The following is a 57671-nucleotide window of genomic DNA, read 5'->3' as shown; positions in this document are numbered from 1 at the left end:
AACCCGTCACTTTTCGATGGATGAGCGGCTTCTTGCTTGGCCCTTTTCTTGGCTGGAGCTTGGGGGCTTTAGCTGGTGAACTTGTGGTTGGACTGTTGCCTGCAGCAATACAAGGGGCTATGGGGATTGCGTTATATGGCATGTTTATCGCTATTATTATTCCCGCAAGCAAGCATGCTTTACCAGTTGCATTCGTTGTATTGATGGCTTCTCTATCGCATATTTTCTTAACTTACATTCCACTTTTTCATTTTATGTCAGCCGGTTTCAAACTGATCTTTGCGACACTTATTGCTTCTCTTGTGGGGGCGAAAATCTTTCCAAGGGAGGTCAGTGATGATGAGTAGATATCAGTTAACCGTTGTTGCCATTATGGCCATCTTTACGTATTTACCGCGCTTTATTCCATTAACATTCTATCGTAAGAAAATTACATCACCCTATCTTTTATCCGTTCTCTATTATTTGCCCTATGCAGTACTTGGTGCGTTGACATTTCCAGGTATCCTCAATGCGACACCACATATGTGGGAATCACTTTTTGGCGGACTGGCTTGTCTTTTCTGTGCTTATCGTGAAAAAGGACTTGTCTTTGTCGCTATCATGGGTATTGTTGTTAGCTACATAACATACCTTGTCTTAACAATAATTTAGCTTGTACTCCACCCTACTCAGAAGGGGAGGAATTATGATCAAAAGGTATTTACGCCTATTGCTTTGTGTTATGTGCTCTTTCTTCATAACTGTATCAGCATTTGCATTGCATTCACCTATTCATGGGGCAGAATCACTCTTTCTTGATACAACGACAATGAAGATTGAATTTGATTTTCATGGTAATCATTCTGATCATGAAGGCTTTATTACCCTAGGTGGACAAGTTGCCTTCTGTGCTGATTACTATAAGAAGGTGGGCTTTAAAAAAACATATTATTCTGTGGAAAATGGCCATTTACGGTATGATGACGCCACGCTCAAGAAACTTCGCACACTGGCTTATTATGGCTATGGCTATAATGGTGATCAGTCTTATGAAATGTATATGGCGACTCAGGCTGCTATCTGGGAAGTCATTCATGGAGGTGAGGTAGTCCTTTCATTATATAAAGGGAATGGTAAATTTAAGAATAAGAATGTTGATATAAATGCCCAACAAGCAAGTGAAAAGCTTGCAAGATTACGTACTATAGTGGCTGCGAAATGGACTAACTTTGGCCAGATACCACAGCTTCCATCATCAAATAGGCTGTCAGGAATAGGGGATCATCATGTTTTAACACTTCATGATCCATTAGGCACTTTAGAAGACTATGATTTGACTGATGATGCTGGACTTCAAGTGTCAAAAAACGGCAATACATTGGCCATAAAGGCATCCCAGGCTTTTACTGGCAAGAAAACTTTGCGATTCAGTTTCCATAATCGTAATAATGGCGCACTCAATAATAGCCAGCCCATTCTCTATATGGCTAAGGATTATCAAGATGTCGTACGTCTCGGTTTTATGTACAATAATAGCTTTACCTTGGATGTCGAAATGCGACAAGGCCAGATTGAAGTAATCAAGAAGGATGCTGTCACAAACGAACCAATTATCCATCCAGCTACATTCAAGCTCTTTGATGAATATGGACAGCTTGTAGCCACGCTCACGACAAAAGATGGCAAAGCATTATCACCACTTCTACCAGAAGGAACATATACTTTAGAAGAAACCCAGGCACCTAATGGCTATGTCAAGAGAGACAAAATTCAAATTCAAGCAAACTTTAGCCAAAAGGCCACTCAAAGTGTGAATGTTTACAATGATGCCATTAAGGGAGCTATTCATATTGATAAGAACATACTCTTACATAAAGATGCTGATTTATCACTTGTTGATCATGACTTTTCGAAAATCGCTTTTACACTTCGGGCGCAAGAAGACATTCTCGCCCCAGATCATGCCAAAGTGATTTACAAGAAAGGGACAGAAATAGGAACATATCATCTTTCTAAAGAGGGTAAACTTGATATCGATCAGCTCTATTTAGGGAAGTATGTTCTTCAAGAAGTCAAATCGCCATCACAACTCATTACAAACAACCAAGAATATATCTTTGACTTAAAAGCCCAAAGTGAAATAGCGACAGTTGTCAAGAAAGCAACTGTTAATAACCAGCCTACAATAGTAGAAATCTCTAAAAAAGTTCTCACTGGCGAAGATGAACTACCTGGCGTAAAGCTAGCCCTTTATGATCAACACAATAATTTAGTTGATCAATGGATAAGCACATCGCAACCTCATGTCATTGAAGGACTTCATCGCAATACTGCCTATAAGCTTGTTGAAGTGAGTGCACCAAAGGGCTATGTCATCTCATCTCCAATCACATTCACAATTCAAGATCATGCCCAAAGACAGAAGATTGTCATGAAGGACAAACAGGTTGTTGTAAGCAAGCAGGCAATTACTGGCGAGAAGGAGCTTCCTGGGGCAAAGCTTGCCGTGCTTGATGACAAAGGGAAAGTTGTTGACCAATGGACATCAACAAATACACCCCATTATGTCAGCGGGCTGATTGAAGGCAAGACTTACATTCTTCGTGAGCTGGAAGCCCCAAAAGGTTATGTCATCAGTGGGGATATCCACTTCACTGTCAGCCAAGATAAGACCATGCAGAAAGTTGTCATGAAGGACAAACAGATTGTTGTAAGCAAGCAGGCAATTAGCGGCGAGAAGGAACTTCCTGGGGCAAAGCTTGCCGTGCTTGATGACAAAGGGAAAGTTGTTGACCAATGGACATCCACAAATACACCCCATTATGTCAGCGGGCTGATTGAAGGCAAGACTTACATTCTTCGTGAGCTTGAAGCCCCAAAAGGTTATGTCATCAGTGGGGATGTCAACTTCACTGTCAGCCAAGATAAGACCATGCAGAAAGTTGTCATGAAGGACAAACAGGTTGTTGTAAGCAAGCAGGCGATTACCGGCGAGAAGGAACTTCCTGGGGCGAAGTTAGGTGTCTATGATGAAGAAGGAAATGAGATTGACGTTTGGATATCAACACAAGAACCTCATTATGTCAATCATTTAACTGAAGGCAAAAGATATATACTAAAAGAACTTGAAGCACCGGCAGGCTATGTCTTAGGTGATCCAATTAGTTTTCAGGTTGAAGAGACAAAGACATTACAACAGGTTGTCATGAAGAATAAGCAATTCTTTATCAGTAAGAAGGATATCGTTCATGAAAAAGAACTACCTGGAGCTAAGCTTGTTGTAGTAAATGAGAAGGATGAAGTCGTTGATGAGTGGCTAAGCACTGATCAGCCTCATGCCATCAGAAATCTCAAAATGAATCAATGCTATATTTTGCGTGAGCTTCTTTCTCCTGATCACTATGCCATCGCTAAAGATATCCCATTCACGGTGAGCGATAAATGGGAGAATCAATATCTAACGATGTATGACCGTTTAACAGAGCTGAAAGTCTCTAAGACAGATGCTTCAATGAAGGATCTAAAGGGCGCTAAGCTACAAATCGTAGATGAAGATGGTCATGTTGTTGAAGAATGGATGAGTAATGGCGAAGTGCATATTGTCAAAGGTTTAATCTTGAATAAGAAATATATTCTTCGGGAAGTCCAAGCTCCCGACGGATATAAAATCAGCCAGGATCTTCCTTTTACAATGGTCGATGGGGACCATTTGACCATTGTGAATGAGAAAGAGCCTGTCGTACCAACATCGGATGCTACGCAAATAAGTGTCTATGCTTTACTTTTAGGAATTGGTCTTTTCGGAATTCTTCTTATCTTTATAAGCAAGAAAGTCAAGGGACGTGAATAAGGCATATAGTATGTAAAGAACTTCAGTGAAGACTGGAGTTCTTTTTTAAGAATTTTTATATCATGAAATACGATTTCTATTTTGTCTATAAAAACGTTTTAGTATACTAAAATTAAGAAAAGGGCTGTTGGTATTTTTGTTTTTATATGTCATAAAGAAAGGAACGATTATGGAACACGAACTCACTAATACCCACAGGCAAGCCTGTGGGGTTGCATAGCAGCCCTGAGTGAGTAGCCTGAGCCCTGAAACAGGGGCTACGTTAGGAGAGAATATATAGTTACCTGCGGATGTAGTACCAAGTCTGCAGCTCTAAGGCATGTGGTTAAACAGCTCTGAGGTATAGGGGCAGTGCTGCATGTGAAAACCTCTCATTAACATTGGCGATGGTACACTTACCGCCCTTCGGGGCGAGTCATTAAATCCTATTGGATTTTGAAAGGAGTGAACACATATGGTTTACGTTTTAAATCAGCACGGACAGCCTTTGATGCCCACAGAAAACCACGCTAAGGTGCGTATTCTGCTGAAGTCGAAAAAAGCGAGGGTAGTTAAAAGGTGCCCGTTCACCATACAGCTTCTGTACAAAAGTACAGAATATACACAGAACATCAGCCTGGGTGTAGACGCAGGCAGCAGGCATGTCGGTCTCTCCGCAACCACAAAGGACAAGGTGCTGTTCGAGTCCGATGTAGAGCTGCGAAACGGCATAGTGGGTCTGCTCTCTGCCCGCAGGCAGAATCGCAGGGCCAGGAGAAGCCGCAAGACCAGATACCGCGAACCTCGCTTCGATAATCGCAGGCGCAAGGACGGATGGCTGGCGCCTTCCGTCCAGAACAAGGTGGATACCCACCTGACAGCAATCCGCAGGGTGCACGAAATTCTGCCAGTCAGCAGAATCATCGTGGAAGTGGCGTCCTTTGACATTCAGAAGATCAAGAATTCTGACATAAGCGGTACGGAATACCAGCAGGGCGAGCAGATGGGGTTCTGGAATGTGCGTGAGTATGTTCTCTTCCGTGACGGCCATGAATGCCAGTGCTGTCATGGGAAGTCAAAGGATAGGATCCTGAACGTTCACCACATTGAAAGCAGAAAGACCGGCGGTGATGCGCCTAACAATCTGATCACGCTATGCGAGACCTGTCATACAGGCTATCACAGAGGCACGGTCAAGCTTCCGAAGTCCATCCACAGAGGCATGCGGTTCAGGGATGCCGTATTCATGGGCATCATGCGATGGGCATTCTACGGCAGGCTGAAGGAAATCTATCCAGACGTGCATCTGACCTATGGCTATATCACGAAGAACACGCGCATCAGGCATGGCCTGCCCAAGGATCACTGCATAGATGCTAGATGCATCAGTGGTCATCCAGATGCTGTCTCTTATGGCACTGTGTACTACCAGAAAAAGGCAAGATGCCACAACCGCATGATACATAAGAACGGCATCCTGAAGGGGGGCATCAGGAAGCGTAACCAGGCGCCCTATGAGGTCATGGGCTTCAGGCTTTTTGACAAGGTGAAGTGGAAAGGCCGTGAATGCTTCATCTTCGGCAGGCGTTCCACAGGCAGGATGGACCTGAGGCTTCTGGACGGCGCCAAGGTGAACGCATCTGTTGGATACAAGAATTTGCATCTGCTGGAAATGCGCAAGAACATGCTCGTTGAGGAAAGGAGGAAGGCGGTTCCTCCCACAGGCAAGCCTGTGGGTTTCCCCGCTAGACATTTATGACAACGACACAAGATCGACAAGGGCATTCTCAAAAACGAAAAGGGCTTATTTTTCTTATTGTACTGCTTGTCATAGCACTGATATGTGGTATCTATTATGGGTATGCTTATGTAAATAAGACAAAAATTGATCTTTCAAAGAATATGACAGTGCATTATATTGGTATATCAGGCTTAGCTTCAGTTAAATATGTGGATTATCATTTTAGCGAAGATGAAACAAATCAGTATCAAAAATTCTTGAAGACAGTTCGCTATCATGCCAGCAAGTCCTCCCATCTCGCTAATGGTGATCAAATAACGATAACATCAGATTATGATCATGAGATAGCAAAGCAATTGAATTTACGTATTGTCAATACGTCAAGAACCTTTACTGTGAGTGGATTGCCATATCGTTTTTAAAAGGGAACAGAAATTGACAAGTCTTTGATTCCTGAACTAAAGTCAAAAGCTCTTGTTAAGCTTACGAATGCATATCCTAATAATCAGGAAGATACTTATAACTTTACATATAATGGAACATATTTCTTGAAGCATAAGGATTTTGATTCACTTGTTTTAATTTATAAGGGTGATCATAAAGAGAAAGAGGATGATGGAATTGAGTATTCTTCTAAGTACTATTATTATCAGGTAGTAGGCATTAATTCTACTTTCAATAAAGATGTCATTGATCATGGCGAGTTTAGCGTAAGTGTGGATGAATTGGAGTATGAAGGACATGATGTCACTCAGGAAACAAATATTAAAGAAGCTCTGCCCCACTTAGAATCTTATTATGCCAGTGAAGTGACAAAAATAGACTAAAAAAGGGTGTTGGCTAAGCCAACACTCTTTCTATAAATTCAAGATTTTCTTTGCATCTCTGGCAATGACAAGTTCTTCATTTGTAGGAATGACATAGACTTTGACTTTGCTTTCAGGAGCAGAAATCAAGCGTTCGCCTTCACCATTTTCATTCGCATCATCATCAATGACAATACCAAGAGCTTCACCAACTGCTTCAAGAATGAGCTTTCTTACCCAAGGGGCATTTTCACCAATACCAGCAGTAAAGCTAATAGCATCAACCTTGCCTAATTGAACATAGTATTTACCAAGATAATCAGCCACTCTGCGAATAAAGATATCGATAGCAAGTTTTGCACGTTCATTACCTTCATCAGCAGCTGCCTTGACATCACGCATATCACCGGATACACCTGATACACCAAGTAAACCAGATTTCTTATTCAACATATTTGTGATGTCTTTAATAGACATATGTAAGTTTTCATCAAGATAGTCAATGACAGATGCATCAATATCACCACAACGTGTACTCATCATGACACCAGCTAAAGGTGTTAGACCCATTGATGTATTATAAGACTGACCGTCTTTGACAGCACAAAGCGATGCTCCAGCACCTAAGTGACAAACAATGATATTGGAATGTTCAGGACGACCTAAATAATCCAGTGTACGCTGGCTGACATAGTAATGTGATGTACCGTGGGCACCGTATTTTCTAATCTTGTGATCTGTATAATATTCATATGGAATAGGATAGATGTAATTTTTAGCAGGCATTGTCTGGTGGAATGCTGTATCGAAAGTTGCTGTTTCACCAGCATTAGGCATTGCCTTCATGCAAGCATTAATACCAATGAGATGGGCCTGGTTATGAAGAGGAGCTAAAGGAATGAGTTCTTCAATTTTTGCCTTGACATCATCATCGATACGTACGCTTGAATCGAAGTAGCTGCCGCCTTGGACAACACGATGACCAATACCCTTGATTTCATCAAGTGAGGCAACAATATGCTTTTCAAGCAAGTTATCTAAAAGCAGTTTAACTGCTTCGTTGTGTGTAGGAACGCTTAATGTTTTTGTTTCTTTTTGACCATTGTATTTAATTGTGAAGATGGCATCTTCATAACCAATTCTTTCAACAATACCTGAAGTAATGACGTCTTCAGTATCCATTTCAAATAACTGGAATTTCAAAGATGAACTTCCACAATTGACAACCATAATTTTCGCCATATCAAATCTCCTTCTACTTATTTTACGTTGTCATTATAGACCTAAAAAAAAGAAAAAACGAGAAAATTATCATAAACACGCTTAGATATGTTGTAAAAAATGTTGATAATCCTCTTCACTTTCTAAGTAATAATCAGCAATTGCCTTGAGCTCATGCTTATAATCTTTACTATATTCATCAAAGATGCCAACAACCTTGAAACCACCTTCTTTAGCAGAAGAAGCACCATGCAGTGCGTCTTCAAAGACGAAAGTCTGATCAGGAGAAGAGTTGGTATATTGGGCAGCTTTGAGATAAATGGCTGGCGTTGTTTTATCAACACCTGCTTCATCACAAGTAAGAATATAAACAAAGTCATCTAAGACATTTAAGCGACTTAAGGCTTTTTCGATAATACTTTTCGTATTGCTTGTGGCTATCACCAAAGGGATATGCTTCGCTTTTAATGCTTGAATGATATCATACATATACTCCTTAAGTTCTACTTCATGTTCATAAAAGTCTTCGACAATCTTCAAGATATCATGTTTGATGGTAGCAGGAGAGTCAGGAATATGAAGCTCATCATGCATATAGGCAATGCTTTTTTCAAGCGTCATATTGAAGAAAAGCCGGGAGAGCTCTTCTGTCGCGGTTATGTTGTGGCGGGCTAAATAAATAGCATCAGCCTTTGTCCAAATTGACATGGAATCAAGTAAAGTACCATCTACATCAAATATTGCACCTTTCATTTGATCACCTCGCTGATATTATAGCTTAATCGGATAGGAAGTCTAGGGATTTGCCTTTTCGTGCTTGAATACGTCATTTTTGGATGTTAGCAGTTTTCAAGGCTTGTGAAAACGTGTATAATGACCACGGTGAGGTGTACAATGAGTGATTCTTTAGTAGGTAAAGAGCTTCTCATTCACTGTTATAAGCATGATGGGAATCCCCATCGTACTTGGGATAAATGTGTTGTTTTAGAAGAAACAAAACGTCATTTTATTGTCATTAATGATCATACTTTAGTTACTGAAAGTAATGGTCGTAAATGGATGACACGTGAACCAGCAATTTGTTATTTTCCAAAGGATCGTTGGTATAATGTCATCTGTATGATCAGAAAAACGGGAGTATATTATTATGTCAATATTGCATCACCAACACTTTATGATGGTGAAGCATTGAAATATATAGATTATGATTTGGATTTAAAAGTTTTTCCTGATTATCGTTATAAAGTTCTCGATGAGGGCGAATATGCAGCTCATCGTAAGCTTTATGGCTATAGTGATGACTTAGATCGCATTTTCCACCAACAGCTTGATATATTGATTGAAGAAGCTCGTAATATGACTGGAGCCTTCAGACCGGATTTCGCTTTGAAATGGTATGAGGCATACAGAAATGGAGTACATAAAAAATGATAAAATTTGAAAATGAAATGGCAATGATTGCCTTTGGTAAGAAGCTTGGGCAAGTGTTACAACCTAATATGATGATTACCCTTAATGGTGAACTAGGAGCAGGGAAAACAACCTTGACAAAGGGAATTGGTGCAGGTCTTGGCGTTAAGCGCGTCATTAATTCACCAACCTTTACCATCCTTAAGTCCTATCAGGGACGTTTAACACTTAATCATTTTGATGCTTATCGACTTGAAGGGCAGGATGATGATCTAGGATTTGAAGAAATATTTGATGATGGGGGTGTTTGTGTTATTGAATGGCCTGAATTCATCAGTGATATTATTCCTAAAGAACATCTCGACATTACTATTTATAAGAATGAAGATAATACCCGTTCGCTAGAACTTAAAGCAGTGGGTAAGAAGTATGAGGATTTAATAAAGGCTATGAAGATGACATTAGTAATGGATACATCCAATCAATATTTAGGTATTGGGTTATATCGCGGTGATGAAAAACTTGAAACCCTTCTTGTCAATGAATCTAAGCGTCAATCAGAATATGCAATTCCTAAACTTCAGGAAATATTAGAACATCAACATGTTAGCCTAATGGATATTGATGAAATGGTCATTACTCAAGGACCTGGTAGTTATACAGGTGTGCGTGTGGCAATGACAATTGCGAAAACACTGGCGGTCATTGCCCCAGTAAAAATTAAGGTTGTGAGCTCTTTGGCTGCTTATGCAGGTTATCAAAAAGCTATTAGTGTTATTGATGCAAGAAGTCATAAATTATTTGTTGGAGTGTATGATCAGGGTCAGAATATTGTACCAGATCAGTTGATGAGCAGGGATGATTTTGAAGTGTTTAGAAAGCAATATCCTGATTATAAGGTCGTTGGTGATGGTGATCTTGTGGGTGAAGAAAGTGATAACAGTCAATTAGTTGATCATATTTTTGCTTTGTCAAAGGATCTTGAAACGATTGATCAGCCGGATTTACTTGTTCCTCAGTATATTAAAGAGGTTGAGGCAAAGAAAACATGTTATTAAGAGCGATGGCTGTAAATGATCTTGATCAGATCATAGTTTTAGAGCATCAGCTTTTTTCCTCGCCCTGGAGTAAGGAAGATTATCTCTATGAACTCTCCTCTAATCCTTATGCCAAGTATTATGTTTTAGAAGATGACAAGATTATTGGCTATGTAGGCATGTGGATTACATATGAAACAGCCCAGATCACCACTATTGGCATTGCCAAAGAGCGACAGGGTCAAGGATTAAGTAAGTTATTGATGAATAAGGTTGATGGTGAAACAAGGGATTGTGAAGCCATCACCCTGGAAGTGCGTGTTTCTAATACTAGAGCCATCCGACTCTATGAATCCTATGGGTTTCGTAAAGAAGCTATTCGAAAAGACTATTATCTTGATAATCATGAAGATGCTTATCTGATGATGAAAGAAAGGAAGATTTAAGTGAGTACAATCTTAGCGATTGAATCAAGCTGTGATGAAATGAGTGTTGCCATCTTGCGTAATGAAAAGGAGCTATTGGCCAACGTTGTTGCATCACAAATTGATATTCATAAACAATATGGTGGTGTTGTTCCTGAAATTGCATCACGTAAACATGTTGAATGTGTGTCAGCTGTTTTGCGTGAAGCATTGCGCATTGCGAACATTACCCCACAAGAACTTGATGCCATAGCGGTGACTAAAGGTCCAGGACTTGTCGGTTCTTTGCATGTAGGCATGCAAGAAGCGAAAACATTAGCCCTAGCTTTAAACATCCCTCTTATTGGTGTTCATCATATTGCTGGGCATATTTATGCCAATAATATTGAAAATACAATCCACTATCCCGCCTTGGCTTTAGTTGTCTCAGGTGGTCATACAGAACTTGTTTATATGCGTGAGGAATTCCAGTTTGAAGTCATTGGAACGACATTTGATGATGCGATAGGGGAAGCTTATGATAAGGTTGGGCGTGTTCTCCATTTACCTTATCCAGGTGGACCAGTACTTGATCGGATGGCGCATGAGGGAGAAGCTACTTATGATTTACCTCGTCCTTTAGATGATGGCAGCTATAATTTCTCTTTCTCAGGCTTAAAGAGCGCAGTGATTAATTTAAAGCATAATGCTGATCAGCGACATGAAGATATTCGTGGAAATGACCTAGCAGCAAGCTTCCAGGAAGTTGCTATGGATACCATCAGTCATAAGGCCATCACTGCAGCAAGAGACCTAGGGGTCAAAGAAATTATTGTTGCAGGTGGTGTTTCAGCTAATAAGGGCTTAAGAGAAAAGATGGCTAATAGTCCAATTCCAGCTATCTTTCCACCTATGAAATACTGTACGGATAATGCGGCAATGATTGCTGCTGCCGGCAGTGTGATGTATCGTCATAACATGTTCAGTTCACTTGATATTTCTGTGAAACCAGATTTTGATTTGGAAAATGAAAGTGCAGGTAAATAATATGGCAGAAAAGAAAAAGATTTCTAGAGCGACAATGGCGCGTTTTCCTATTTATTTAAAAGCCTTGCGAGCAATGGGACATATTGGTAAGGATAATTTCTTAAGCAGTGAGCTTGCAGAAGTCACACATATTCAGGATACGACCATCCGTCGAGATTTTGGCTTTTTACCTCAGAAAGAAACACTGGGTAAAAGAGGCTATGGATATGATACGAATCATATGATTGAAGCGTTAAGTGAAATGCTTGGACTTGGTCTTGATGAATCCATCATTCTTATTGGGGTTGGTAATCTTGGCAGTGCCATCTTAAAATATAATCGCTGGAAGTATACAGTGGGTAAGATTGTCTGTGCTTATGATGCCAATCCAGATAAGGTTGGTAGTGTTTATGGCATTGACATTTATAATATTGATGACTTAGAGACATCATTCCCAGATAAATGTAAGATTGCGATATTATGTATTTCTGATAACGTCCAGGAGACTGTGAATCGTTTAGTGAAATTAGGGGTTAAGGGAATTGTGGACTTTACACATAACCACTTTGTTGTTCCTAAGGGTGTTGAAGTACAGTCTGTTGATGTTGTTGTCGCGATTCAGGAACTAGAATTGAAAATGAAAGCAAATGAAGAGGAGTAATAATATGTTTGAATTCATGACTATTAGAGAATTATATGAATTATGCCTGAGTGGCGATCAGGTTGAACAAGATAGCTTAGAATATGTTGAACTTGAGGGCTGGGTCAGAACTAATCGTCCTAGCGGCAAGATTGGCTTTATTGCTTTAAATGACGGAACATATTTTAGAAATGCTCAGGTTGTTTATTCTGATAATCTCAAGAATTTTGATGAAGCTAAACATATTTCGACAGGTAGTGCCATTCATGTCCTTGGTAAGCTGAAATATACACCTGAGGCTAAACAGCCTTTTGAAATCGAAGCTACTGAGATTGAAGTTGAAGGTGCTTGTGATGAAGATTATCCTTTACAGAAAAAGAGACATTCATTCGAATATTTACGTGAAATTCCTCATTTAAGAGTAAGAGGGAATACATTCTATGCCATCTTTAGATTAAGATCAGTTCTTTCCATGGCTATTCATGAATTCTTCCAGTCACAGGGCTTTGTCTATGTGCATACACCAATCATTACTGGAAATGATGGTGAAGGTGCTGGGGAAATGTTTAGAGCTACAACTATTGATGATACAGATTTCGAAAAAGATTTCTTCGGCAAAGAAGCTTTCTTGACAGTAACAGGTCAGTTACATGTAGAAGCATTCGCAATGGCATTTAGAGATGTTTACACATTTGGACCAGCCTTTAGAGCAGAAAACTCCAATACCACAAGACATGCTTCAGAATTCTGGATGGTTGAACCAGAAATTGCCTTTGCGGATTTAGCGGATGATATGGATTTAATGGAAGATATGATTAAATACTGCATCCAGTATGTCTTAGATAATGCGCCTGAAGAAATGAAATTCTTCAACCAGTTTATCGATAAAGAATGCATTAACCGTATCACTAAAGTGAGAGATTCACATTTTGCCCGTATGACTTATACGGAAGCAATTAACCTTCTTGAAGAAGCTATCAAGAAGGGGCATAAATTTGAAAATAAGGTTTACTGGGGTGTTGATCTCAATAGTGAACATGAACGTTATATCTGTGAAGAAATTGTCAAAGGCCCTGTCTTCTTAACAGACTATCCAAAGGATATTAAAGCTTTCTATATGCGCTTAAATGATGATGGTAAGACTGTCGCCGCTGCTGACTTATTAGTTCCTGGTGTTGGGGAATTATGCGGTGGTTCACAGCGTGAAGAGCGTTATGATGTCTTAGAGAAAATCATGGATGAAAAAGGCATGACTAAGGATACTTTACAGTGGTATATGGATTTAAGAAGATTTGGTGGCTGTAAGCATGCGGGCTTTGGCTTAGGCTTCGATCGTTTCTTAATGTATCTCACAGGTATGGAAAATATCAGAGATGTAGAACCATTCCCAAGAACACCAAGAAATCTAAAATTCTAGAAAAAGGAGCACTGCTCCTTTTTTTCATACATGAAAAATTGTAGAATACTAGAGAGGTGTTAATCATGTTAGATTATGGATTTGTGAATCTTTTTTATAATATTATTTATAATGACAATACAGTCTATGAACGTGATTTAAAAATGGAATATCAGGATTTCGTAGATTTTAAGAACTGGCTCCATTCTTATCATATAGCCATCCCCATTCTCGATAAGATGAATGAAACAATGTTTATGTATTTTAAGCAGGCAAAGACGACTAAGCAAATGGAGCATTTATTACATCTTGACTTTACTTCTGCCTTTAATGATGTCAGAAAACAATATGTGGATAAAACACATGTCATCTTTATTCCTGGAATACATAAAAGCTGGCCTGATTTCACTTTAAGAAACAAGGATGTTGTCTTTATTCAGCTAAAAGATCGCTTAATACCACAAGATATTTTAACTTGTGATCCTTGCGAACAATTGACAAGCTTAGCGCTTTACATGGATGAATGTCCTGGTGCTTATATCTTTACAAGGGACAAAGAACGCTTCTTTCCAATGAGAGGTGAGGAAGATATTGAAAAGCTGAATGCGATACTTGCGAGTGATGATCTCTTTGACTACGATCCAGGGCCTTATAGCTACTATATTCATCTTTCTGATCTGCATTTAGGTTCGGCACATAAATTTCAGGCACTTGAAGCACTTTATGAATCCCTTAATAAGATTTATCCCCATTTAAAAAGCCATCATCAACTAAAATTCTTAATTTCTGGTGACTTGATGAATACCCCAAGTGAAAAGAATATGTATCAGGCTAATGATTTTATGAATGTCTTAAAGAAACATTATCGAGCTAAGGTATCCTTTGTCTTGGGAAATCATGATATGATTACTATTGGTTTGTCTATGGCTAATAGAGGGAAGGGGAAGGCTATTGCCTATTTACTAGGTGAAAAGATTCAAGTCTTTGATGATGATAAGTTGATTGTCTTGAAGATTGATAGTAATATGAGTGGTAACTTTGCGCGAGGAGCGATTGGCTCAAGACAGCTAGCTGAGATTGAATATGAATTATCAGCTATTGATCATCTTGAGGATTATACAATCGTTGCCATGTTGCATCATCATGTTTATCCGGTTGTAAAAAGTGACTTTTTAAAGCGAAAATGGAATGAACATTTTATTATTGGTAAACTGATGGATTTGTCGAAAGCTCTAACTGATGCGAAGAACTTTACAATGTGGCTAAAAGATATGCATATACGATATGTTGTGCATGGACATAAACATGTTCCTTTCTTCATGCATCGTAATGGCACATATATTGTCTCAGCTGGCAGTGCAACGGGCAGTCTGAAAGAAAGTGAAAGTAAGTATTTAAGCTATAATGTCCTGAAATACAATTATCAGACACAGCGCTTTACGAATTGTTGCATCATTTATCGCGATAAGAAGTATGCCCAGCGCTTAAAGATTGAAACTTACCTATTTGACGAGGAGAATGAAAATGAAATTAGTTGATGAAATGAAAGATGAGAAGCTTGGGGTTGCGATTCTCTATAACTTTACTAAGGGTTATCAGGATCCAGTACCCATGGAAACCTATAACATCGTTATTCCACTTATTTTTAATGATATCTTTACGAAAGAAATCTTAAAGCATGCCACACTTGAAGAAGTCATTAAGGCATGTTTAAAAGAAGATCCAGAATTTGGCGTCAACATAAAAAAGGCTCTTGTCGATGACAATGACATTACGACAAAGAGTCAGGGAATTGGGGTGATTTCTGGTCTTCTTTCTTTTGAATTGGTCAATAAAGAAATGTGTGGTTTTGCGAATGAAGCCAATGTACTTGATTTTAAGGAATGTCGCATACTTGGTAAGCTGATGCGCGGTAAGAGCGTTCAGGATGTTTTAAAGATGATGGTGACAAGGGATATTAAGATTGTTATTTTACAGGCATCAAGTGTAGGAAAGGATATTGATATGGGCTTTTTCAATGCCCTTGGTGATGTCACATTCTATGAAAATGCCAGTGACGAAGAAGTTATTGAACTATGTGCAGAGGCGACAATTATTGCCACAAACAAAAATAGAATTACGGCCAAAGTGATGGATGCTTGCCCAAAATTAAAATTCATTGCGGAAATGGCAACAGGTTACAACAATATTGATATCGCGGCAGCAAGTGAACGTGGCATTAAAGTCGCCAATGTTGCCAACTATTCGACATCGGCTGTTGCCCAGCATACTTTGGCGCTCGCCTTGGAAATGCTTCAGCATACTCATGAATATGACAGCTATGTCAAAAGCAAAGCTTATGGCGCAAGTGGGCATTTCTCTTACTTCGAAAATCCTATTCATGAATTAGCAGGTATGACTTGGGGTATTGTCGGTTTAGGGGCAATTGGTCATCAGGTTGCGAAAGTTGTAAGCAGCCTAGGCGCTCGTGTCATCTACTACTCGGCAAGTGGACATAAGCAGGATTGTAGCTATGAAATGGTTGATTTTGGAAAACTTTTAGAGCGTTCTGACATCATTTCCATTCATGCACCTTTGAATGATAAGACGTATCATTTGTTTAAAGGTGGTGTCTTTAAGGTCATGAAGAAATCTGCTTATCTGATTAATGTGGGAAGAGGACCAATTATTGATGAAATCAGTCTTGTTGAGGCATTAAAAAATAAAGAAATCCAAAAAGCAGCTCTTGATGTCTTTGAAGATGAGCCATTAGCTGTTGATTCCCCACTATATGAAGTTCAAGATCAGCTTATTTTAACGCCCCATGTCGCATGGGCAAGCGTGGAAGCAAGACAACGCCTTGTTGAAGAAGTCTATCAAAATATTGAAGCCTTTTTGAATGGTAGAGAACGCAATATTGTCAATCATTAGACGCCCTTTAAAGGCGTCTTTTTCGTATGGTAAGATGCTTGGAGCTATGTTAGAATAGCTGAGATAGGGAGGATTTATGAAAAGAGAAAGTTTTAATTCAAGATTGGGCTTCATTCTTGTCAGTGCAGGATGTGCGATTGGGATTGGCAATGTCTGGAAGTTCCCTTATCTTGTCGGACAGAATGGTGGAGGGCTCTTTGTGCTTATCTATCTCGTCTTTTTAGCCTTAATAGGTGTACCCATTCTTTCAATGGAACTCGCAATTGGTAGGGCAAGTCATAGAAGTGTTGTTCAAGCCTATAAAAAACTTGAACCTGCCAACAGTAAATGGCATATCCATGGCTGGATTGCGAATGCTGGATGCATGCTTTTAATGATGTATTATACAACAGTCTCAGGCTGGATGCTTGATTATGCTGTGAGATTTTTAACAGGTCAGTTTGCGCATGTGACTTTGAAAAGTGTTGATGGTGTTTTTGCACAGTTATTAGGCAATCCTGTTGAAATGATGGCAGCTATGATGGTCACTGTTATTGGTGGTTTTCTTGTCTGTTCATTTGGTTTACAGAAGGGCTTGGAAAAGATCACAAAAGTCATGATGAGTTGTCTGCTTGGTTTAATTATATTATTGGCCATTCATTCAATCACGCTCAAAGGTGGCATGGCTGGCCTTAAATTCTATTTAATGCCAAGTCTCAAAAATATGACTATGGCCAAAGGTATAAGACAGGTTGTGCTCGCAGCAATGAGTCAGGCTTTCTTTACATTATCTGTTGGCATTGGAGCTATGGAAATCTTTGGCAGCTATATGAGCAAGGATGAAAGCTTGCTTCAAGAATCTATGACCATTGCTTCACTTGATACATTTGTAGCGATTGTCAGTGGTTTGATTATTTTTCCTGCTTGTTTTGCCTTTGGTGTTTCACCTGATCAAGGACCTTCTTTAATCTTTGTGACGCTACCTAAAGTCTTTATTAATATGCCATTGGGCAGAATATGGGGAACATTATTCTTTGTCTTTATGACCTTTGCTTCTTTTTCTACAGTGATGGCTGTTTTCGAAAATCTTATTGCCAGTGCTATGGATAACTTCCAATGGTCAAGAAAGAAGGCAACCGTAATCTTTGCGATTGTCATACTTGTCCTTTCAACGCCTTGTGCTCTCGGTTATAATCTGCTTTCAGATTTTAACATTGCGGGTAAGAATATTCTTGATATCGAAGATTTTCTCGTCAGCAATATCTTATTGCCACTTGGTTCTTTAATATTCCTCTTATTCTGTGTGACGAAGTATGGCTGGAAGGCAGAAAATTTTATGACTGAAGCAAATCTAGGTAAGGGAATCAAGGTCAAAAACTGGATGATTCCATATTTTCGTTATGTCTTGCCGATTCTTATTATCATTGTATTAGGGCAGGGATTATTCTAAATGAAGCGGTTTAATGACCGCTTTTTGCGTTGAACAAGCATTTACAATTGGTTTATTTTCGTGTAGAGTAGAAATGTTGAAAGGAAGCGGGATGTATGGAATATGAAGTGACAACAGAACAGTTCTCTGGCCCTTTAGATTTATTGTTGCATCTGATTCGTGAACATAATATGGATCTAATGGATCTTGATGTAGCAGCTATTTGTGACCAGTATCTTGCTTATATTCAGACGATGGATCCAGCGCTTCTTGAAGCTGTTTCTGAGTATTTGGTGATGGCAGCTTGGCTGATTGAGATGAAAAGTAAGCTCCTGCTTCCAAGTGAAAAGCTTGATGATGAAGAAGATGACTATGAAGCACAGCGTCAGCTCATGATCAAGCGTTTATTAGAGAAAAATCAGATTAATGAAATCCTTGATGATCTCGAAGAAAGCTATGAAGAACGCAACCAGATGTTCAGTCGCCTTCCTGCTACATTTGATGAATATATCCAGGATGTTGAAAATGCTTTGCCTGATAATCTTGAAGTCTATGATCTTATTGGTGCTATGCAGAATGTCTTGCAGCGCAAGATGCTTTCTAAGCCTTTAGAAAGCCGTATTGCTAGGGTGGAGATTTCTATCGATGATCGTACAAGTCAGATTGAAGACTTTTTTATGAATCATCAAGGTGAAGTAATTGATTTTGAGGATTTGTTTGAAGGGGGCGACAAATATTTTGCGATTGTCACTTTCTTAAGTGTTCTTGTTCTTGTCAAGCATGATCAATTAGAGATTATGCAAGAATCTAATTTTGAGAAAATCTATCTTAGAGGTAAATATAATGGATCATAATGAATATCTCTCGATAATTGAAGGAATGATATTTTTATCCGGTGATGAAGGTGTAACGGTTAAGGATGTTATGGGCGTATTGAATGTTTCCAAGAAGGAAGCTGTCAGCATGCTTGATGAACTGATGGCACATTATAGCCTTAAGGCTATCAAGGGGTTTGATATTGCCAATTTTGGTGGCTTGTACAAGATGGTCACTTTGCCAGCTCATGAACAATACTATCGTAAGATGGTCGAAACAAATGCGAGCAGGATTTCCAAGAGCGCCTTAGAAACATTGGCTATTATTGCTTACTATCAGCCTATTACCAGAGTTCATGTTGAAGAAATCAGGGGTGTGGGATGTGAAAGCATGATTCGTAAGCTACTTGCGAAAGCACTTATTAAAGAGGTAGGACGTGAGGAAACTCCGGGGAGACCAATCTTATATGGCGTTACTGATGAATTCCTAAATGCCTTTAATCTTACTTCTCTTGATGAATTACCTGAATTAAAGGAAGTGAATAGTTCACTTGAGGAAGAAGACCTCTTTGATACAAAGTATATTGAAGGAAGAGATGAAGATATGAAAAAAACTGGTTCTTCTAAGTAACCAGTTTTTTTATTGAGATTTTGCTTCTGTACGGGTGAGAGCTTCTAAGCGCTCTTTTAAACTTTGGATCCGTAATTTGATTTGTTTTTGGGTGATCTTTGTTGCTGCTTCAGCAATAAAGACGCTAGAAAGCATAATGATTAATGTCCCAAAGAACATAATATACATGAAATATAATTGTTCTGTTGCAAGATATAAAGCTGCACTGATTCCAATAAAGACACCAGCCACTCTTAAAGACCTTTTCCCTAAGAAGTAGGAATACAAGTCCCCACGAATAGCCTTAGAGAAATCTTCTAGTGAAGAAATGATTTCTTTGATCTCTTGTTGGTCAAGATTTTGTTCGTTGATATTGCTTTGAATTTTAATTTTAAAGGGCATAATTCCACCTCCATGTCATGATTATAGCATCCTTATCAAAAAATAAAAGCAATTTACACATTCCCCTAACTAAGCTATACTACAAAAGGTGATCAAAATGAAGGCAATAAAACATTTTCAAACAATAACAAAGCATAAAATACTAGTAGGTCAGCTATGTTTTAAGCTCCATCTCTATCGACAAGGCTTATGCCATGATCTCTCAAAGTATTCCTTCACAGAATTTAAGACCGGTGTTCTCTACTATCAGGGAACTTCTTCGCCTAATGGTGCTGAACGCAAGCTTAAAGGTTATTCGGAAGCCTGGCTGCATCACAAGGGACGCAATAAGCATCATTGGGAATATTGGGTAGATTTTACGCGCAATGGCACAACGGCAGCCAAGATGCCTTATCGCTATGTCCTTGAAATGTTTTGTGATCGCATCGCTGCAAGTATGGTCTATCGTGGTAAAGACTATGATGACAGTTACCCACTTGCATACTATGAATCAGGAAAGCATTCCTATATTATGAATAGTGAAACAAGAGCATTATTGGAATATTTATTGGTGGAACTCAAGGATCAGGGGTTAGAAAAGACATTTAAGATGATCAATACCAAAAAGGGTTATGAAGATTATCATTTGGAGGATGGGCTATGAAAGCAATCATTGATGTTGGTGGTGGTTTAAGAGGAATATATGGAGCTGGTGTTCTGGATTATTGCATCGATCATCATTTAGATTTTGATGAGTGTATTGGTGTTTCTGCTGGCAGTGCCAATATCGCTAGCTATATTGCCAGACAGAAAGGCAGAAATTATCCTTTCTATCTCGATTATTCATTTCGTAAAAGCTATATGAGTTTAGAGAATATTTTCAAGAAGAAAAGCTATCTTGATTTACGTTATGTCTATGAAGCATTGAGTAATGAGGGTGGTGAAAATCCGCTGGATTATGATGCTTTTGTCAAGAGTGAGAAGAAGTTTGTGGCAGTAGGATATGATGCGGATCATGGCAAAGCCCATTATTTTACCAAAGAAGATATCGCAAGAAATCAGTATCAGGTGCTTGAAGCGTCTTGTTGTTTACCCGTTGTCTGTCAGCCTGTGGAAATAGAGGGTGTTCATTATTATGATGGGGGACTAGCTGATCCGGTGCCTGTCTTGAAAGCTCTTGAAGATGGCTGTGATGAAGTTGTCCTCATATTAACCCGTCCACTCGAAAAAAGAGAAAATAGTGCTCAGGATAAGGTAACAGCTAAAATCTTAAGCAAATTTGATGTTCTAGCAGCACAAAACTTACTGAAAAGAGCTGAACGTTATAATCAGGGAGTGGAGATTGTGAAGGAAATGGAAAGACAGGGGAAAGGGTTGATTGTTGCTCCTGATACCATTGGAGATATGTCAACCTTGACAAAAGATAAAGAAAAGCTATATTTACTCTATACAAAAGGGTATACTGATGGTGAAAAGATAAAGAAATTCTTAGAAAGGAATTCATAATGGAAAGATTACAAAAAGTGATTGCAGCAAGTGGCTATACGTCAAGACGTAAAGCTGAAGAACTCATTAAACAGGGCAAGGTTGCTGTCAATGGTGTTGTCGTAACTGAACTTGGCACAAAAGTCACAAAAAAAGATTCAATTACAGTCAATGGACAAGCCATTAAAAAAGAAGAACATGAATACTACCTGTTCTATAAGCCTAAACAGGTTATTACATCAATGCATGATGATAAAGGCAGAAAGACGGTGGCAGATTATTTTACTGATGTCGATAAACGCGTTTATCCTGTAGGACGTTTGGATTGGGATACGACAGGGGCATTAATTATGACAAATGATGGTGAATTTGCGAACTTAATGATGCATCCTTCTTCACATTTACCTAAGATTTATTATGCTTCACTTGACGGCATTCTTCTTCAGAGAGAAAAACGAGAATTAGAAAAAGGTATTTACTTAGATGGCGTCAAGACATTGCCTTGTGAAATTGTTGTTCGTGGTGTCGATGAAGAACATAAGACAACAATGATTGCGATTCGTTTAATAGAAGGCAAAAATCGTCAAATCAAGAAGATGTTTGAAGCAGTGGGACATCCTGTTAAACGTTTGCATCGTTTAGCTATTGGTGATATTGAAGTCACTGGTTTAGCACCTGGTGAATATCGCCCGCTTAAGGTTAAGGAAGTCAGAGTACTTCGTGCTAAAGCTCTTGAAAACAAACAAAAACAAGCAAAATATCAAAAGAAAAATAACGCAAAGAAAAAGATCTCCTAAAAGAGATCTTTTTATCAACTTATTATAATTCGATTGCTTCTACTGGGCAGCTTTCTGCAGCTTCTTTGCAAGCATCCATTAAATCTTCAGGAATATCTTCACCCATGATGTTTTCAGCTTTGCCTTCATCATTAAGGTCAAATACATCTGGACATACTGCAGTACAAGCACCACAACCAATACAATTTTCATTAACTTTAACCATAGTTAAGTTCCTCCTTTATATTACACAAGCTTATTATAAACCATCATATCTTTTTTTGAAAGTGCTTTTTTTTCGCATTGCTAATAATGCCCATGAAATGAAAGCTATTTCTTTCAAATTCAAGTTATGCTATAATCTTTTAAGCGAGGGTGATGAATATGGCTAATGAAACACGTATGAGTAAATATAAAGATTTTAGAGACTCTTTTAAAGATGAGGATCAGGTTGTTAGTAAGACAGTTGATGATGAGAGTGTAGGAGAAGATGATTTCTTGTCCTTCTTGCCCCACAATGAGAAGAAAGATGATCTTCATCCTTTAAGCTATGATACATTAGAGGAAGATGACGTTGTTCTTAGCGCAATCAATGAAGCAAAAATCAATGTGGGGAAAGATAAATATAATACAAGAGCTGAAATTCTCAATAAGATCCGTAATGAAGAAGCACAAAATAGTGATCAAGAAGAGAATCTTGTCGATGAACCTACAAAGATTTATCATATTGATGAGCTGGAAGATGAACAAAAAGAAGACAATCATGAGCAAGAGATAGATTATCGTGAGACTTCGCTCGACCAGGATAATGCGGTTGTGCGTCCCTTTTCTTTAGGAGATCCAACGGAAAAACAAGAACCACCAGAAGAAGTGCCATTAACGAAAAAAGAACGTAAAGCATTAAAGAAAGCTGAAAAGAGAAAGGCGAAGGAAGCAAAAAAACATCCTGTAGAAGAGGATGGGGAACAAGAAGAAATGACAGAAAATGAAAAAAATCAGTCAAATGGCTTTGTTTCTGGATTATTAAATGTTATTATCTTCATATTGATTTTAGTATTCCTCGGTTTATGTGGATTATATGTCAAGCAATTTCTTTTGTAAGGAAGGTTGAAAATGAAGAAAATTTCTATCGCAATAGATGGACCAGCTGCTGCTGGCAAGTCAACAATTGCTAAGATGGTTGCAAGAAACCTGAATTATACGTATATCGATACAGGGGCGATGTATCGCTGTGTGGCTTACTCAGCTTTCGTTCATGGGATAAGCTATGAAGATGAGGCAGGAGTCGTAGGATTGCTGAAGGATTTAAAGATTAAGCTTTTACCCGATGGTTCTATACGCTTAAATGGGGAAGATGTCTCTTCTGCCATTAGAGCCAATGAAGTATCGATGGGGGCTAGTATTGTTTCACAGTATGCCAAAGTGCGTAGTTTCCTTGTTGCCCAGCAACGAGAAATGGCAAAAGGCGGCGGTGTGATTCTTGATGGCCGTGATATTGGTACAGTTGTATTGCCTGAAGCTGAACTTAAGATTTATCAAGTGGCTTCTGTCGAAACACGTGCTAAAAGACGTTATAAAGAAAATATCGAAAAAGGCATTGAATGCGATTATGATGAGATGAAGGCAGAGATTGCTAAAAGAGATGCCCAGGATATGAATCGAGAAGTATCTCCCCTTAAGAAGGCGGATGATGCGATTGAATTAGATACATCCAATATGAGCTTAGAAGAAGTTGTGGCTCATGTTATGGATTTGGTTGAAAAGAAATTAGAAGAGTAGAGAGGTGTTATCATGAGTGAAGGCGTTGTCGCAATTGTAGGCCGTGCAAATGTAGGGAAGTCTACAATCTTTAACAGAATTGTCGGTGAGCGTGTTTCCATTGTTGAAGATACGCCAGGTGTGACACGTGATCGTATTTATGCTCATGGTTCATGGCTGACAAGAGAGTTCCGTATTATTGATACAGGTGGGATTGAATTAGAAAAAAGTGATATGACAGCTTCTATTAAGATGCAAGCTGAAATTGCGATAGAAGAGGCTGATGTCATTGTTTTTGTTGTCAATGGACGTGAGGGTATTACACCAGAAGATACGATGGTGGCAAGAATACTTCAAAAGTCCAAAAAGCCTGTTGTTCTTGCTGTTAACAAGATTGACGATAATAAATTTAAAGATAATATTTATGATTTTTATGCATTAGGTATTGGTGATCCTATTCCTGTATCCGGTGTTCATGGGATTGGTATTGGGGATGTTCTTGATGAAGTCATCCATTTATTGCCAAATAAAGATACTGTTGATGATCCTGAAACTATTCGTTTTTCTATCATTGGTCGACCTAATGTTGGTAAGAGTTCATTGACCAATGCTATCCTTGGCGAAGAACGTGTCATTGTCAGCAATATTGAAGGTACGACAAGAGATGCGATTGATACAAGCTTTACCAAAGATGGTCAGAAATATACAGTTGTTGATACTGCAGGCATGCGTAAGCGTGGTAAGATCTATGAGAATGTTGAAAAATATTCTGTCATGCGTGCAATGAGTGCTATTGATGATTCTGATATTATTTTGGTTGTCATTGATGGAGAACGTGGCATTCTTGAACAGGATAAGCATATTGCTGGTTATGCTCATGAATCTGGTAAAGGGGTTGTGCTTGTTGTCAATAAATGGGATGCGATTGAAAAAGACAGCAAGACTATGCAAGCCTTTAATAAAAAGATTCGTGAAAACTTTAAATATCTTGATTATGCTAAAATTGCTTATGTTTCAGCCCTTAAGAAACAGCGCATTGATACGCTCTTTGATTTAATTAATGAAGCTTATGAATCACAGCATAAACGTATACCTACAAATCTCTTCAATGATGTTATTGTTGATGCGCAATTAATGAATCCGACAAGTAATTTCCAGGGTGGTCGTTTGAAGATTTATTATGGCTCTCAGGTCGCTATTACTCCACCAACATTTGTTTTGTTTGTGAATGATCCAAAATTCCTCCATTTCTCTTATAAGCGTTATCTTGAAAACAAGTTACGTGAGGCATTTGGTTTTGATGGATCGCCAATTCATATTATTTGTAGAAAGAGGGAATAGGACATGAAAGCAGCTATATTAGGAACAGGAAGCTGGGCAACTGGCTTAGCACGTGTATTGAATGATAATGGTGTTGAAGTCTTGATGTATGGTGTTGATGATCGAGAGATTGAAGATATCAATGTCCGTCATTGTAATTATAAATATTTCAAGAATGTTAAACTTGAAGAAAGTATTCGTGCGACAAAGAACCTACCAGAGGTTATTGAAGGAGCATCCTATATTATTATTACTGTCCCTACACAATTCGTACGTTCTGTCTTAGAAGAGGTGAAACCTCTTCTTAAACAAAAGGTGACAGTCATTAATGCAGCTAAAGGCTTCGATATGAATACCAATATGCGTATTTCTGATACAATCCGTTCTGTTTTTACGAAAGATGAGATCAATCCTGTTGTATCACTGATCGGTCCATCACATGCCGAAGAAGTTGTTATTCGCATGTTGACAGCTGTATGTGCCGTAAGTCTAGATGAAAAGACAGCTCAGGATGTACAGAAGCTTTTCTCTAATGACTATTTACGTGTTTATACATTAACGGATGAAATTGGAGCGGAATATGGTGCTGCCTATAAAAATGTCATTGCCGTTGCTTCAGGTATTTTGAAAGGTCTAGGTTATGGTGATAATTCACGTGCTGCATTAATTACCCGTGGCTTAGTTGAAATGACAAGATATGGCATGCTGAAGGGTGGTAAAGCTGAAACATTCTTCGGTTTAACAGGTGTTGGTGATTTGATTGTCACTTGTTCTAGTGAACATTCGCGTAACTTCCAGGCTGGTAAAGAAATTGGTTTAAGTGATAATGCGAGCGATTTTATGGCAGGTAACCAGAAGACTGTGGAAGGTATTCGTACATGTAAGGTTATTCATGATGATATCTTAAAGAATTATCCTGACTTTGAAGCACCAATCACTAATTGTGTTTATGATGTTCTTTATGAGAATGGCAAACCTAGTGAAAAAGTTAAAGAATTAATGAATCGAGCATTGAAATCAGAATCAATTAAAGGGTAAGTATGACTTGCCCTTTTTTTAGGAGTACATAAAATGAAGAGTTTAGTGATTACAGATCGTCATTTATCTTTGGATCAGTTTAAGCATTCCGTTCTTGTCGATTTGAATAATATTGACTGCATGACTTGTACGGGTGGCTTATATTGTTTAAAACATGAATCAAAATGTCGTTTAAATGATGATATGAGTTGTCTTTATAACTGGATGTGTGATGCTAAACTGACAATTGTAATCAGTCATATTGTCTATGGGACATTTGATGAGCCTATTTTACGATTGGCAGAGCGTGATATTGCGAATTTTGAGCCTTATTTTAGTGTTGTTGAAGAGAAGAGTATGCGTCTTTCACTTTCTAATATCAAGAGAAAGCTGATTGTTGTTGGATATGGTGATATGACTGAGGAAGATGAGGAGAATTTGCGTAATTATATGAGTGCTACGGCCATCTTTGGGTATGAACCCAATAATATCCATCTCTATTTATGTCAAGAAGAGGAAATAGAAGAAACGCTGAAGGCCTTTGGAGGTGTGGATCTTGGCTAGTTATTTAATTATGACAGCAGGCTTAAAACACACAGAAGGACAAATGGTACCTTTCGCAAAGAATTTAAAAAGCCTCCTAGAAAAGTCCAACAAGCATGTTGATATTATGAGTATTGAAGATGAAGGAAATATGGATGACTACAGTCATATCATCTTTGTCTTCCCCATCTCAGTTGCTCCCATTCCATCTCCCCTCATGCATTTTCTAAAAAAGACGACATTTACACATCATCAATATATCTATACAATGGCTTTCTCACCACTCTTTGAACCTGATTCAACAGAAGCAGCTAATAAAGTGATTGCTTCATGGGCAAAAAAACAATATCTACGCTATCAGGGAACATTAAGAATTGGTTCGCTTGATCTTATTCAAGAGCTAAGCTTACGCTTAAGAGTTATTGCCCATATTAAGCGTTTTGCGAATGCAATAATGAAAAATGAGCCCTTCGAGGAGGATGTGACAGTCAATAATATTCACCATTTTATCCGTCGTACACATCTCTTATTTGCTTATTATATTCATAAATCACAACGATCTAAATGATTCTTTTAAAAGCCTCTAATCAATAAGGAAAATAGTGCTTAAATGCACTATTTTTTTGATTTTTTAAGTTGTTTTTATAGAAGCATTTTGGTATACTACTAAATGTTTTGAAGGAGGCAATCGCAATGAATAAAAAAGAACTGATTGATATCGTTTCTGAGAAACGCGACTTGACAAAAAAAGACGCAGAAATGCTTGTTGATACAGTATTTGATACAATGGTAGATACAATGCTTGATGGCGAAAAAGTGCTAATTAGTGGTTTTGGAACTTTCAAAGTCAATAATCGTAAAGAACGCAAAGGTGTATCACCTAAGACTAAGGAAACAATTGTTATTCCTGCAAGCCGTACAGTTACATTTAAGCCAAGTAATAGATTAAAAGATGCTATGAACTAGTATCTTTTTTTCTTGTTCAAATAAAATTCATAGGAAATATGATATAATAGGGCATATCTTAAAAGGAGGTATGTGAGATATGTATTTTTATCCATATTCACTTTATATGAATTCTTATTATTTATTGGGTACGGTCTTTGTTGTTATAGCCGTTGTTATTGGCTTGATTGCCCAGGGACGCGTTAGTTCAGCTTTTAGAAAATATTCTCGTATTCATGCAAGAATTGGTAAAACAGGTGCAGATGTCGCAAGAGAGATCTTAGATGCTAATGGGATGGCAGATATGCCAGTGAATTTAACACATGGGACTTTGACTGATAATTTTAATCCTGGCAATGGTTCTGTCAATTTATCCGATGAGATCTATCATGGAACATCGCTTGCTTCTCTTGCTGTAGCAGCACATGAGTGTGGGCATGCCATCCAGTATCATACAGGCTATACACCTATTAAAATCCGCAATATCATTGCTCCAGTATGTAATATTGGGAATTATCTAGGCTGGATTGCGATTGTGATTGGTTTAGCACTCGGACGTACGAAGATTGCCTGGTTTGGCTTTATTTTAATGCTGGGGATCTTGCTCTTCCAGTTAGTGACATTGCCAGTAGAATTTGATGCCTCAAGACGTGGTTTAGCTATTTTGGAATCACGTTACTTGATGAGTGATGAAGTCGGTGGGGCAAGAGCTATGTTGAAAGCTGCGGCTATGACTTATGTTGCGGCTACACTTCAGACCCTTGCATCAATGTTAAGAATATTCTTGTTGATTGCTGGTAATTCAAGAGATGACTAAAAGAGGGCAACCTCTTTTTCTTTTGGGAAAAATGTATTATAATGCATTTAACTTAAAGGAGTTAGGTTATGGACTTTACGAATGAAAAGAAAAAGCAAAGTAATTTAGGATCCAATCTTATTCTTCTAGTATTGGTCATTCTACTTGTTATTGTGATCTTTTATGTCATATTTGTACATTTACCCTATAATGATCATCAAAGAGAATTAGATAGTATACGCACATCCATTATTGAAAAAGATAAACTGAACTACGATAACTATTTTATGGAATATAATCGTTCAAAAACATATTATATTATCAGAGTGAAGATTAAGGGAAAGAAAACATATTTAGCCTATAATGACAAAAAGAAGCTTGTCGACAAATATAGTGATGAACCTGTCAGCAAGTCCGTTATTATTGCTGATGTGGAAAATCGTGTGAAAGAAACCGTAAGCGAGAAGGATATCAAAGTAGGTTATGAGGACGATCAGTTCCGTTATATCGTTAAATATCAGACTGATAATAGCCTTAATTATTTATATTATACACTTGATGGAAAATTCGTGAAACAGTATCGTCTCTAGGGGGATTTATGAATAATACACTGATCGAATACAACTGTATAGATTTCCACAAGCTGCTTTTATTAAAAGGTAAACAGATTGGCTTGACTGACCAGGAGAGCTTTATTTTAAATATCATGCTGATCTTACATGAGCAGGGAATACGTCTTATGACCCCACAAATGATCGCAAAATATTGTACAAGTGAAATGAGAACCATTGATCAGGCAATGCTGAAATTTGTGAATGAACGCTATCTTGATCGTCATAATGGTGTTCTTGATTTTAAACCGCTCTTTCGCCGTCTGCTTGATGAAAAAGTGGAAGAAGTCAAGGAAGTGAATCTTATTGAGCGCTTTGAAGATGCCTTTGGAAGACCTTTATCACAAACAGAAATCGAAATTATTAATAGCTTTAAACGAGATGGTTATGATGACCAGATGATTGTTGATGCGTTGTTAGAGGCGGTTAGAAGTAATGTCTTGAATTTCCGCTATATCGAAAAGATTCTTTCAAATTGGGCCCGATATGGCAAGAAAATGCGTAATAAGCCTATAGAAACACAGACAAATACAGCCTTTAGTGATGAAATTAAGAATTTGGAGTGGTGGAAGTCATGAAGAAAGAAAAAGTAGAACGGGTTTTAAAGACTTTTGATGAGATGTTTCCTGATGCACGTTGTGAACTCAATCATTCTAATCCTTTAGAATTGTTGATTGCGACAATGCTTTCAGCTCAAACAACGGATGCTTCTGTTAATAAAGTAACACCTGCGTTATTTGAACGCTATCATAGTGCGTCAGATTATGCCCATGCAGATTCCAAGGAACTAGAGAGCTATATTCGTAAAATCGGCTTATATCGCAATAAGGCAAAGAATATTATTCTTATGTGTAAAGCACTAGAAGCACGCTTTAATGGGGAAGTACCAGCTGATTTTGATGAGCTTGTCAGTTTACCAGGCGTTGGGCGTAAAACGGCTAATGTTGAAATGGCTGAGGCTTTTCATGTTCCAGCATTAGCTGTAGATACGCATTGTGCACGTATCGCTAGAAGGCTAGGCTTCGCTTTTAAGAAGGATGATGTGGATACGATTGAACGTAAGCTTAAGAAACAGATTCCTCAAGAACGTTGGATCAAGACCCATCACCAAATGATTTTCTTTGGTCGGTATCACTGTAAAGCACAGTCTCCTCATTGTTATGAATGTCCATTGGTGGATATGTGTAAAGAAACTAATAAGAAACTCTAGGACGCTATCGCGCCCTTTTTTTCTATAGATAATTTATCATAACAAGTGCAACAGCCTATAAGAAAAAAGGAACCGAAGTTCCTTTTATTGCTGGGTTGTTTGTTGGCCATTTGTTTGACCATTGTTTTGATTATTTTGTTCTGTTCCAGTTGTATTGTTTGTATTGGTATTATTGTTGTTAGTGTTGTTATTTGTGGTTTGATTGTTGTTTGTACCATTAGTAGTGGTTGAACCATTTTGTGTAGTGTTCTCATTTTCTTCAGGCTTTTCTTCTTGAATAGTAATTTCTTTTGAAATCTTGTTAGAAGACATACTGCCATCTTTCTGCTTATAATAACCAGTAATTCTATATACACCAGTTTCACTTGGATGATAGCTTAATGTACCAGTATTAGAACTTAATGTCTGTGTTGCGACAGTCTGTCCATTATGTTCTACAGTGACAATATATTCAACTTCATATTGACCATTATAGGCTGAGAAGCTTACCTGAATTTGTTTTGATTCAGTTAATGCTGCATCAAAGGAACTTAATTCTTCTAAGGCATATGACTTTGTATCCTTTTCACCAGGCGTATGACCTTTTACAAACCAGGCATCTCTGATCATTGAAGATGGTGTAGAAGCTGAAGGAGATTTATATGGATATGAACCAATAACCATCTTTTCTTCAACAACAGTATCAGGTGTCTTATATTTATTCTTAACACCTTTCTTATGTAAGAGTCGGGCGATATCTTCAGAAATCTTTTTGGCATCATTTGTATTACCTAGAGAGATGCCCTTTTCCGTACCACCATTCCATGTAGCCCAGGCATAATCTGGATTATAAGCACAGAACCATTTATCCTTAGCATCATTTGTAGTACCAGTCTTAGCACCAATATCATCATCAAGAGCACCGACGCTTGTATAAGAAGAGTAATTACCACTCTTTACATAATCAGTCATAACTTGACGGATGAGGAAAGCTGTTGCTTCACTCATAGCTTGTTTTGCGTTAGCTTGTGCATCTTTATCGATATTGACTGTTTCACCAGTTGTATTGATGACAATTTTATCAACAGCATGTGGTTCAATATAAGTACCACCATTAGAGATTGTTGCATAGGCAGCAGCTTGTTGTAATGGCGTTACACCATCATCCCAGCCACCAATCGCCCAGGAAGTATTTAAGCCATTCTTATTAACCTTATCATTAATAGTATAACCAAGATTCTTTAGCCAGTTTTGTAGACGGTTCTTACCAATTTCTTTTTCCACCGTCACAAAAGTATGAATGGCTGCTAAGTTCCAAGAATTTCCAAGTGCTTCTTCAAGAGAGACATCACCATGTGTCTGTTTATCCCAGTTCTTTGGCGACCATCCACCCTGTGAGAAATCAGAGTCATCAGCCGTATGACCTGTTGACCAATAGAGATATTCAAATGCGGGAGCATAGTCAAGTATAGGTTTAATCGAAGAACCAGGCTGATGATAAGAACGATAAGCATAATCCATCATACCGTTTTTATAATCTCTTGCTGAAAGAAGACCAACAATACGGCCATCCTTGGCACTCACAACAGCGGATCCAACCTGTGTACCATTAGTACGGATATAGTTATAATTATTACTTTCAGATATATCATCTAAACGTGTTTGAATATCCGTATCCATATAAGTATAGATTGTCATATTTGTCTTAGTAGGATCATAGTTTGTTTTTTCTTTGACTTCACGTACGACACGATCAACATAGGAAGCATAATCTTTGTTTTGCGCAATAGGATTACTCTTTAAAGTATTTGCGACAGGGACTTTCTTTGTTGCTTCACATTGTTCTTTTGTGATATAGCCATGCTGGTACATGAGATTAATAATAGTATTACGACGATTTGTAGCTTTGTTGAGATCAGTAAATGGATCATACCAGTAAGGTGAGTTAATGGCTCCAGCCAATAGTGCTGCTTCTGGTAATGTGAGATCCTGAGGATTCTTATCGAAGTAGTAATGGGAAGCTGAATAAATACCAATCGTCTGTTGGGAGCGCCCAAAATAGATCTTATTTAAATAAAGTTCCATGACTTTTTTCTTGCTTGTCTGCTTTGTGGCTTCGATGGAAAGAATGACTTCACCAAGCTTACGCTGAATTGTACGTTCTTCGTCAGGATAGTATGTCTTTTTAATAAGCTGCTGGGTAATAGTTGATCCACCAGCGATTGTGCCACGATGAGTAATATTTGTCATGAAGGCTTTGATGATACGTGGGATATCGAAACCATCATGAATAAAATAACGTGAGTCTTCGGCTGAAACAACAGCATCAACGAGCACTTCTGGAAGTTCATCATATTTCACATACTCTCCAGCGGCTGTACCAAATTTGTAGATGACATTGCCATTGGCATCGAGTACACGTGATGTGCTTGTAGCCGTCAAGTTCTTGATGTCAAAGTCTTTTATTTGTTGAAAGACGGAGAAACCCATATAAAAGCCTCCACCGATAAGTGCCACACATAGGATGGAAATCACAATTTTAATGATTTTTTGGCGGGAGAGCTTGTTGGATTTATTTTTTAGGATTTTCATTTTCTTCCTCCTTAAGATAATAGCGATCAATGATCCGAAGATAATCAAGACGTGGGGCATAACCTTGGGTGACAAGATGCCCTTTCTCTTTGATATAATCATAATCAATATGTCGCACACCATCACTACGATACTTTTCTATCATATAAGAAGCATCAAGTAAATAAACTTCATTTAAAGTTGTAAAAGCGATCATAATAAAAGCAATACCGCCATGACGTAAAATTGCATCCAAATGATTAATCTGATGGTCCCAGATATTAGCAAATGGGAAACGCAACGTCTTTGTTTCTTTGGCTTCAAAGTCAATATAATGTCCTTTATAAAGGCCATTATAATCAGTCGTTGAAGGCTTACGGAAATAGGCTTCCGTTATTTTTGCGGCTGATCGCTTGGGATAATCAACTCTCACAATCTGTATCGGCGTAGGTTTCTTGTAGATCACAGCTATATCTCTTTCTAAGTAATACTTATTACTCATCGTGATATCTTCTTCAAGATTCATCCCACGCATCCCCGTATACCTTTTTTGTTCATGAGGTGCATATTTTGTGAGATCTTTCTTCTTATTTGGATAATGTACCATAGTTCCCTTCCATTTCCTCCCCATTATATCATAAAATTATTTAAACACCACAAAAAGGTCATACAACAGTATGTGACAAGATTAGGTTAAGATACGTACATTAATTCTTGCATTTTTAGGGAATTTTTGTAAAATGGACTGTAGGAGTGATAAGTATGGAGAACAAGATTGTTTTAAGTCCAAAGAAGATTTTGAATAAACAATTTCAGGTAGATTTCAAAGGTTATCATGCTGAAGAAGTCGATCATTTCTTGGATCAGGTCAGCGCTGATTATACAAATTTTGCAGCCATGCTGAATGAATCCTATGAACAAATTGAACGTTTACAGCGTGAAAATCAGTCATTAAAGAAACGTATAAATGAACTCGAAAGAACTAGCCAAGAACATGTTGCTCAGGCAGATCTTTCAAGCAATGTTGATTTATTGCGCCGTCTTTCACAGCTTGAGAAAACGGTTTACAACAAACATGAAGATTAAAAAAGATGTCTGCGAGAACTAATCGCTAGAAGTAGAGGAAAGTCCGTGCTATCACTAGCTGCGATGCTAGTAGTGAGTGTGCTAGAGCTAAGAACTCTAGGGTAAAAACGACAGCTGAAGCCTAAGTCGCAAGATATGGTGTAGGTACTAAAGTGCCACAGAAACGATGCTTGAGAGAAATCTCATGGTGAAAAGGGGTAAACTCCGCACGATAGAAACCCAAATTTGGTAGGGGAGTCAGACTGAGGGAATTGAACTAAGGTCTGGTAGGTTACTAAGATAAATGATTAGTTGAAAAACAGAACACGGCTTACAAGAGCAGACACTTACACGATTGTCATCAATCGTGTTTTTTTCTTTATTGATATGTCATATTAATAGAGCGTTTCACCAAGACATTATTTGTAAATTACCTATGTATGTCTACAATACATAGCATTACAGGATGTTTTCTTTTCTATTATTGAAAAAAGGTTGTAACTGTGATTTAATTAATATGATTTTGAACGCTAGGAGGCAATTATGAATAATCTTGGTGAAGAAATAAGAAAAAAGAGATTAGAAAAAGGTTTAACTATAGATGACTTATCAAAGCGTACGATGCTTTCACCAGCCGTACTTAAGGATATCGAAAATGGTGCATTTGATCGTTATGAAGGCGATGAAACATATGTCAAGATGTATCTGAAAAAGATTAGTGATGCATTGGATATGGATCGCGAAGAAGTGACAAAGAGCTATATTGCATTAACTGAAGAAATCAAACAGGAAGAGCTAGCTGAAGCTGCTAAAGAAGCTGAAGAGGAAGGAGAAGCACGGGCTGAAAAGAAGTCTGTCAAGCTTGAAAAACCTCAATTTACAAAAAAAGCTTCGGTTTATGAAGATAAGAGCCATATTAAGATTATTAGAGTGGTCATTGCATTATTAATTGTGGCATTGATTGCGGTATTGATCTTTATTGCTGTGGTTAGCACACATAAATCAATAGAAACAAAGAATTATACAAAGACATCGGACAATGTAACTGGTGATGTCAAGACAAAGAAAGATAAAGAAAAAGAAGAAGCTGAAAAGAAAAAGAAAGCGTCAGAAACAACACAGGAAACACCTAAAGTAGCTGCTGTAACATTCTCTAAGAATGCCAACTATAACTACAATTTTGCCTTAACAGATACAAGTGCTGAAACATTTACTTTCAAAGTAGAATTTGTGACACGTGCCTGGGCACAATTACAGGTTAATGGTAAGGTCGATACAGATTTTGAAGCAAGAGTTTACCAAGCTGGCGAAAGTGCTACAGTAACATTAAAGAGTGCGGATGTCAGAAATATGCGTTTCTCAAATGGTGCAAGTAAGGGTGCTAAATATTACATCAACGATGTGCAGGTGCCTTTGACAGATGAAGAAACAAATAATGCTAATCTTACAAGAGTAAGATTCACAAAGGTTGCTTCTATTGATGCTTCTCAGGCAGTGACAAATAACCAGTCACCAACAACAACTCAAGCAGCGAATACATCTACAAAGAAGAGTACAACAGATAATGGAAACAATAATTAAAGAACTCGGAAACAATTTAATCGCTCATCACTACTCTCTGTCTAGCACAGAGAGTTTTACGGTTGGGCATTTTGCAAGTGCAATTGGTCTTGTACCAGGTATTTCTGCTATTTATCGCGGCAGCCTCGTTAGCTATCAGACAAGAATTAAACATGATGTTCTTCATGTTCATCAGAATACGATTGATCAATATGGTGTAGTCAGTGCTGAAGTGGCTCATGCCATGTGTACGAATGGTCAAATGTTATTTGATAGTGATATCTGTATTTCTTTTACAGGCAATGCCGGTCCTAGTGCGATGGAAGGTAAACCTGTTGGGCTTATTTATATAGGAATTGCTTTTTTTGATGAAGTATCGACATATGAATATCATCTCAATGGTACAAGGGAAGAGATTGTTTATCAGGCTATTAAGATTGGTGCGCAAGAAATTCTTAAAAAAATACATGAGAAATCTTAATGATTTTTGACTATACATATATAGGAGGTGTTTTTATGGCACGAAAAGACAAAACAACAAATACAGATTCTGCTAATGAAGCTGCATTGGATGATGCTTTAAAACAAATTGAAAAGAAATTTGGTAAAGGATCGATTATGCGCCTAGGTGATCGCCCAGCAGTTAATGTGGATGTTATTCCATCAGGTTCCCTTCAGCTAGATGGTGCACTAGGCATTGGGGGATATCCTAAGGGGAGAATTATTGAAATCTATGGTCCTGAATCTTCAGGTAAAACAACGTTGACTTTACATGCGATTGCTGAATGTCAGAAACAGGGTGGTAAGGCGGCCTTTATTGATGCTGAACATGCGATTGATCCTGTTTATGCGAAGAACCTAGGTGTGGATACGGACAATTTAATTCTCTCCCAGCCAGATAGTGGTGAACAGGCATTAGAAATTGCCGAAATGCTGGTGAGAAGTGGTGTGATTGATCTGGTTGTTATTGACTCAGTAGCCGCACTTGTTCCACAGGTAGAATTAGATGGGGAAATGAGTGACCAGAATATGGGCTTGCAGGCACGTTTAATGTCTAAAGCGTTAAGAAAGCTTTCTGGGGTCATGAATAAAACAAATTGTACAGTGATTTTCATTAACCAGTTGCGTGAGAAGATTGGGATTGTCTTTGGAAATCCAGAAACGACGACAGGCGGTAGAGCGCTACGTTTCTATTCTTCTGTACGTATTGAAATCAGACGTAGTGAGCAAATCAAGCTCAATGGTGAAGTCGTAGGTAATAAGACAAATATCAAGGTCGTAAAGAATAAAGTAGCTCCACCATTTAAGACTTGCCAAGTAGATATCATTTATGGCAAGGGTATTGCCCATGATGGTGAAGTGCTAGACTTAGCGACAAATTATGATATTATTGAAAAATCAGGTGCCTGGTATGCTTACCAAGGAGAAAAGATTGGTCAGGGACGTGAAAATGCTAAGGCATATTTAGATAATAATCCAGAAATTATGCAGGCTATTGAAGCACAGGTAAAGGCAAAACTTTTCCCAGAACAAGAAGAACAGGGTGTTGTAGAAGAAGGCTAGGCCTTCTTTTTTTGATGGAATGTATTGGTATCAATACATTCGTGCATTGAAATTTCATATAGCGTACGGTATAATTGAAATGTGTGAAAAACACATTTTATTGAATACATAGGAGGTATAAGTGATGTTAGAAAGCCTAGCCTATGTTCTTCTTGGTATTGTATTAGGATTAATTCTGAATTATGTACTGAACAAAATGCATATCACAAAAGCCAGTACAGAAGCACAAAAAATCATTGAAGATGCGCAAGCGAAAGCAGACAATATTGTCAAAGAAGCGACTCTAGATGCGAAAACACAAGCTTATGAGTACAAGCTGGAAGCTGAAAAAGAAGCAAAAGCTTCGAAGTTAGAACTCGATAAATTTGAAAATAAGCTCTTAGAGAGAGAACATAATATTGATCGAAGAGATATTGCTTTGCAAGGTAGAGAAGATTCTTTAGATCAACGTGCTAAACAATTAGATAAGAAACAAGCAGAACTAGGAAAATTAGAAAGTCAGCTCAAGAATCAAATTGATGAAAAAGTCAAGGAACTTGAGAAAATTGCTGCCATGAGTGCTCAGGAAGCTCATGATGAATTATTCAAGCAGGTCGAACGCCAAATGGAAAACGAGGTTACTGCTTATATCAAGGAACGTGAAGATGAAGCAAACCAGAAAGCTTCTCTTTATGCAAAGGATATTATTGCGACAGCTATCAACCGCTATGCGCAGGAAGAAACTGTGGAAAGAACAGTGAATGTCGTAGCCCTGCCAAGTGAAGAAATGAAAGGTCGTATTATTGGTCGTGAAGGTCGTAATATCAGAGCGTTTGAAAATGCGACAGGGACTGAACTGATTATTGATGACACACCTGAAGTTATCACTATTTCTTGTTTTGATCCAGTTCGAAGAGAGATTGCGAAACAGTCTCTTGAAAAACTGATTAAAGATGGTCGTATTCAGCCAGGACGTATTGAGGAAGTGGTTGAAAAGACGAAAAAAGAAGTTGAAGAGATCATGATGAAAGCTGGCGAAGATGCTGTCTTTAGCTGTGGTCTATCGAAGTTTAAGAAAGATGAATTGTTGACAATTGGTAAGATGAAATTTAGAACATCCTATGGCCAAAATGCCCTTCAGCATTCCGTAGAAGTTGCTCATCTTGCCGGAATTATGGCCGCCGAACTTGGCTTAAATCAGCAGCTTGCGAAACGTGCCGGATTACTTCATGATATCGGTAAAGCTCTTGATCATGAAATGGAAGGTAGCCATGTGGAATTGGGTGCTAAATTTGCGAAAAAGTATGGAGAAAATGCGATTGTCATTAATGCGATTGAATCCCATCATGGTGATGTTCCTGCAAATTCCATTATTTCCATTCTTGTAGCAGCGGCAGATACGCTTTCAGCTGCAAGACCAGGAAGCCGTAGTGAATCTGTTGAAAATTATATTCAGCGTCTTGAAAAGCTTGAAGCTATTGCGAAGGACTTTGATGGCGTTGATAAAGTCTTTGCGATTCAGGCAGGACGTGAAATTCGTGTGGTTGTAAATCCTGAAAAGATTGATGATCTCAAGGCACATAAGCTTGCTAGAGATGTCAAAGAAAAGATAGAAAACGAATTGACTTATCCAGGACATATCAAAGTCACTGTTATTAGAGAGATTCGTGCGAATGAAATTGCGAAATAATCACTCCTTTGGAGTGATTTTTTTCTAGAGGAGAGAGTAGATGAAAATATTATTTATTGGTGATATATTTGGTGAGATTGGTAGAAATATGGTGGCCACATATTTACCTTTAGTTAAAGAAAAATATCAGGTTGATGTTGTCTTTGCGAATGGCGAGAATACAACGCATGGCAAGGGGCTTATTAGAAAGCATTATGAAGAGTTGCTGGCGGATGGGATTGCCCTTATTACGATGGGTAATCATACCTATTCAAAAAGAGAAATCTTTGATTATATTGATGAAGCCAACAATTTAATCGTACCTCTCAATCGTCCTAAAGCCTTACCAGGAGTTGGGAGCAGAGTGATAACTTACGGCAATAAGAGTATCCGTGTTACAAATCTCCTGGGATTGACTTTTATGGATCCTAAGAGTACGAATCCCTTTGAAGCTATTGAGCCCCTTTTAGAAGAAGATACAAGTGATATTCATATTATTGATTTCCATGGGGAAACGACAAGCGATAAGGCGGCTTTTGGTTACTTTGTTGATGGTCGGGTGACTGCAGTTGTGGGTACGCATACGCATGTGCCAACAGCAGATGAACATATTTTACCCAAGGGTACAGCTTTTCAAAGTGATATTGGTATGACGGGGCCTTATGTCAGTGTCATTGGCTGTCAGGCTGAAACGATTATTGAACGTAATCTTAAAGGTATCATGACACCTTTTACCCTAGCTAAGGGGGAAGGGCAGTTCTTAGCTACTTTATTGACGATTGATGATATTACGAATCAGTGTACACATATTGAACGAATTCAAATAGATCCTCAGCATTCTTTTGAAAAGTGAATGTAAAGAATTGATAATAAATGAAAGAGGTTGCACCAATATCTCTCATAATATGTTATAATGGCGAAGGAAGATATAAGGAGGAACATTTTATGGCACAACATACAATTTTAATGCAGACTGCTCAGGTGCAGAAGCTTATTGATTTCTTTGATGGTTATACGGATGACAAGATTACTTCATGTCATTTTGAAGGAAAGAAAGGTATTAAAGCAACATTTACTGTTGAATCTGAATTAGATGCAGAAGCAACAGCCGCTCATTTAAAGAGCCTTTTTAAAGCGACTCCTGCTGGTAAGGTTCTCTATTTCTCAATTCAGCCAGATACATTCTTTAAAAAATAGGGCAAAAAGCCTTATTTTTTTCATTTTATTTGATATAATGCTTCCCTGAAAGGGTGTTTATATAAATGAAAGATTATAGTCAATATTTTAACGGTCCAAGCCTTAAAGAGGCAAGAAGCCGTGGTAAAGAAGATATTAAGCATATTGAAAATGCATTTGAGATTCCCCCTGATATGGTGAATATTGGGCAGGGACAGTACTATCATATTAAAACATATGGTTGTCAGGCTAATGAAAGAGATTCTGAAACATTAGCTGGTATTTTAGAGATGATGGGCTATCAGCCTACTGATGATATTCATCAGGCCAATGTTGTTTTACTTAATACATGTGCAGTAAGAGAAAATGCCGAGGAAAAGGTATTTGGTAAGATTGGTTATCTAAAGACAGTCAAGAAAACAAATCCTAATATTATCTTTGGTATTTGTGGTTGTATGACGCAAGAGGAAGTTGTTGTCAATAAGATTCTTGCGAAATATCCACAGGTTGATTTAATTTTTGGTACACATAATTTGCATCGTTTACCACAATTATTAAAGAGTGCGATGTTAGAGAAGGAAATGGTGCTAGAAGTCTGGAGCAAGGAAGGCGATGTTATTGAGAATCTCCCAAGTCATCGTGCCAGCAAGACTAAAGCCTGGGTCAATATTATGTATGGCTGTAATAAGTTCTGTACATATTGTATTGTCCCTTATACGAGAGGAAAGGAACGTTCGCGTTTAAAGGGAGAAATCCTAGATGAAGTGCGTCAGTTAGTTGCTGATGGCTATCAGGAAATTACTTTACTTGGCCAGAATGTGAATAGCTATGGGTTAGATCTTGATGAAGATTATTCCTTTGCGAACCTATTAGAAGATGTTGCCAAGACGGGTATTCCTAGAATCCGTTTCACAACATCCCATCCATGGGACTTTACTGAAGCCATGGCTGACGTCATTGCTAAGTATGACAATATCATGCCTTATATCCATCTGCCTGTACAATCGGGTAATAGTGATGTCTTAAAGACAATGGGTAGAAAATATACGCGTGAACAGTATCTTGCTTTATTTGATATGTTGAAGAGAAAGATTCCAGGGGTAGCGATCACTACGGATATCATTGTTGGCTTCCCAAATGAAACAGAAGAACAGTTTGAAGATACACTTTCACTTTATGAACATTGTCAGTATGATCTTGCCTATACATTTGTCTATTCACCTCGTGCTGGTACTCCAGCAGCAGCTATGGAAGACAATATTCCATTGGAAGAAAAACAACAACGTCTATATCGTTTAAATGAAGTTGTCAATAAATACGCTAATCAAGCCAATGCGAAATACTTGGGACATATTGCTACGGTATTAGTTGATGGCCCTTCTAAACGTAATCCAGAAATTCTTTCTGGCTATACGGAACACAACAAGCTGATTAACTTTAAGGGCAATAAGGAAGATATTGGCAAGATGGTCAAAGTCAAGATTACGAATACTAAGACATGGACACTTGAAGGTGAGCAGATTGCCTAATACAAAAGAAATCGCCTTAAAACTTAATCAAGCTTTATTAGCGGAAGAAGCTGTCAAAGCCTTTCAGCATTATGAAGCATTGATCAAAGAACATAAAGAACTTGCTCAAAGCGAAAAACAGATCAAGCTGCTTCAACAAGATCTCTTACAAGCCAAGGTGCATGATGATGACAACTATGAAAGCCTTAATAAGCAGTATCATGAAGCTTATGAAGCTTTCACTAATCATCCCCTTGTCGTGAACTATTTACAATTAAAAGAAGAAGTCAACGACTTATTATTGGAAGTAGAAGCAATAATTAATAATGGATTAGCTATAGATATTGATTTATAGTGATAAATTGTTTATTATGGTCAAAATAGGATAGGAGAGAGAAGAAAATGGCATATTTTTATGATGAACCATCACATACTTTTAGTGAATATCTTTTAGTTCCAGGCTATACTGGACCAGATTGCATACCGGACAATGTTTCCTTAAAGACCCCTTTAGTGAAATATAGAAGAGGCGAAGAACCTGCAATTTCTTTAAATATTCCAATGGTATCAGCTATTATGCAGGCAGTTTCTGATGATAAGATGGCTGTAGCACTTGCGAAAGAGGGCGGCATTTCCTTTATTTATGGCTCACAGAGCATTGAGTCTCAGGCTGCTATGGTTAAGAGAGTAAAGAATTATAAGGCTGGTTTTGTAACTTCTGATTCCAACCTTTCTGCTCAAGCGACATTAGCAGATGTATTGGCTCTTAAAGAAACAACAGGTCATAGTACAATGGCTGTCACTGAAGGCGGTCAGCCAAATGGCAAACTTCTTGGTATTGTTACTGGTCGTGACTATCGTGTCAGCAGAATGAGTCCTGATACTAAAGTTGTTGATTTCATGACACCATATGAAAAGCTTATTACAGCACCTAAGAGTGTGACACTTAAAGAAGCTAATGATATTATCTGGGATCATAAGTTAAACGCATTACCAATTGTTGATGAAAACCAGAACTTACTCTATTTTGTTTTCAGAAAAGACTATGAATCAAGAAAATCTAATCCTAATGAATTACTTGATGACAAGAAGAGATATATGGTTGGTGCTGGTATCAACACAAGAGATTATGCAGAACGTATTCCTGCTTTAGTGGATGCTGGTGTTGATGTGCTTTGTATTGATTCATCAGAAGGTTATACAGAATGGCAGCGTCAGACAATCAAATGGGTAAGAGAAAATTATGGCGATCGTGTTAAGATTGGTGCTGGTAATGTCGTTGATGGTGAAGGATTTAGATTCTTAGCTGAAGCTGGTGCTGACTTCGTTAAGATTGGTATTGGCGGTGGCTCTATCTGTATTACTCGTGAAACAAAGGGTATTGGCCGTGGCCAGGCAACTGCAACAATTGATGTTGCCCGCGCAAGAGATCAGTATTTTGAAGAAACAGGTATCTATGTTCCAATCTGTAGTGATGGTGGTATTGTCTATGACTATCATATGACTCTTGCTTTAGCTATGGGCAGTGACTTCATGATGCTTGGTCGTTATTTCTCAAGATTTGACGAATCACCAACAAGAAAGATCATGATCAATGGCACATATATGAAGGAATACTGGGGTGAAGGTTCTGCACGTGCTAGAAACTGGCAGCGTTATGATTTAGGTGGCGACAAGAAACTTTCATTCGTTGAAGGTGTTGATTCTTATGTACCATATGCTGGTTCATTGAAGGATAATGTGGCTTTATCACTCTCTAAGATGAAACATACAATGTGTAACTGTGGAGCTCTTACTATTCCTGAACTCCAGAAGAAGGCTAAGATTACACTTGTCTCAGCGACTTCTATTGTTGAAGGTGGAGCACATGATGTCTTATTAAAGGAATCTACTCCTAATCAGAATCAATAATACTTAAGGACACATAATGTGTCCTTTTTTTCTTGTTGGAAATTGTGCTATAATATCACAACGGAGTGTGAAAAATATGGCTAAAAAAGAAAAGTATTCACCAATGATGGAGAAATATCTAGAATTAAAGAAGGATTATCAAGATGCATTTGTTTTTTATCGTTTAGGGGATTTTTATGAAATGTTTTTTGATGATGCAATAAAAGGCAGCAAGCTTCTTAATCTCGCTTTAACGGGCAAAAATGCAGGTGTGAAGGAACGTGTTCCAATGTGTGGCATTCCTCATCATGCAGTTGAAGGATATGTTGAGACACTTGTTAAGCAGGGGTATAAAGTGGCCATTGTCGAACAGCTGGAAGATCCTAAAAAAGCGAAGGGAATTGTTAAGCGTGGTGTTGTGCAGGTGGTCACACCGGGAACGCTGATGGATTTTCATGCGAATGAAATTTCCAATCACTTTATTGGCGCTCTTGGCATTTTTGAATTCAATTACACATTAGCCTACGCTGATCTTTCTACTGGTGAATTCTTTGTCTTAAATATGCCTAAAAATGAACATGGACTTAAGACACGTATTGAAGCCCTTGGCTTTAAGGAAATCGTCATGGAAGAAGCACATGACATTGAACATGTCATGGTTTCTGAGTTTAAGGATTATAAAGTCAAAGATCATTATGCCAAACTCTTTGAACATATTTCTGATTTAAAACAAATACGTGTTGCTTCATTATTATTGAATTATTTGATTGAAACACAAAAACGTGATCTTGATCATATGCAAGAAGTTGTTGAAATCAAGGATGATGAATATGTCACGATGGATGGTTATACGAAAAAGGCCTTAGAGCTTGTTCAAGGTGCAGCTGGTGAGAAATATGGCTCATTATTGTGGCTATTGGATCATACTAACTCTGCCATGGGTGGACGTTTGTTGAAGCAATGGATAGAACAGCCATTGGTGAATAGAAGTCGTATAGAAGAACGTCTTGATAATGTTGAAGTTTTTGTTGAGAACTTTCTTGATCGTGAAACAATTAGAGATATGATCAAAGATATTTATGATCTAGAAAAGCTAGCAACAAGAATAGCCTTTGGGAATGTTAATCCTCGCGATCTCAAATGGATTGCAGCTTCCCTCAAGGTCATTCCTAGCTTAAAGAATAATCTTCTTTCAATCAACCATCCCCAGCTTACAACTTTAGCTCATCAGCTTGTTGATTTATCGAATATCACCAATACTATTGATCAAGCTATTGTGAATGATCCACCTATTCATCTTAATGAAGGTGGGATCATCAAAGATGGCTATTCTAGCGAACTTGATGAACTGCGTGATATGAAAAAGAATGGACGCAAATGGCTTGCCCAGTTTGAAGAAAAAGAACGTGAGCGCACAGGCATCCGTGGGCTCAAAGTAGGCTACAATCGTGTCTTTGGCTATTATATTGAAATCACCAAGTCCTTCTTGCCACAAGTTAAAGAAGAATTTGGCTATACACGTAAGCAGTCATTAACGAATGCCGAACGTTTTGTGACACCGGAACTAAAGGAAATGGAAGATAAGATTCTTTCTGCCCAGGATCGTATTGTCTCACTAGAACATGAAATCTTTGTGCAGATAAGAAACTATATCAAGGACTATGTACATAAAATTCAGGATGTGGCAAAGATTGTTGCACATATCGATGTCTATACAACCTTGGCAAGTGTCGCTAGCAAGAATAATTATGTTCGTCCACACTTTAATGATGAACATCTCCTCCATATTGTTGATGGACGTCATCCTGTAGTAGAAGAAGTTATTAAACATCAGAATTATATTGCCAATAGTTGTGAGATGGACCGTGATCATGAGATTCTCTTGATAACTGGTCCCAATATGGGCGGTAAATCGACCTATATGCGACAAGTCAGCCTAGCTGTCATTATGAGTCAGATTGGTTCATTCATTCCTGCTAAAGAAGCTTCATTACCTATCTTCGATCAGATCTTTACTCGTATTGGGGCGAGTGATGATCTTATTAGTGGGCAATCGACGTTTATGGTTGAGATGTTGGAAGCGAATAATGCATTACGCTATGCAACAGAAAATTCACTTATTATCTTTGACGAAATAGGTCGTGGGACAGCGACATTTGATGGCATGGCCTTAGCACAAGGTATTATTGAATATATAGCTCATCATACACATGCCTTAACACTCTTCTCCACACATTATCATGAACTCACTTATATGTCAGAAGAATTAGGTATTCGCAATGTTCATGCTTCTGCGGATGTCAGTGGGGATACGATTCGCTTCTTATATAAAATTGCCCCTGGACCATCGGCTGAAAGCTATGGGATTAATGTTGCTAAACTGGCCCAATTACCTGATGAAGTCATCAATCGTGCGCAGGTCATCTTGCAGTCATTAGAAGATAATAATATTGAAAAGACACTCACAACGACAAAACCTGTTTATGTGGAAAAAGAAAGTGAAGTCGAAAAAGTTTTAAAACAAATTGATCCAATGGCTTTAAGTCCTTTGGATGCATTAAGTACATTAATTGAATTAAAGAAAATGTTGTAGAAAGGGGATTAAATGAATAGAATTCATCAGTTAGATGCCGATACTGCTAATAAAATAGCAGCTGGTGAGGTTGTTGAAAGACCAGCCAATGTCATTAAGGAATTGGTAGAAAATAGTATTGATGCCAAGGCAAGTAAGATTGATGTTCTTGTGACTGAAGGTGGCATGGAGTCAATGACCATTATTGATGATGGTATTGGCATGAGTCATGAAGATGCTTTAATGTGCTTTTCTCGTCATGCAACAAGTAAAATCAAAGATGATCATGATCTCTTCAATATCACAACTTTAGGCTTTAGAGGAGAAGCTATTCCTTCAATAGCCTCCATTGCGAAATTCTCCTTAGAGACCAATGATGGCCATGAAGGCAGTCAGGTTATTTATGAATTTGGCAATCGTACACAAGTAGGTTATCTTGATTGTCCACAAGGGACGAAGATTACTGTTGAAAAGATTTTCCAGAATGTACCCGCAAGACTCAAATATATGAAGAGCGTTAATGCGGAATTTGCAGCTATTTATACTTATTTAGAACGTCTTGCCTTAGCACATAGTGAAATTGCTTTTAGTTTAAGCCATAATGGGCGTGAGATCTTCCGTACCAATGGCTCAGGGCAGTTATTAGAAGTGATTGCGGTGATTTATGGTATGAATGTGGCTAAAAATATGATTCCTGTTGATTTTGGAAATGAGGAATTTTCTATTTCTGGTTATGTTTCAAACAGAGAGATAACCCGTGCTTCCAAGAACCATATTATCACGCTTGTGAATCATCGTTATGTCAAGAATAAGAAAAGTATTGATGCTATTAATGATGTCTATCGTCAATACCTATCAGATAAACGCTTTCCTATTGCTGTTATAAATATTGAAGTTGATCCCTATCTTGTCGATGTTAATGTGCATCCAGCAAAGCTAGAAGTACGTTTTTCAAAAGAGCAGGAACTTCATGATATTATTACACAAGGTATCAATGCTGTTTTAAAACCTCAAGAACCTGCTGAAACAATTCATCAAGAGCCTAGTCAGCCATTCGTTTTTCAAACTGAAAAGGTGCAAGAAGAGCCCTTTGTATTTAAAGAACCTATACAGGAAGACGTCATTGAACTCAATGATGAGCCTGTCTATGATCAGATGACATTGGATTTAAGAGAGGATGAAAAGGTTGCGGATGAGCATGCAGACTATCAGAAAGAAGAAAAAACAAGTCTGAAAGATCTTCCACAAAATCCAATCAAAGAAAAAATCTATGCCAAGGGACAAATTCGCGGCAGTTATATTATTGGGGAGAATGAACGCGGGATGTATCTTGTGGACCAGCATGCAGCCTTAACACGGATACATTATGAAAGATACAAGAATGCCTACCAGAAGCTTGACCGCCATATGCAATCTTTGCTTGTACCAGTAACCTTAGAATATACGCCATCAGAATTTATGAGGCTAGAAGAACATAAAAATGAGTTAAAGGCAGTGGGGATTGAACTAGAAGTGATGGGACCACACACTTATTGTGTCAGAGAATTACCGATGTGGATGGATATGAGTGATCCAACCTCTTTCATCGAACAAATGATAGAACAAATCCTTTCTAACCAACAATTAGATGTGATTGAATTAATGGAAGAAGCTATCAAATCACTAGCCAACCAGGCAAGCATTAAAGACAATACTTATCTTTCGCAACAAGCAATGCAGGCAATTCTTGATGATTTAATGCGTTGTGATAATCCTTATGTAGATATTAAGTCCCATCCAACATTTGTCTTCTATAGTGATTATGAATTAGAAAAGCTTTTTAAAAAGGTGAATTAAATGGAAAAAGTATTAGTTGTGGTAGGACCCACAGGTGTTGGGAAAACGAAATTAGGGATTGAACTGGCAAAAAAATATGATGGTGAAGTGATTTCTGGTGATTCCATGCAGATTTATAAGACTATGGATATTGGAACGGCCAAAGTGACAAAAGAAGAAATGCAAGGTGTGGTTCATCATCTTATTGATGTCAAGAATCCCGATGAAAGCTATTCTGTCATGGAATTTCAAGAAACAGTACGTCAGAAGATTGATGAGATTACAGAAAGAGGCAAGATGCCTATTATTGTTGGGGGAACAGGTCTTTATATTAAGGCTGTGTTATATGATTATCATTTTGAAAAAAGTGAAAGCAATCATGAAGAAATAGAAAAAAAGTATGCACATTTAGATAATCAGGCTCTTTACCAGCATTTATTAGCCATTGATCGAGAAGCTACATATAATATTCATCCCAACAATCGCCGTCGTGTATTAAGGGCTATTGAAATTTATGAGACAACGGGACAAAAGAAAAGTGCTATTGAAGCTGCACAAAATCATCAGATGATTTATAATGCCTACCTTATCGGATTAACATTACCTCGTCCTTTATTACATTCACGCATTGATCATCGTGTCCATGTCATGATGGATCATGGTCTTGAAGAAGAAGTTGATCGTTTAATGAAGAGTGGAGCACAGGAAGATTGGCAATCTATGAAAGCAATCGGATATAAGGAATGGTTTGATTATTATCGTGGTGATAAAAGTAAAATCGAAGTTGTTGAAGCAATTAAGACGCATAGTCGTCAGTATGCGAAAAGACAATATACTTGGTTTAATAATCAAATGCATGTTAACTGGTATGAAGTGAATCTTGAACATTTTGAGAAAACTGTTGATGATGTAGAAAAGGATGTGGATGTATGGATCAAATAGTCAATATCATTATGATTATTGTAGGGGTTTACTTAATATATGTCTCTAGACAATTAGTGACTAAGCATAATCTGAAAGCTTTCTATTCAGAGAAGAATCTTGAAAGTATTCCTTTACGCAATCGTTATGCTTATGCTGAAAACGTGGGAAAATGGCTTGGCTTTATTGGCTGTGCTTTGATTTTGTCGGCTGCTCTTTTTTTCTTAGATGATTATGTCCATCATCAACTCATTTTTATTGCCGGAGAAGTGGTATTGCTTGGTGGGCTGGTCTTTGGCTTTGGGAAAATCTATTTTGTCGTGAAAGAAGCACAAAAGAATCCTAAGAAAAAGAAATAGTTGTTTAAAGCTGGTATTTGTTTGAATATCAGCTTTTTTGCTATGAAAAAGACACCTGTTTGAGGTGTCTTAATGTTGGTGCTTTTTGAGTGCATCTTTAATAGCTGGTATGGAATTACTGCGACCATGACGTAATAAGCGTTCGTAGTTATTGGCAAGAGCTTGTTCATACTTCGAGGTATGGGCAGGCTGATAGAAGATGGCATCTTTGATTTCATCAGGAAGATATTGTAAATATTCCCACATTTCTGGACAGTCATAGTCATATTTTTCTTCTTCTTTAAGGCCGACAGGGGAGAGACGTAAATACTTTGGGGCATTATATGGATGGGCTTTTAAAGAAGCTATCGCTGCATCAATAGCATATTCGCTTGATTTGGATTTTGGTGAAAGGCATAAATCGATAACAACCTGAGCAAGGGGGATACGTGCTTCAGGAAAGCCCACGGTCTTGGCTGCTTGAAAAGCGAGTACTGTACGCATAGCTGCATTCGGGTTAGCAAGACCAATATCTTCATAGGCAATCACAAGCAAACGACGTTCAAGTGATTCTAAATCGCCCACTTCAATAAGCTTGGCAAGATAGTAAAGTGCACCATTCACATCGCTGCCTCGGATGCTTTTTTGTAGGCCACTTAATGTATCATAATATTGATCTTCATCTTTGTCATATTGTAAGTTGGCTTGAGGGATGACTGTGGCTAGATCACTTTTTTTGATATGGTTGTCTTCTACAAAGATTGTGGCTAGTTCTAGACAGTTATAGGCATAACGGATATCTCCAGCACATATTTTTGCGATATAAGAATAGGCATCTTCATCGCATTGATAAGCGTTGTTAAGGCCATGAGGAGATACAACTGCTTTTTTTAAACCATCGATAATATCATCATTGGTTAGCGGTTCAACTTTGAAAATCGAACAGCGAGAACGAATAGCTGGATTGATGGAATGATAAGGATTGGCTGTTGTACACCCAGCAATTGTTAGTAAGCCACTTTCAACATGGGGAAGAAGATGATCCTGTTTATCTTTGTTCATGCGATGAATCTCATCAATAATTACAAATAGACCATCACTGAGCTTTGCTTCAGCAATAATCTGATCCATTTCTTTCTTATTGCCAGTTGAAGCATTAAAGAGGCGATAGGGAATATCAAGATCATGGGCAAAGGCCTTCGCAATGGTTGTTTTTCCACAACCAGGTGGGCCATAGAGAATCATGCTCATGGGATGCTTCTTTTTAATCATTTGTCTTAAAATAGCACCTTCACCAACGAGGTGCTTTTGTCCAATAACGTCATCTAAGGAAACAGGACGCATATTGTGTGCTAATGTTGTGTGCATTGTATACACCTCCAAAAACTGATATAATGCTTTTTAAGAGAGGAAGAGTTATGCGTATTGTATTACAAAGAGTAAGCCGTGCATCAGTGACCATTGAAGGAAAGGTGCATGGCCAAATTCATCAGGGATATATGATTTTAGTAGGATTTAAAGATGGGGATGATGAAGCCATCATTGATCGTATGGTCGATAAGATCATTCATCTACGTATCTTTGAAGATTCAGAAGGAAAAATGAATCTGTCTTTATTAGATGTTGAAGGTGCTATTCTATCCATTTCCCAGTTTACCCTTTATGCGAATAGTCGCAAGGGAAGAAGACCGAGCTTTGTCGAAGCAGCAAAACCAAATATATCATCACCTCTTTATGATCTCTTTAATACCAAACTTGAAGAATCTGGAATTCATGTTGAAAAAGGGATCTTTGGGGCTGATATGAAATGTGAATTAGTCAATGATGGTCCAGTCACGATCATATTAGATAGTGATGAGCTCTTTCATTAATATCTAAATTTGCCATCAAGAACCTGACGTATGATTTTGAGAACGCCTTGTTGATCATTGCTTGGACATTGACTATAGGCAATATGTTTGATTTCATCAACTGCATTCGCCATGGCAATGCCATATTTAACACTTTTAAGCAATGTAAAATCATTCATGGCATCACCAAAAGCCATGCATTCTTCAGGAGCAATATGGAGTTCTTTTTGAAGATAGCGAATACCACTCCCCTTATTCGTCCCAAGATTCTGAATATCAACCCATTCATTACCTGCGGTCACAACGGACATATCATGGGGAACAAGCTTCTTTAATTCGTTTTCATACTGATGGATATCACTTGTAGGATCATAAACTGCTAGCTTCAAAATATCATCATCAATATGATCAAATTGATCATGGAGAAGGACATTGCGATAATGCTTATTAACAACATCAAGATATGCTTCATCCTTCTTTAAAACATGGGTATGTTTACGCCCGCTCATGATGACCATCAGATTCTTATGTTGTGCTAAAACATCAAGACAAGCTTCTAGCTTATTTGGCTCGATTAAATCAAGATAAAGAGGTCTTGCACCTTTGCCAACATAAGCACCATTATCTGCTACAAAATAGATATCTTCGCTCATGGGAATAAATTGATGGAAGAGTCTCAAAAACTGGTTGCCAGAGGCAATGACGAATTTGATATTGTTTTCTTGCATCTTATAGAATAATGAAATAAATTCATAATCAAATTGTTTATTACTATCTAAGAATGTGCCATCCATGTCGGTAGCAATCATTTTTATCATTTTCTTCACCTCGCTAGGCATTGTAACATAGAAATGGAGGGATATGTATGCATTTTCCTATTTATATCATTTATCTTGGTTTGATGGTGTTGATGGGTTTAACCCATAAAAGCCGTTATTTTATTTATACGAAAACATTGTGTTCGATTGCTTTTGTCGCCATTGCCTGCCTTACCAAAGGACTTGGTTTTCTTTTTGGAATAGCATTGGCATTCTTTGCCTTAGGGGACTTTTTGTTGGTCTTTAAAAGAGAAAAAATGAAACTTGGCATTATTGCTTTTATTATTGGCAATCTTGTGATGATTGGTATTTTTAGCTTATATCTCAAGCTTACGCCTTATCAGTTTATTTTACCTGTTGTGGCAATGATTATTTTGACCATTCTTGATGAAAAGGAAATTGTGGTTTTAGAACAAGACCGCCCTTATGCCTTTGTATATTCCTTCGTCCTCGCTTTAGCTTTTTCTTCAACACTTGTGATGGCTGTCACTTATAATCATCCGTTTTTCAATGTGTTGGCACTTGGCTATGGACTTTATTTTATTAGTGATATTTTTGAACTGGCCTATGTCTATGTTCCAGCATCACCAAAATGGATAGGGGCTATTGTCTTGACTCTTTATTACATAGGAATGTTGTTTATAGCATTAAGTGTAATGTTCGCTTAAATGATTCTCTTTTTATAGTCATGAGATTGTAGGGTTATGATTTTTGGGGGTAAATAATGAAGAAGATTGTAGTGATAGCGACAGGAGGAACGATTGCTGGTAGTGGTGAAGCTGGTAAAACGGCTGATTATCGTGCTGGTACGATTGAGGTGGAAGAAGTTCTCGCTTCCATTCCTCAGGTCAAAGATATTGCCAATATTGAAATGATTCAACTCTTAAGTGTTGATTCCAATGAAATGAATGAACAACACTGGCTTGCGCTGTTAGATATGATCAATAAACAAGCAAGTCGGGATGATGTTGATGGCATTGTCGTCACACATGGCACGGATACACTAGAAGAAACAGCCTATTTTTTAAATTTAACTGTTCATACAGTTAAGCCTGTAGTCTTAACAGGAGCAATGAGACCAGCTACAGCAACAAGTGCAGATGGCCCTTTCAATCTCTATCAAGCTATTGCTTTAGCTGCAAATGATAAAGCGATTGGTTGTGGAATCATGGCATTATTTTCTAGTACAATTTATTCTGCAAGAGGTATTGAAAAGGTCAATAATTATAAAATTGATGCCTTTGGTCATAATGGGAGCGGGGCGCTTGGCTATATGCGAGATGATGAAGTCTATATTTCTACAAGACCAGTTACGCATCATACCATCTATTCGTTATTTAGTCATGAACATTATCAATCATTGCCCAATGTGAGTCTTGTTACTTATTATGCAGGTGCACCAGTTCTATTGTTGGAGGCAGTTAGTACCTATTCTCAAGGCATTGTTGTTGTTGGTACGGGCAGTGGGAATTTCTCAAAGCAATGGGTTGATAAGCTCGAAGAATTGGCAAGAAAGGGTATTGTGATTGTACGCTCTTCACGTGTTGCACATGCCATTGTTTTCGATGAACCTGTCTTTGATCCTGAACATCTATTTGTGGGATCTAATACACTGAGTCCTTTTAAGGCCCGTATATTGCTTGCCCTTTGTCTTACAAGAACAAAAAAACGTGAAGAAATCGAACAATTTTTTAAAACATACTAAAGAGGAGTCAAAAAGGATTTCTCTTTTTTTCTTTGTAGACATTTCTATAAAACGAGAAATGTCGTGATGAAAAAAATACCGAAAATCCATGTATTTCGCTACACTTCATGTTTTAAAGAAGTCTCAATTATGTTATTATTAGAGAGTAAATAAATTAAAGGAGAATATGATGAAAGAAATATATGCTACTTTGGATATTGGCTCTACAACATTGAAGTTAGTAGTGGCTGAAGTGATAAGTGCAAATGTAAACATTCTCTTTTCAAGTAAGGTTACAAGCCATGGCGTACGTAGAGGTATTATCACTGATGCGGATGCTCTGGTCGAAGATATCAAAAATATTGTAAGAGAAGCAGATGAAGAACTGAATACAACAATTACATCAGTAGGCTTAGTGCTGCCTTCAATCAATGCGAGAATTTATCAGGGAGATGGCATCACAAAGGTCAATAATGCGAATGATAAGATTGTCATTGATGATGTCGTTCGTGCTCTCAAGCTTTCTACAAGATTTCAACGTAATCGTGATGAAGAAATTGTATCTACAATTCCTATTCACTATGCACTTGATACAAAGAGTACGAATCAAATACCTTTAGGCATGCGTTCGGCATCATTAAAGGTGGATTCCATGATTGTGACAAGCAAGAAGAAATTCTTCTATGGATATCTTGAAGCAGTTGAAAAAGCTGGACTAGAATTATTAGATGTTACGATTGATGCTTATGCTTCTGCTCTTGAAGCTTTTGATGAAGCATACTTAAAAGAAGGTGCAATCTTGATAGATATTGGTTGTTATTCTTCAACGGTATCATTCTACGAAGATGGATATTTGAAGTATATTGCCCAAGCCAATACTGGTGGTTATGAATTAACTAAAGCAATTAGTGAAAAATGGTGGATTTCCATGGATAAAGCTGAACGCTACAAGATTAAGTATGGGACTTGTGAGAAGAATGTTGGTGATGATGATATCATTCATTCCAATAAGGTGGATAATGAAATTGTGAGCTACACACAACAAGATCTATCAGATGTTTTACGTGAAGCAGTAGAGAACATGATGGAGGAGATAAAGACAAAGATTGATGTCATCAATGATGGCCGTAGTTATGAAACGGTGATTGTTGGTGGGGGTGGTGAACTTCCTAGTCTTGATGTTGTCGCGAGTGGTGTATTGAATGCACCTGTTCGTTGTTATCGCCCAGAAACAATTGGTGTGCGTGATATGAGTTATGTGCCTGCACTCGGATTATTATATTATTTAAATGATCGAAAAGAATTCCTTGGTGAGGATCATGTGTCTTTGACACTACCTGATATTTCAAGTACAATGAACATTAGGTTAAAAGGCTTCACAAAAGCTAAAGATGAAAGTAAAATGCCAAAGAAAACATTAAAAAGAGTCCTAGAGAATTTCTTTAGTGATGATGAATAGAAAAAGAGAGGATTTATAAACATGGATGAAAATATGGATTTTATACAGGTTGCGAAAATTAAAGTAGTCGGTGTTGGCGGCGGAGGATGTAACGCTGTTAATAGAATGGTCACTGATGGTGTGAGAGGTGTTGAATTCTATTGTGCGAATACTGATGCACAGATGATGAAGGGCATTGAAAATGTCAATAAGATTGTTTTGGGTAAGGATTTAACACATGGTTTAGGTGCTGGTGGAAATCCAGATGTTGGCCGTAAAGCAGCTGTAGAAGCAGAAAACGATATTAGAGAATCTTTAACTGGTGCTAATATGGTCTTCATTGCTGCTGGTATGGGCGGTGGAACTGGAACAGGTGCTGCTCCTGTTGTTGCGAAGATTGCAAAAGAACTTGGGGCATTAACTGTCGCTGTTGTCACAACACCATTTACATTTGAAGGCCCAAAGAGAGCAAGACAGGCTCAGGCTGGCTTAATGGAATTAAGAGAAAATGTGGATTCTATTATTGTTGTGAGTAATGATCGCTTATTGGATGCAATTGGTGGTAAGCCAATGGCAGAAGCGTTTAGAGAAGCTGATAATGTTTTAAGACAGGGTGTTCAGACGATTACAGATTTAATTGCTGTTCCTGCGTTTATCAACCTTGACTTTGCGGATGTGCGTTCTATTATGCAGGATCGTGGTTCAGCCTTAATTGGTATTGGTATTAGTGATGGCGACAACAAAGCTGAAGAAGCAGCTAAGCGTGCTATTTCATCACCACTTCTTGATGTATCAATTGCTGGGGCAAAAGATGCCATTGTTAATGTGACAGGTGGACCAAATATTACACTTTATGATGCCAATACAGCACTTGCTGCAATTAGAGAAGCTGTTGGTAATGAAGTGAATACAATTCTTGGTGTTGCAATCAATGATCAGTTAGATGATTCTATTATTGTAACTGTTATTGCAACTGGTTTTGAAGATGAATTGGATGAAGCTCAGATTGAACCTGAATTCAATACTTTTGCAAAGGCTAAACCTGCTGCACCTAAGGAAGAAGAAGATGACGAAGATATGCCTATCTTCTTAAAGAATAGAAAGTTCTAAAAGAAAGCCTCCCTAGGAGGCTTATTATTGTATAAGGAGAATTCAAAATGTATAAAATTGGTTTTATTGGTATGGGAAATATGGCTTCTGCTTTGATGACGGGAATCATCAAAGCAGGTTATCTTCAAGCTAATGATATATGTGGTGCTGATATTAGTGAACAGGCACGTATGAAAGCAAATGATAGAGGCATTAAAGTGTGCGAAAATAATCATGAAGTCATTGCTCAGAGTGAGCTTGTCATTGTAGCTGTAAAGCCACAAGTATTGGAGAGTGTTATTAATGATGTTCATGATGATCTTAAGAATAAAGCAGTAATGAGTATTGCCTTAGGTTATGATTTTGAAAAATATAATCAACTTCTTGATGCCTCAACAAGACATTTGACTATTATGCCAAATACTCCTGTTGAAGTGTGTGAAGGAATGCTTTTACTTGAAGAAAAGCATAGTTTAAAAGAAGAAGAGTATCAGTTTGTTGTTGATATGTTAAATCATATTGGTTCTACACAAGTTCTACCTTCCCATTTAATGAATGTTGGAGGTGCTTTATCAGGATGTGGACCTGCTTATCTCTATCTTGTCATTGAAGGTTTGGCAGATGGTGCTGTGAAGAATGGTCTTCCAAGAGCAGCTGCATATAAGCTTGCAAGTCAGACGGTTCTTGGGGCAGGAAAGATGCAGCTTGCAACAGGACTTCATCCAGGTATTTTAAAGGACAATGTTACATCTCCTGGAGGATCGACAATTCGTGGCGTTAAAGCGCTTGAAGATGCGGGAGTTAGATCTGCTTTTATTGAAGCTATTGATAAAGCATGTTAGTAGAGAAGGTAAGGACTTTGGCGATACAGGGTCCTTATCTTTGTTTATATAAGCATAATTTCGATTCTCAAGCATTTTTTTGCAAAAAAGATAAAAAAAGGCTTTACAAGAGAAAAGGGCAATGGTATAGTTAATAAGCACTCAGCAAGGAGTGCAAGCCGAACACTGATAACTGAACAGAAACACGTCAGATAAAACAAGAATTGACATTCGGAAGAATGAAAGCATAAGAGAGCTAGATGCTCTCCATGAGACGATGGAGAGTTTGATCCTGGCTCAGGATGAACGCTGGCGGCGTGCCTAATACATGCAAGTCGGACGGAGCGCTTCGGCGCTCAGTGGCGAACGGGTGAGTAGCACATGGGCAACCTGCCCTTCAGAGGGGGACAACAGCTGGAAACGGCTGCTAAGACCGCATAGGCAGGGAGGGGACATCCCCTTCCTGTTAAACGTCCATACAGGGACGGCTGAAGGATGGGCCTGTGGCGCATTAGCTAGTTGGCGGGGCAACGGCCCACCAAGGCGACGATGCGTAGCCGGCCTGAGAGGGCGGACGGCCACACTGGGACTGAGACACGGCCCAGACTCCTACGGGAGGCAGCAGTAGGGAATTTTCGGCAATGGGGGAAACCCTGACCGAGCAACGCCGCGTGAACGACGAAGGCCTTCGGGTCGTAAAGTTCTGTTGCGAAGGAAGAACGCCGGAGGGAGGAAATGCCCTGCCGGGTGACGGTACTTCGCGAGAAAGCCACGGCTAACTACGTGCCAGCAGCCGCGGTAATACGTAGGTGGCGAGCGTTATCCGGAATCATTGGGCGTAAAGAGGGAGCAGGCGGCCGTGAGGGTCTGTGGTAAAAGACTGAAGCTCAACTTCAGTGAGCCATGGAAACCGGACGGCTGGAGTGCGGCAGAGGATCGTGGAATTCCATGTGTAGCGGTGAAATGCGTAGATATATGGAGGAACACCAGTGGCGAAGGCGACGGTCTGGGCCTGCACTGACGCTCATTCCCGAAAGCGTGGGGAGCAAATAGGATTAGATACCCTAGTAGTCCACGCCGTAAACGATCGATACCAGGTGTCGGGGAAGAGATCCCCGGTGCCGGAGTCAACGCATTAAGTATCGCGCCTGAGTAGTACGTTCGCAAGAATGAAACTCAAAGGAATTGACGGGGGCCCGCACAAGCGGTGGAGCATGTGGTTTAATTCGAAGCAACGCGAAGAACCTTACCAGGTCTTGACATCGATCCAGGCGCATGAGAGATCATG

General features: G+C 38.3%; 59 protein-coding genes, 1 rRNA gene and 1 other RNA gene (1 of these 61 running past the window's edge). 53 read left to right on the top strand and 8 right to left on the bottom strand.

The window, feature by feature from the left end; all coding sequences use genetic code 11:
* From FYJ79_RS00305 to FYJ79_RS00280, 6 genes are all read left to right on the top strand, one after another.
* Positions 1-347, top strand: the final stretch of a protein-coding gene (locus tag FYJ79_RS00305) for an AzlC family ABC transporter permease (RefSeq protein WP_154514000.1). The gene continues 349 nt to the left of window position 1, outside the view; only the last 347 of its 696 coding nucleotides appear in the window; its start codon lies off the left edge, out of view; it ends in the stop codon at positions 345-347.
* Positions 337-654 (top strand): AzlD domain-containing protein, encoded by a 318-nt coding sequence (locus FYJ79_RS00300; RefSeq protein ID WP_229771269.1) that lies wholly within the window; start codon positions 337-339, stop codon positions 652-654. The genes FYJ79_RS00305 and FYJ79_RS00300 overlap by 11 nt, the downstream gene beginning before the upstream one ends.
* Before the next feature lie 34 nt (positions 655-688).
* Positions 689-3832: a SpaA isopeptide-forming pilin-related protein gene (locus tag FYJ79_RS00295; RefSeq protein ID WP_154513999.1), complete on the top strand. Its 3144-nt coding sequence runs from the start codon at positions 689-691 to the stop codon at positions 3830-3832.
* Positions 3833-4286: 454 nt separating this feature from the next.
* Complete coding sequence (iscB, locus tag FYJ79_RS00290; protein WP_154513998.1) at positions 4287-5570, top strand: RNA-guided endonuclease IscB; 1284 nt, start codon at positions 4287-4289, stop codon at positions 5568-5570.
* Positions 5567-5974 (top strand): hypothetical protein, encoded by a 408-nt coding sequence (locus FYJ79_RS00285; RefSeq protein ID WP_154513997.1) that lies wholly within the window; start codon positions 5567-5569, stop codon positions 5972-5974. Before iscB ends, FYJ79_RS00285 begins: the two co-directional genes overlap by 4 nt.
* Positions 5975-5998: 24 nt before the next feature.
* Positions 5999-6379, top strand: a complete 381-nt coding sequence (locus tag FYJ79_RS00280; protein WP_154513996.1) for a hypothetical protein — start codon at positions 5999-6001, stop codon at positions 6377-6379.
* A 30-nt stretch (positions 6380-6409) separates the two neighbouring features.
* On the opposite strand, the gene FYJ79_RS00275 is transcribed toward FYJ79_RS00280, so the two are convergent.
* Both FYJ79_RS00275 and FYJ79_RS00270 read right to left on the bottom strand, forming a co-directional pair.
* Positions 6410-7600, bottom strand: coding sequence for an acetate/propionate family kinase (locus FYJ79_RS00275; protein ID WP_154513995.1), 1191 nt, complete (start codon positions 7598-7600; stop codon positions 6410-6412).
* An 81-nt stretch (positions 7601-7681) separates the two neighbouring features.
* A complete protein-coding gene (locus tag FYJ79_RS00270; RefSeq protein WP_154513994.1) occupies positions 7682-8332 on the bottom strand; it encodes an HAD family hydrolase in 651 nt (216 codons plus the stop codon).
* Positions 8333-8473: 141 nt separating this feature from the next.
* Here FYJ79_RS00270 and FYJ79_RS00265 point away from each other — a divergent pair, with 141 nt between their 5' ends.
* From FYJ79_RS00265 to scpB, 11 genes are all read left to right on the top strand, one after another.
* Entirely contained in the window at positions 8474-9010 is a 537-nt protein-coding gene (locus FYJ79_RS00265) for a DUF402 domain-containing protein (protein ID WP_154513993.1), read from the top strand.
* The gene (gene tsaE, locus FYJ79_RS12860; protein WP_154513992.1) at positions 9007-10047 is read left to right on the top strand and encodes a tRNA (adenosine(37)-N6)-threonylcarbamoyltransferase complex ATPase subunit type 1 TsaE; all 1041 of its coding nucleotides are present in this window, start codon (positions 9007-9009) and stop codon (positions 10045-10047) included. Before FYJ79_RS00265 ends, tsaE begins: the two co-directional genes overlap by 4 nt.
* Positions 10038-10472: a ribosomal protein S18-alanine N-acetyltransferase gene (gene rimI, locus FYJ79_RS00255; RefSeq protein ID WP_154513991.1), complete on the top strand. Its 435-nt coding sequence runs from the start codon at positions 10038-10040 to the stop codon at positions 10470-10472. The genes tsaE and rimI overlap by 10 nt, the downstream gene beginning before the upstream one ends.
* Positions 10473-11477 carry a tRNA (adenosine(37)-N6)-threonylcarbamoyltransferase complex transferase subunit TsaD gene (tsaD, locus tag FYJ79_RS00250; RefSeq protein ID WP_277637380.1) on the top strand — a complete coding sequence of 335 codons (1005 nt, stop codon included), beginning with the start codon at positions 10473-10475 and terminating at the stop codon, positions 11475-11477.
* 1 nt (position 11478) lies between these two features.
* Complete coding sequence (locus tag FYJ79_RS00245) at positions 11479-12117, top strand: redox-sensing transcriptional repressor Rex (RefSeq protein WP_154513990.1); 639 nt, start codon at positions 11479-11481, stop codon at positions 12115-12117.
* Between the two features lie 4 nt (positions 12118-12121).
* Positions 12122-13513 carry an asparagine--tRNA ligase gene (asnS, locus tag FYJ79_RS00240; protein ID WP_154513989.1) on the top strand — a complete coding sequence of 464 codons (1392 nt, stop codon included), beginning with the start codon at positions 12122-12124 and terminating at the stop codon, positions 13511-13513.
* A gap of 65 nt (positions 13514-13578) precedes the next feature.
* Positions 13579-15030, top strand: coding sequence for a metallophosphoesterase family protein (locus FYJ79_RS00235; protein WP_154513988.1), 1452 nt, complete (start codon positions 13579-13581; stop codon positions 15028-15030).
* Positions 15017-16402 (top strand): NAD(P)-dependent oxidoreductase, encoded by a 1386-nt coding sequence (locus tag FYJ79_RS00230; protein WP_154513987.1) that lies wholly within the window; start codon positions 15017-15019, stop codon positions 16400-16402. The genes FYJ79_RS00235 and FYJ79_RS00230 overlap by 14 nt, the downstream gene beginning before the upstream one ends.
* Positions 16403-16478: 76 nt before the next feature.
* On the top strand, positions 16479-17831 hold the full coding sequence (locus FYJ79_RS00225) for a sodium-dependent transporter (RefSeq protein WP_154513986.1): 1353 nt from the start codon (positions 16479-16481) through the stop codon (positions 17829-17831).
* 95 nt (positions 17832-17926) lie between these two features.
* Complete coding sequence (locus FYJ79_RS00220; protein ID WP_154513985.1) at positions 17927-18664, top strand: segregation and condensation protein A; 738 nt, start codon at positions 17927-17929, stop codon at positions 18662-18664.
* Entirely contained in the window at positions 18654-19256 is a 603-nt protein-coding gene (scpB, locus tag FYJ79_RS00215; RefSeq protein WP_154513984.1) for an SMC-Scp complex subunit ScpB, read from the top strand. The genes FYJ79_RS00220 and scpB overlap by 11 nt, the downstream gene beginning before the upstream one ends.
* 9 nt (positions 19257-19265) lie before the next feature.
* On the opposite strand, the gene FYJ79_RS00210 is transcribed toward scpB, so the two are convergent.
* Entirely contained in the window at positions 19266-19637 is a 372-nt protein-coding gene (locus tag FYJ79_RS00210; RefSeq protein ID WP_154513983.1) for a hypothetical protein, read from the bottom strand.
* 97 nt (positions 19638-19734) lie between these two features.
* On the opposite strand from FYJ79_RS00210, the gene FYJ79_RS00205 reads away from it, so the two are divergent.
* The 3 genes from FYJ79_RS00205 to FYJ79_RS00195 are packed head-to-tail and all read left to right on the top strand — an operon-like array spanning position 19735 to position 21898.
* Positions 19735-20280 carry a DUF5662 family protein gene (locus FYJ79_RS00205; RefSeq protein WP_154513982.1) on the top strand — a complete coding sequence of 182 codons (546 nt, stop codon included), beginning with the start codon at positions 19735-19737 and terminating at the stop codon, positions 20278-20280.
* On the top strand, positions 20277-21122 hold the full coding sequence (locus tag FYJ79_RS00200; RefSeq protein WP_154513981.1) for a patatin-like phospholipase family protein: 846 nt from the start codon (positions 20277-20279) through the stop codon (positions 21120-21122). The genes FYJ79_RS00205 and FYJ79_RS00200 overlap by 4 nt, the downstream gene beginning before the upstream one ends.
* A complete protein-coding gene (locus FYJ79_RS00195; RefSeq protein WP_154513980.1) occupies positions 21122-21898 on the top strand; it encodes a pseudouridine synthase in 777 nt (258 codons plus the stop codon). The genes FYJ79_RS00200 and FYJ79_RS00195 overlap by 1 nt, the downstream gene beginning before the upstream one ends.
* 22 nt (positions 21899-21920) lie before the next feature.
* Here FYJ79_RS00195 and FYJ79_RS00190 read toward each other — a convergent pair whose 3' ends face one another.
* Entirely contained in the window at positions 21921-22103 is a 183-nt protein-coding gene (locus tag FYJ79_RS00190; protein ID WP_154513979.1) for a ferredoxin, read from the bottom strand.
* Between the two features lie 158 nt (positions 22104-22261).
* Between FYJ79_RS00190 and FYJ79_RS00185 the strand changes: the two genes are divergently transcribed.
* The 11 genes from FYJ79_RS00185 (at position 22262) to nth (ending at position 30077) form a co-directional block, all read left to right on the top strand.
* The gene (locus FYJ79_RS00185; RefSeq protein ID WP_154513978.1) at positions 22262-22978 is read left to right on the top strand and encodes a hypothetical protein; all 717 of its coding nucleotides are present in this window, start codon (positions 22262-22264) and stop codon (positions 22976-22978) included.
* 12 nt (positions 22979-22990) lie between these two features.
* Positions 22991-23656, top strand: a complete 666-nt coding sequence (cmk, locus tag FYJ79_RS00180) for a (d)CMP kinase (RefSeq protein WP_154513977.1) — start codon at positions 22991-22993, stop codon at positions 23654-23656.
* Positions 23657-23668: 12 nt separating this feature from the next.
* Positions 23669-24976, top strand: coding sequence for a ribosome biogenesis GTPase Der (der, locus tag FYJ79_RS00175; protein ID WP_154513976.1), 1308 nt, complete (start codon positions 23669-23671; stop codon positions 24974-24976).
* 3 nt (positions 24977-24979) lie between these two features.
* Entirely contained in the window at positions 24980-25993 is a 1014-nt protein-coding gene (locus tag FYJ79_RS00170) for an NAD(P)H-dependent glycerol-3-phosphate dehydrogenase (protein WP_154513975.1), read from the top strand.
* A gap of 33 nt (positions 25994-26026) precedes the next feature.
* A complete protein-coding gene (locus FYJ79_RS00165) occupies positions 26027-26536 on the top strand; it encodes a flavodoxin family protein (RefSeq protein ID WP_154513974.1) in 510 nt (169 codons plus the stop codon).
* Entirely contained in the window at positions 26529-27083 is a 555-nt protein-coding gene (locus FYJ79_RS00160) for a hypothetical protein (protein WP_154513973.1), read from the top strand. Before FYJ79_RS00165 ends, FYJ79_RS00160 begins: the two co-directional genes overlap by 8 nt.
* Positions 27084-27208: 125 nt before the next feature.
* A complete protein-coding gene (locus FYJ79_RS00155; RefSeq protein ID WP_154513972.1) occupies positions 27209-27481 on the top strand; it encodes an HU family DNA-binding protein in 273 nt (90 codons plus the stop codon).
* A gap of 79 nt (positions 27482-27560) precedes the next feature.
* Complete coding sequence (locus tag FYJ79_RS00150) at positions 27561-28277, top strand: zinc metallopeptidase (RefSeq protein ID WP_154513971.1); 717 nt, start codon at positions 27561-27563, stop codon at positions 28275-28277.
* A gap of 68 nt (positions 28278-28345) precedes the next feature.
* Positions 28346-28846, top strand: a complete 501-nt coding sequence (locus FYJ79_RS00145) for a hypothetical protein (RefSeq protein ID WP_154513970.1) — start codon at positions 28346-28348, stop codon at positions 28844-28846.
* Between the two features lie 8 nt (positions 28847-28854).
* Entirely contained in the window at positions 28855-29445 is a 591-nt protein-coding gene (locus FYJ79_RS00140; RefSeq protein WP_154513969.1) for a DnaD domain-containing protein, read from the top strand.
* Positions 29442-30077, top strand: coding sequence for an endonuclease III (gene nth / locus FYJ79_RS00135; protein ID WP_154513968.1), 636 nt, complete (start codon positions 29442-29444; stop codon positions 30075-30077). Before FYJ79_RS00140 ends, nth begins: the two co-directional genes overlap by 4 nt.
* An 84-nt stretch (positions 30078-30161) precedes the next feature.
* On the opposite strand, the gene FYJ79_RS00130 is transcribed toward nth, so the two are convergent.
* Both FYJ79_RS00130 and recU read right to left on the bottom strand, forming a co-directional pair.
* On the bottom strand, positions 30162-32648 hold the full coding sequence (locus FYJ79_RS00130; RefSeq protein WP_195836969.1) for a transglycosylase domain-containing protein: 2487 nt from the start codon (positions 32646-32648) through the stop codon (positions 30162-30164).
* A complete protein-coding gene (gene recU, locus FYJ79_RS00125) occupies positions 32629-33234 on the bottom strand; it encodes a Holliday junction resolvase RecU (RefSeq protein WP_154513966.1) in 606 nt (201 codons plus the stop codon). Before recU ends, FYJ79_RS00130 begins: the two co-directional genes overlap by 20 nt.
* A 155-nt stretch (positions 33235-33389) precedes the next feature.
* On the opposite strand from recU, the gene FYJ79_RS00120 reads away from it, so the two are divergent.
* The 15 genes from FYJ79_RS00120 to FYJ79_RS00050 all read left to right on the top strand — a co-directional run bounded on the left by FYJ79_RS00120 (position 33390) and on the right by FYJ79_RS00050 (position 48704).
* Positions 33390-33713: a DivIVA domain-containing protein gene (locus tag FYJ79_RS00120; protein ID WP_154513965.1), complete on the top strand. Its 324-nt coding sequence runs from the start codon at positions 33390-33392 to the stop codon at positions 33711-33713.
* Positions 33714-33718: 5 nt separating this feature from the next.
* Positions 33719-34031, top strand: an RNA gene (rnpB, locus tag FYJ79_RS00115) — RNase P RNA component class B.
* Positions 34032-34235: 204 nt separating this feature from the next.
* Positions 34236-35273 carry a helix-turn-helix domain-containing protein gene (locus FYJ79_RS00110; protein ID WP_154513964.1) on the top strand — a complete coding sequence of 346 codons (1038 nt, stop codon included), beginning with the start codon at positions 34236-34238 and terminating at the stop codon, positions 35271-35273.
* Positions 35257-35733: a CinA family protein gene (locus FYJ79_RS00105; protein WP_154513963.1), complete on the top strand. Its 477-nt coding sequence runs from the start codon at positions 35257-35259 to the stop codon at positions 35731-35733. The genes FYJ79_RS00110 and FYJ79_RS00105 overlap by 17 nt, the downstream gene beginning before the upstream one ends.
* A 35-nt stretch (positions 35734-35768) precedes the next feature.
* Positions 35769-36815 (top strand): recombinase RecA, encoded by a 1047-nt coding sequence (gene recA / locus FYJ79_RS00100; RefSeq protein ID WP_154513962.1) that lies wholly within the window; start codon positions 35769-35771, stop codon positions 36813-36815.
* A 124-nt stretch (positions 36816-36939) separates the two neighbouring features.
* Positions 36940-38484, top strand: coding sequence for a ribonuclease Y (rny, locus tag FYJ79_RS00095; protein WP_154513961.1), 1545 nt, complete (start codon positions 36940-36942; stop codon positions 38482-38484).
* 40 nt (positions 38485-38524) lie between these two features.
* A complete protein-coding gene (locus FYJ79_RS00090) occupies positions 38525-39316 on the top strand; it encodes a TIGR00282 family metallophosphoesterase (protein WP_154513960.1) in 792 nt (263 codons plus the stop codon).
* Positions 39317-39408: 92 nt separating this feature from the next.
* Complete coding sequence (locus FYJ79_RS00085) at positions 39409-39660, top strand: hypothetical protein (protein ID WP_154513959.1); 252 nt, start codon at positions 39409-39411, stop codon at positions 39658-39660.
* A 65-nt stretch (positions 39661-39725) separates the two neighbouring features.
* A complete protein-coding gene (gene miaB / locus FYJ79_RS00080; RefSeq protein ID WP_154513958.1) occupies positions 39726-41168 on the top strand; it encodes a tRNA (N6-isopentenyl adenosine(37)-C2)-methylthiotransferase MiaB in 1443 nt (480 codons plus the stop codon).
* Positions 41161-41502, top strand: a complete 342-nt coding sequence (locus tag FYJ79_RS00075; protein ID WP_195836968.1) for a YlbF family regulator — start codon at positions 41161-41163, stop codon at positions 41500-41502. Before miaB ends, FYJ79_RS00075 begins: the two co-directional genes overlap by 8 nt.
* A 47-nt stretch (positions 41503-41549) precedes the next feature.
* Complete coding sequence (locus tag FYJ79_RS00070; RefSeq protein ID WP_154513956.1) at positions 41550-43058, top strand: IMP dehydrogenase; 1509 nt, start codon at positions 41550-41552, stop codon at positions 43056-43058.
* 76 nt (positions 43059-43134) lie between these two features.
* Positions 43135-45630 (top strand): DNA mismatch repair protein MutS, encoded by a 2496-nt coding sequence (gene mutS, locus FYJ79_RS00065; RefSeq protein ID WP_154513955.1) that lies wholly within the window; start codon positions 43135-43137, stop codon positions 45628-45630.
* Between the two features lie 12 nt (positions 45631-45642).
* Positions 45643-47445 carry a DNA mismatch repair endonuclease MutL gene (gene mutL, locus FYJ79_RS00060; protein WP_154513954.1) on the top strand — a complete coding sequence of 601 codons (1803 nt, stop codon included), beginning with the start codon at positions 45643-45645 and terminating at the stop codon, positions 47443-47445.
* Positions 47446-48366 carry a tRNA (adenosine(37)-N6)-dimethylallyltransferase MiaA gene (gene miaA / locus FYJ79_RS00055; protein WP_154513953.1) on the top strand — a complete coding sequence of 307 codons (921 nt, stop codon included), beginning with the start codon at positions 47446-47448 and terminating at the stop codon, positions 48364-48366.
* Positions 48354-48704: a hypothetical protein gene (locus FYJ79_RS00050; protein ID WP_154513952.1), complete on the top strand. Its 351-nt coding sequence runs from the start codon at positions 48354-48356 to the stop codon at positions 48702-48704. The genes miaA and FYJ79_RS00050 overlap by 13 nt, the downstream gene beginning before the upstream one ends.
* 69 nt (positions 48705-48773) lie before the next feature.
* On the opposite strand, the gene FYJ79_RS00045 is transcribed toward FYJ79_RS00050, so the two are convergent.
* Positions 48774-50051: a replication-associated recombination protein A gene (locus FYJ79_RS00045; RefSeq protein ID WP_154513951.1), complete on the bottom strand. Its 1278-nt coding sequence runs from the start codon at positions 50049-50051 to the stop codon at positions 48774-48776.
* A gap of 50 nt (positions 50052-50101) precedes the next feature.
* On the opposite strand from FYJ79_RS00045, the gene dtd reads away from it, so the two are divergent.
* Complete coding sequence (dtd, locus tag FYJ79_RS00040) at positions 50102-50554, top strand: D-aminoacyl-tRNA deacylase (protein WP_154513950.1); 453 nt, start codon at positions 50102-50104, stop codon at positions 50552-50554.
* Here the strand turns inward: dtd and FYJ79_RS00035 are convergent.
* Complete coding sequence (locus FYJ79_RS00035) at positions 50551-51351, bottom strand: Cof-type HAD-IIB family hydrolase (RefSeq protein WP_154513949.1); 801 nt, start codon at positions 51349-51351, stop codon at positions 50551-50553. The two genes, dtd and FYJ79_RS00035, sit on opposite strands and share 4 nt — an antisense overlap.
* Positions 51352-51398: 47 nt before the next feature.
* On the opposite strand from FYJ79_RS00035, the gene FYJ79_RS00030 reads away from it, so the two are divergent.
* From FYJ79_RS00030 to FYJ79_RS00005, 6 genes are all read left to right on the top strand, one after another.
* Positions 51399-52019 (top strand): lysoplasmalogenase family protein, encoded by a 621-nt coding sequence (locus FYJ79_RS00030; protein WP_154513948.1) that lies wholly within the window; start codon positions 51399-51401, stop codon positions 52017-52019.
* 56 nt (positions 52020-52075) lie between these two features.
* Positions 52076-53056: an asparaginase gene (locus FYJ79_RS00025; RefSeq protein ID WP_154513947.1), complete on the top strand. Its 981-nt coding sequence runs from the start codon at positions 52076-52078 to the stop codon at positions 53054-53056.
* A 169-nt stretch (positions 53057-53225) separates the two neighbouring features.
* A complete protein-coding gene (gene ftsA / locus FYJ79_RS00020) occupies positions 53226-54494 on the top strand; it encodes a cell division protein FtsA (RefSeq protein WP_154513946.1) in 1269 nt (422 codons plus the stop codon).
* Between the two features lie 21 nt (positions 54495-54515).
* Positions 54516-55583 (top strand): cell division protein FtsZ, encoded by a 1068-nt coding sequence (gene ftsZ, locus FYJ79_RS00015; protein ID WP_154513945.1) that lies wholly within the window; start codon positions 54516-54518, stop codon positions 55581-55583.
* Positions 55584-55630: 47 nt separating this feature from the next.
* Positions 55631-56404: a pyrroline-5-carboxylate reductase gene (proC, locus tag FYJ79_RS00010; protein ID WP_154513944.1), complete on the top strand. Its 774-nt coding sequence runs from the start codon at positions 55631-55633 to the stop codon at positions 56402-56404.
* Between the two features lie 253 nt (positions 56405-56657).
* A 16S ribosomal RNA gene (locus FYJ79_RS00005) occupies positions 56658-57671 on the top strand; the annotation flags it as partial.

Origin of the sequence: Sharpea porci (assembly GCF_009695655.1) — a bacterium.
GTDB lineage: Bacteria > Bacillota_I > Bacilli_A > Erysipelotrichales > Coprobacillaceae > Sharpea > Sharpea porci.
The sequence above is the reverse complement of the archived record's forward strand: the minus strand, read 5'-3'. Positions and strand labels throughout refer to the sequence as shown.

What these genes read in the sequence shown, in the direction of transcription:
- recU (WP_154513966.1), bottom strand. Translation starts at nt 33,234, where the DNA reads ATGGTACATTATCCAAATAAGAAGAAAGATCTCACAAAATATGCACCT.
- FYJ79_RS00230 (WP_154513987.1), top strand. Translation starts at nt 15,017, where the DNA reads ATGAAATTAGTTGATGAAATGAAAGATGAGAAGCTTGGGGTTGCGATT.
- iscB (WP_154513998.1), top strand. Translation starts at nt 4,287, where the DNA reads ATGGTTTACGTTTTAAATCAGCACGGACAGCCTTTGATGCCCACAGAA.
- FYJ79_RS00165 (WP_154513974.1), top strand. Translation starts at nt 26,027, where the DNA reads ATGAAGAGTTTAGTGATTACAGATCGTCATTTATCTTTGGATCAGTTT.
- FYJ79_RS00220 (WP_154513985.1), top strand. Translation starts at nt 17,927, where the DNA reads ATGGAATATGAAGTGACAACAGAACAGTTCTCTGGCCCTTTAGATTTA.
- FYJ79_RS00155 (WP_154513972.1), top strand. Translation starts at nt 27,209, where the DNA reads ATGAATAAAAAAGAACTGATTGATATCGTTTCTGAGAAACGCGACTTG.
- FYJ79_RS00300 (WP_229771269.1), top strand. Translation starts at nt 337, where the DNA reads ATGATGAGTAGATATCAGTTAACCGTTGTTGCCATTATGGCCATCTTT.
- FYJ79_RS00070 (WP_154513956.1), top strand. Translation starts at nt 41,550, where the DNA reads ATGGCATATTTTTATGATGAACCATCACATACTTTTAGTGAATATCTT.
- miaA (WP_154513953.1), top strand. Translation starts at nt 47,446, where the DNA reads ATGGAAAAAGTATTAGTTGTGGTAGGACCCACAGGTGTTGGGAAAACG.
- FYJ79_RS00140 (WP_154513969.1), top strand. Translation starts at nt 28,855, where the DNA reads ATGAATAATACACTGATCGAATACAACTGTATAGATTTCCACAAGCTG.
- mutL (WP_154513954.1), top strand. Translation starts at nt 45,643, where the DNA reads ATGAATAGAATTCATCAGTTAGATGCCGATACTGCTAATAAAATAGCA.
- FYJ79_RS00205 (WP_154513982.1), top strand. Translation starts at nt 19,735, where the DNA reads ATGAAGGCAATAAAACATTTTCAAACAATAACAAAGCATAAAATACTA.
- nth (WP_154513968.1), top strand. Translation starts at nt 29,442, where the DNA reads ATGAAGAAAGAAAAAGTAGAACGGGTTTTAAAGACTTTTGATGAGATG.
- FYJ79_RS00190 (WP_154513979.1), bottom strand. Translation starts at nt 22,103, where the DNA reads ATGGTTAAAGTTAATGAAAATTGTATTGGTTGTGGTGCTTGTACTGCA.
- mutS (WP_154513955.1), top strand. Translation starts at nt 43,135, where the DNA reads ATGGCTAAAAAAGAAAAGTATTCACCAATGATGGAGAAATATCTAGAA.
- FYJ79_RS00245 (WP_154513990.1), top strand. Translation starts at nt 11,479, where the DNA reads ATGGCAGAAAAGAAAAAGATTTCTAGAGCGACAATGGCGCGTTTTCCT.
- FYJ79_RS00235 (WP_154513988.1), top strand. Translation starts at nt 13,579, where the DNA reads ATGTTAGATTATGGATTTGTGAATCTTTTTTATAATATTATTTATAAT.
- rimI (WP_154513991.1), top strand. Translation starts at nt 10,038, where the DNA reads ATGTTATTAAGAGCGATGGCTGTAAATGATCTTGATCAGATCATAGTT.
- FYJ79_RS00145 (WP_154513970.1), top strand. Translation starts at nt 28,346, where the DNA reads ATGGACTTTACGAATGAAAAGAAAAAGCAAAGTAATTTAGGATCCAAT.
- FYJ79_RS00030 (WP_154513948.1), top strand. Translation starts at nt 51,399, where the DNA reads ATGCATTTTCCTATTTATATCATTTATCTTGGTTTGATGGTGTTGATG.
- FYJ79_RS00295 (WP_154513999.1), top strand. Translation starts at nt 689, where the DNA reads ATGATCAAAAGGTATTTACGCCTATTGCTTTGTGTTATGTGCTCTTTC.
- FYJ79_RS00265 (WP_154513993.1), top strand. Translation starts at nt 8,474, where the DNA reads ATGAGTGATTCTTTAGTAGGTAAAGAGCTTCTCATTCACTGTTATAAG.
- asnS (WP_154513989.1), top strand. Translation starts at nt 12,122, where the DNA reads ATGTTTGAATTCATGACTATTAGAGAATTATATGAATTATGCCTGAGT.
- FYJ79_RS00270 (WP_154513994.1), bottom strand. Translation starts at nt 8,332, where the DNA reads ATGAAAGGTGCAATATTTGATGTAGATGGTACTTTACTTGATTCCATG.
- FYJ79_RS00130 (WP_195836969.1), bottom strand. Translation starts at nt 32,648, where the DNA reads ATGAAAATCCTAAAAAATAAATCCAACAAGCTCTCCCGCCAAAAAATC.
- FYJ79_RS00085 (WP_154513959.1), top strand. Translation starts at nt 39,409, where the DNA reads ATGGCACAACATACAATTTTAATGCAGACTGCTCAGGTGCAGAAGCTT.
- ftsZ (WP_154513945.1), top strand. Translation starts at nt 54,516, where the DNA reads ATGGATGAAAATATGGATTTTATACAGGTTGCGAAAATTAAAGTAGTC.
- rny (WP_154513961.1), top strand. Translation starts at nt 36,940, where the DNA reads ATGTTAGAAAGCCTAGCCTATGTTCTTCTTGGTATTGTATTAGGATTA.
- proC (WP_154513944.1), top strand. Translation starts at nt 55,631, where the DNA reads ATGTATAAAATTGGTTTTATTGGTATGGGAAATATGGCTTCTGCTTTG.
- FYJ79_RS00225 (WP_154513986.1), top strand. Translation starts at nt 16,479, where the DNA reads ATGAAAAGAGAAAGTTTTAATTCAAGATTGGGCTTCATTCTTGTCAGT.
- FYJ79_RS00285 (WP_154513997.1), top strand. Translation starts at nt 5,567, where the DNA reads ATGACAACGACACAAGATCGACAAGGGCATTCTCAAAAACGAAAAGGG.
- FYJ79_RS00035 (WP_154513949.1), bottom strand. Translation starts at nt 51,351, where the DNA reads ATGATAAAAATGATTGCTACCGACATGGATGGCACATTCTTAGATAGT.
- FYJ79_RS00170 (WP_154513975.1), top strand. Translation starts at nt 24,980, where the DNA reads ATGAAAGCAGCTATATTAGGAACAGGAAGCTGGGCAACTGGCTTAGCA.
- FYJ79_RS00090 (WP_154513960.1), top strand. Translation starts at nt 38,525, where the DNA reads ATGAAAATATTATTTATTGGTGATATATTTGGTGAGATTGGTAGAAAT.
- FYJ79_RS00050 (WP_154513952.1), top strand. Translation starts at nt 48,354, where the DNA reads ATGGATCAAATAGTCAATATCATTATGATTATTGTAGGGGTTTACTTA.
- FYJ79_RS00185 (WP_154513978.1), top strand. Translation starts at nt 22,262, where the DNA reads ATGGCTAATGAAACACGTATGAGTAAATATAAAGATTTTAGAGACTCT.
- FYJ79_RS00150 (WP_154513971.1), top strand. Translation starts at nt 27,561, where the DNA reads ATGTATTTTTATCCATATTCACTTTATATGAATTCTTATTATTTATTG.
- FYJ79_RS00025 (WP_154513947.1), top strand. Translation starts at nt 52,076, where the DNA reads ATGAAGAAGATTGTAGTGATAGCGACAGGAGGAACGATTGCTGGTAGT.
- FYJ79_RS00105 (WP_154513963.1), top strand. Translation starts at nt 35,257, where the DNA reads ATGGAAACAATAATTAAAGAACTCGGAAACAATTTAATCGCTCATCAC.
- der (WP_154513976.1), top strand. Translation starts at nt 23,669, where the DNA reads ATGAGTGAAGGCGTTGTCGCAATTGTAGGCCGTGCAAATGTAGGGAAG.
- FYJ79_RS00210 (WP_154513983.1), bottom strand. Translation starts at nt 19,637, where the DNA reads ATGCCCTTTAAAATTAAAATTCAAAGCAATATCAACGAACAAAATCTT.
- FYJ79_RS00110 (WP_154513964.1), top strand. Translation starts at nt 34,236, where the DNA reads ATGAATAATCTTGGTGAAGAAATAAGAAAAAAGAGATTAGAAAAAGGT.
- cmk (WP_154513977.1), top strand. Translation starts at nt 22,991, where the DNA reads ATGAAGAAAATTTCTATCGCAATAGATGGACCAGCTGCTGCTGGCAAG.
- FYJ79_RS00120 (WP_154513965.1), top strand. Translation starts at nt 33,390, where the DNA reads ATGGAGAACAAGATTGTTTTAAGTCCAAAGAAGATTTTGAATAAACAA.
- FYJ79_RS00195 (WP_154513980.1), top strand. Translation starts at nt 21,122, where the DNA reads ATGGAAAGATTACAAAAAGTGATTGCAGCAAGTGGCTATACGTCAAGA.
- tsaE (WP_154513992.1), top strand. Translation starts at nt 9,007, where the DNA reads ATGATAAAATTTGAAAATGAAATGGCAATGATTGCCTTTGGTAAGAAG.
- dtd (WP_154513950.1), top strand. Translation starts at nt 50,102, where the DNA reads ATGCGTATTGTATTACAAAGAGTAAGCCGTGCATCAGTGACCATTGAA.
- ftsA (WP_154513946.1), top strand. Translation starts at nt 53,226, where the DNA reads ATGAAAGAAATATATGCTACTTTGGATATTGGCTCTACAACATTGAAG.
- recA (WP_154513962.1), top strand. Translation starts at nt 35,769, where the DNA reads ATGGCACGAAAAGACAAAACAACAAATACAGATTCTGCTAATGAAGCT.
- FYJ79_RS00275 (WP_154513995.1), bottom strand. Translation starts at nt 7,600, where the DNA reads ATGGCGAAAATTATGGTTGTCAATTGTGGAAGTTCATCTTTGAAATTC.
- FYJ79_RS00045 (WP_154513951.1), bottom strand. Translation starts at nt 50,051, where the DNA reads ATGCACACAACATTAGCACACAATATGCGTCCTGTTTCCTTAGATGAC.
- miaB (WP_154513958.1), top strand. Translation starts at nt 39,726, where the DNA reads ATGAAAGATTATAGTCAATATTTTAACGGTCCAAGCCTTAAAGAGGCA.
- FYJ79_RS00200 (WP_154513981.1), top strand. Translation starts at nt 20,277, where the DNA reads ATGAAAGCAATCATTGATGTTGGTGGTGGTTTAAGAGGAATATATGGA.
- scpB (WP_154513984.1), top strand. Translation starts at nt 18,654, where the DNA reads ATGGATCATAATGAATATCTCTCGATAATTGAAGGAATGATATTTTTA.